Here is a 57,671-nt window from a genome sequence, read left to right on the forward strand (position 1 = left end):
CCTCACTACAGCATCGGTATGCAGACTCCAAATACAGCTCACGAGCAGTCTGGTGAACAAAAAAAGATGTGGAAGAATAAAATTTATCGCAAGAATGAACAGAGTTTGCAGAATAATCCCTAACTTTGCAAGCGGAATGTCGAAGGACACTCTTTGGAGGCTTTGCGCCTCCAGCCGCATGGCAAACCACCGCAGTGTTTTTCATAGTTGTCAACTCTTTCAGGAAAAAGACAACCTTTTCAGTAAAGGTGTCAACGATTCCAGTAAAGAGTCAACTTATTCAGTAAAGCGACTGTCAACTATATCAGGAAAAAAGCAATAAACTGTCAACCAAAATCAGGAAAAGACAGTAGAATGTTGCAATGTTGCCGTTGCAACGTTGCATGAAGGAGTATAATAACTATTCAATAATTAATAAGTATTAATTTCTATTTATCATAATCCGGTAATATATATCGGATATCCATCCTGTGTAGAGGTGGGATAGTCCTTATTGCAACGTTGCAACGGCAACGCTGCAACGTTTGCCTACCTTCAATGAGATATCCGTAATGTATCTACCAGATATCCGTAACTTATCTCATAGATTAGTTACGTTTTCCCAACGTGGGAATATTTGTTCCCCAACTAGGGAATTTTTGCGCCCTCACGTAGTAGCAAAATTTTTATCGCTTGCGGGCGATGACATAGATGATAACGGGGGCGCCGATGAGAGGGGTTACGGCGTTGAGGGGGATGACACCACTCTCGCCTGGCAGATAGCAGATAAGATTACATACCAAAGCAACTACCGAACCACAGAGTAGGGTGGCGGGTAGTAGTTGACGATGGTTGTCGGTGGTAAGCAACAATCGGGCGATGTGGGGGACAGCCAGTCCGATAAAAGCTACAGGACCGCAGAAGGCGGTGGTGATAGCGGTTAGCAGGCCGGTTACTATCAGCAACCAGTTGCGTACTCGCAGAATGTTAACGCCTAAGTTCTCGGCATATCTGTCGCCTAGCATCAGGGCATTCAGGGGTTTTATCAATAATAAAGCACCTAAAAGGCCTGCTAGCGTTACAATCGCAAACACAGGCATATTGGCCATCGACACGCCACCAAACGAGCCCATACCCCATACCATATACGATTTTACGCCCTCGTCGGTTGCAAAAAAGTTAAGCAGCGATATGGCCGAGTTGCTGATGTAGCCGATCATAATACCTATGATTAATAGCATCACGCTATTGCGAACCAAGGTTGAGAAGAAAAAGATGATGGCCATCACCGTCATGGCGCCAATAAAGGCGGCCAGCAGAATGGCAGCAAAGCCTGTAATACTCACCGAACCTACGGATAGTCCGCCACCTAAAAACAGCATTACCAATGCCACACCCAGTCCGGCACCGCTGTTTACACCAAACACACTGGGACCAGCCAGCGGGTTGCGGAAAGCCGTTTGCAGCATCAGTCCACTTACAGCCAAAGCAGCACCACACAGGGTGGCTGTGATAGCTTGGGGCAGTCGCGACTCCAGAATGATGAACTGCCACGAGGCTTTGGCGGTTTCATCGCCCAAAAGTATGCTTACTACATCACCTGAAGGAATCGATACCGACCCCAGTAACAGGTTGAGTGCAAATAGGATAGCTACCACCAACCCTAAGCCCAAGCAGTATGCTGTACCTTTGTTCATTCGGAGGGCAAAAATACAACAAAACTTCCAAACTGCCAAACCATTCGTCACAAATTTACCGTTTATCACACCGTTCGTCACAAAACTGCACAGAATATCCCTAAAATTTGGAGTGTGTTGCAACTATATCTACTTTTGCAACGTCAAAACGACAGAGCTCGAGTTGAAAAATTAAATTGATGAAAGTATGAAAAAGTTAAGTTTTAGACTGATGGCCCTGATGGCCGCAATGATGATGACGCTGACAAGTTCCGCCAAGACACAGGATTGGGGCGGACGCGTAATAGATGAGAATGGCGAACCCATGCCATTTGTAAATGTAGTGCTGCTGTCGCTGCCCGATTCGGCTTTTGTACAAGGTGCGATGACCAACGAGCAAGGCGTGTTTAAGATTGTAACTGATGTAAACGAGGGCTTGTTTAAGGTTACCAGCGTGGGCTATCAGACCTTATATATTAAGGCCGGACAGGATCTTACCATCCAGATGAAGGAGGATACCCAGCTGTTGAAAGAGGTGGTTGTAAAAGGTCAGTTGCCTAAAACTCATGTTAAGGGCGATGCCATGCGTACTACTGTGGCAGGAACCATCCTTGAGAAGGCAGGAACCGTGAGCGACGCCTTATCAAAGATTCCTTCGCTCGAAGCCGAGCGCGATGGTGCCATAAAGGTGCTGGGGCGTGGCGATGCCGAGGTGTATATCAATGGTCGTAAGGTGCAGGATATCTCTGAGTTGTCACGCTTGCGTTCCGATCAGGTGCTGCATGTAGATGTGGTTCAGAATCCAGGAGCCCGCTATGCCGCATCAACCAAGGCTGTGGTTCGCATTACGCTGAAGAAAGCGCAGGGCGAGGGTATCAGTTTCCAGGATAATGCAGGTGGCATGTACCAGTATGGGCACACGCTTACCAATAACCTCGATGTGAACTATCGTACTGGCGGACTGGATGTAACAGCATCGTTCTGGGCAGGTCGCTATGGTCATAGCAAGTCGTTGCAGGAGGATGATATGTATTATATGGTGCCAAATGGTAATGGCAAGGATGTGGTTACCGGCTATACCAAGCAGGAAACCAAACAGATATGGAAGGGCCTCTCGCCACAGCTTCAGGTAAACTACATGTTCAACGAGAACCATAGCTTGGGTGCTTTCTACAAGTACGACTATCACCCCAGTGGTAGCCTGACCAGCGATTTTAATACCGACGAGTATCAGAATGGTGCCTTTATGGAGCGTTCGGAGAGCAAAATTAACCAGGATGACAAGTTTAAGAAGCATATCTTTAATGCCTATTATAATGGTAAGATTGGTAAGTTGGGTATCGATCTGAATATCGACGGACTTTTCGACGATACCGAAACCCCAGGAAATACCAGCGAGTTTGCCACATCACCTACAGGCGAGAAAACGCAGCGCACTATCAATAGCAATACCAAGAGCGCTAACAACTTCTGGGCTTCGAAGCTTATCTTCAGCTATCCTTTGCTGAAAGGTAATCTCTCTATCGGTGGTGAGTATAGCTACAATCATCGTACCGATGCCTACTCGTTTGCCGCCTCTGAGGCTGTGCCTGTTACAGCTACTGATACAGAGATTAACGAGAAGGCGGAAGCCGCCTTTATCGAGTACGGACACCAGTTCGGAAAGCTGTATGCTCAGGTAGGTTTGCGTTACGAGCATCTGAAGAACGACTATTATAACTTTGGTAAGCGTATGGACGACGAGAGCCGCGACTATGGCGACTGGTTCCCCACCGCAACCCTCTCAGCGCCTATCGGTAAGGTTCAGCTGGCACTCTCTTATCGTCGCGATATCAAGCGCCCTGCCTACAGCAGCTTAACAAGCTCTACCATCTATCTGAACCGTTATGCCTATCAGAGTGGTAACCCATATCTCCGCCCCACTTACACTCACAGCTTAGAGCTGAACGTAAACTATAAGTGGATGGGAATGAGTATGAACTACTCACGTATTAAGGATTTGGAGACGATGTCGTCAGAACCCTTCCCTGGTGCCGACGATCCGCTGGTATGCCTGGTTCGTCCCATCAATACTGAGGAGGACTTCAATCAGCTGAGCCTGAATCCCTATGCCAGTCCGGTTATTGGCTGTTGGCATCCCACCTGGTACGTCTATGTTCAGTTCCAGGATTACAAGGCGCCTCGTGCCGATGGTTCTACCATCACCCTCAATCACCCATATTGTCAGGTAGGTTGGAATAATACCATTACGTTGCCAAAGGGCTGGCGTATTAATGCCGGATTGAGTTATGTGCCTAAGGGCGATGCTAATAACTTCCGCATTCACAAGCAGCAGTTCCGTTCTAACCTCGGTGTTCAGCGCGATTTCAACCTGCGCCGTTTGGGTACACTTACTGCCGATGTACGTTGCAACGATATCTTTAATACCGATAAGACTAACGCCACCCTGTTTGGCCAGCGTGAGTTAACTGTTCGTAATCCAGCCCGTCGTACCTTCATGCTCGACCTGACTTGGAAGTTTAACGAGGCTAACAGTAAGTATCGTGGAAAAGGTGCTGGCGAAAAGCAGAAGGCACGTATGTAATTTGTAATTAATAATTTTGCGTTTGTAAGTTGAACATATTTAAGTTTGTATGAAAAGATTGTTTTTAGGTGCAGCTATTGCCATGCTGCTCATCCCTGCAGTGGCAGGGGCACAAGCCAATCAGGCCGTCCAGACTGTTCGTGGTCAGGTTTGTGATGTTGCGTCGGGCGAGCCCATGATTGGTGTAACGGTCACAGTAGAGAACGGTAGTACTATGGCTACCGTCTCTGATGTGGACGGAAATTTCGAAATCAAGAATGTGCCCGTGGGGCGCCATTCCGTCAGAGCCAGTTTTATTGGCTACGAGCCAGTATTGCTTAAGGAGCAGCTGGTAACCTCGGGTAAGGAGTTGGTACTCAATCTGCGTATGCGCGAGAGTATCTCCGAACTGGGCGAGGTGGTTATCAAACCACGAGTAAACAAGCAGCAGCCATTGAACGAGATGGCTCAGGTGGGTGCCCGTATGTTCAGTGTCGAGGAGGCTAGTCGCTATGCTGGCGGTATGGCCGACCCTGCCCGCACGGCTTCGATGTTTGCAGGTGTGGCCACAGGTGGTGCCACCAACGGTATCTCTATTCATGGTAACTCGCCCCAGATGCTACAATGGCGTGTTGAGGGCGTTGAGGTGGCCAATCCCAACCACTTTGCCGAGATAACCGAGGCTGGTGGCGGTGTGTTTACCTCGCTTAATGGTACCGTTCTGGCCAATAGCGATTTCCTCACTGGAGCCATGCCTGCTGAGTATGGTAACGCCCTTTCAGGTGCCTTTGATATGAAGATGCGCGTGGGTAACAATACCAAGTACGAGCATGCCATCCAGGTGGGTACGCTTGGTGTAGATTTTGCCTCCGAGGGTCCGTTGGCAAAGGGTTCTAAGGCCTCGTATCTGGTAAACTATCGCTATAGTTTCCTCGAGATAGCCAAGAAACTGCATGCCATCAATATGGAGAACGAGACGCTCGATTATCAGGATCTGAGCTTTAAACTCAATATGCCTACCAAGAAAGCAGGAACCTTTGCAGTGTGGTTTACCGGACTGATTGACCGCTACGAGAATAAGGTTCCCGATATGTCGGAGTGGGAAACGCTTTGGGACATGAACGACTCGTGGTCGCGCCAGCGCAACTGCGCTTTGGGCGTAAACCATACCTACCGCTTTAAAACAGGTGGTACGCTGCACTCAAGTGTGGCATTTACAGGCGCCTATCGTAAATTGGGTGTTAACGATTATGATGCCGAAATGAACATGATGCCAGAAATGGCCGGTCGCAACTCACAATGGAATGTGATTATCAGCACCCAGCACCAACACAAATTTTCATCAAGATATACCATGCAGAATGGCTTTGAACACCAGCACTTAGATTTCCACACTTGGATGGATTACATCCACTATACGGGTGGTCCACTATATCGTGTGTACGATTCTGAGGGCAATACAGGCCTTACCCGCCTTTATACCAACCATAAGGTGGCACTCAGTCGTAAGCTTTCGGCTGTGGCTGGTGTCAATGTCATGTGGTTTAACCTCAACAACCAGTGGCTGGTTGAGCCTCGTGTTAGCATGCAGTACAAAACATCGGCATCCAGCACGCTCTCGCTGGCCTATGCCATGAACAGTCGCAAGGAAACTACCGATACCTATTTTGTGCTGATGGACGGTAAGAATCCCAATAAGGATTTAGGATTGACTCGCTCGCATCATATCTCAGCCTCGTTCGCTCAGCGTTTGGGCGAGAACGCTATGCTGAAGATTGAGCCCTACTGGCAGTGGTTGTTCGATGTGCCTGTTGAGTTGAGCTCCTCCTATTCTATTCTGAATCATCGCAAGTTCTTCCAGGATCGTGCTTTGGTTAACGAGGGTGCAGGTCGTAACTATGGTATCGACTTCACCTTGGAACGTTATCTCAAGGATGGTTTCTATGGTATGATTACTGCCACTCTGTTTAAGTCGGAGTATCGCGATGCACAGGGCCAGTGGCACCACTCGCGCCACGATCGCCACTACGTCACCAATATCCTTGGTGGTAAAGAGTGGATGATAGGAAAGGCCCGCAAGAATGTGTTCGGCATTAACGGCCGATTAACCATGATGGGTGGCGATCGCTATACCCCAATCCCAGATGGTATCACTTTTGAGGAGGTGATGATGCGCCCTGATAAGTCGATACCTGAGGACGAGAGTATGGATCCCTTTACCAAGCAAAAGGGTATGAACGTAGGTTATGCTTTCTCGATTAAGTACACCATCAACAAGAAGCATACTTCGCACCACTTCATCCTCGAATATCTGCAGATGAAGACGTTCCAGGGTCAGACGTTCGACCTGCACACCCACGAGACTGTGGATAAGTTCACCTCGCTCACATTCCCCAATATTGCCTATCGAGTAGAGTTCTGATGATGGAAAAAGGGCCCATTCGTCACATTTTTGTACAGAATATCCCTAATATTTGGCGCGTGATGTAGTTTTTTATATCTTTGCAGCGTCAAACAATCGAAATGTAGAATTTCAAATAATAAGAGAGTTATGAAACCAAGAACGATTATCGGATTAGTTTTAGTTGTGGGTGGCTTGGTTAAGCTGGCCACTATCTGGGGACTTATTCATTGGGAGTGGTTCGAAACAATGTCTGAAGGGCCATGGTGCATGTATTTCAGCATCTTTGTTATTATGTGGGTAGGTGCGCATCTGATTGTAGATAGTTATCGTCGCGACCCCGACCAGTGGTTGCAGCGCCCTCTGCCCATCGGCGAGGATGGCAAGCGCATCTGCTGTTGCGTGCATTATGGTGGCGACGAGTATATTTTCCGTGGCGAGCCGTTCCATGGTGCCCGTCTCGATGCCTTCTGTGGTGGTCTCCGTATGGACTTGCGCGAGGCTGTGATTACCGAGGACGAGGAGATTGATATCCACACCTTCTGTGGTGGTGTCGAGCTCTTTGTGCCTGCTCACGTCAATGTGTTGGTTAAGAGTCGTAGCTTTATCGGAGGCGTAGGCAACTCAACCGTGCATGTGCCCGACAAGGATGCCCCTTGCCTGCACATTGTAGCCAGCAATTTCTTTGGTGGTGTTGATGTTAAGAATTAAGAAAACCAAGTTTTGTTAATATTAAGTTAGAATTAATTTTCTAATAAAAGCAACGTCCGTCGCGATGACGCATGTTGCTTTCATGGTAAGAACAAATATCGTTTAACTAATTATAGATTACGAAGTATGAAAAAAATGTTTTTTGCTGTAGCTATGGCCCTTGTTAGTTTGGCCAGCTCGGCACAGGATCTGAAAGCAAACATGGACCCGAGTGTTAAACCTGGCGACGACTTCTGGCTGTATGCTGTTGGTGGATGGCTCAAGGCCAATCCGCTGGATAAGCAGCATGCCGAGAACGGTGCGTTTACCGACTTGGAGGAGCTGAACAACGATCGTATTAAGGAACTGATTATGAAGTACGCCGAGAAGCAAATGCCTCAGGGAACCGACGGGCAGAAGATAGGCGCTCTCTATCGCTTATATATGGATAGCGTAAGCCGCAATAAGATGGGCTACGAGCCAATTAAGCCCTACCTCAAGCAGGTACGCGAAGTAAAGACTCGCGAGGAGTTGCTTAAGCTGATGTGCGATTTCGACGCTAAGGGATTCAATACCGCTCCATTCGGTATCGGTCTGTCACTCAATCCATTCAACTCTTCCGAGTATATGATTGGTGGCGGTCATGGCGGTGCCTCGCTGCCACAGGAGTACTATGCTAACCCTAATGAGCAACAGAAGAAGACAGTTGAAGCCAAGAAGGCCCTGTTTAAGGATTTCTTCAAGATGGTAGGCTATAGCGAAAAAGAGGCTCAGAAAAAGATGGAGGCCGAGTGGGCCATCGAGCATGCCATCGGCATAAAGACCCTGAATCAGGTTGAAAGTCGTAACCCCATGGCTACTATCCACATCATGCCTTGGCAGCAGTTGTTGAACGATTTCAAGGGTATCGACTGGGAAGGTTATCGCGATGCCTTGGGCATGCCAAAGGATATCGATCAGGTAAACATCAGCCAGTTGGAGCCTTTGCACGAGGTTGAGAAGATTCTGGCCAACACCAGTCTCGACGATCTCAAGTCGTATGTCGAGCTTCAGATTATTCGCTCTTACAGCGGTTTCCTGAGCGATGCTTTTGGTGATCGTGCTTTCGAGGCGCAGAAAGCCATCAGTGGTGTACAGGAGCAGCAGCCCCGTTGGAAGCGTGCTGTTTCAACCATCAGCGGTAGTCTGGGTGAAACCATTGGTAAGCTGTACGTTCAGGAGTACTTCCCCGAGAGCAGTAAGCAGCGTGTGGTACGATTGGTAAAGGATTTGCAGCAGGCCTTCGAGGATCGTTTAAACGAGAATACCTGGATGAGCGATAGCACCAAGGCCAAGGCACTTGAGAAGCTGCATGCCATGCATATTAATGTAGGCTATCCCGATAAGTGGGAGGATATGGAGAAGTTTGTGGATATCCGTGAGAACGAGAATCTGGTCGAGAACTTCATCCGTATCACTCAGGAGGCCCGTGCTGCCATGTTCCGTAAGTACTGGCACCAGCCGGTTGATAAAACCCGCATGGTTTGCACACCTCAGACGGTTAACGCTTTTTATCATCCCCTCTTCAACAGCATCAACTTCCCTGCAGCCATCCTGCAGCCACCATTCTTTGATGTAAATGCCGATTACGCCAGCAACTACGGTGCCATTGGTGTAGTAATGGGACACGAGATGACCCACGGATTCGACGATCAGGGTTGTCAGTTTGATAAGGATGGTAACCTGAAGAACTGGTGGACAGCTGACGATAAGACCAATTACGACCAGCGTACCAAGGTGATTGCCGACTGGTTTAGCGAGCAGGAGGCTGTGCCTGGTTTGAAGGTTAACGGACAGAAGACGCTTGGCGAGAACGTGAGCGATAACGGTGGTTTGAAGATTGCTTATCGTGCTTACGAGAACCGCATGAAGCAGGAGCCACTGAGCAATATCGAGGGCTTTACCCCTGCTCAGCGTTTCTATCTGGCCTATGCCCGTGTTTGGGCTTGCAACAGCACCCCTGAGTACACGGCCATGCTGGTTAATAGCGATGTGCACTCACCTGCCCGTATCCGTGTGATGGCTGCTCTGCCTATGATCGATACCTGGTACGATGCCTTCGGTATCAAGCAGGGCGACAAGATGTTTATCCCTAAGGAGAAACGTGCATTAGTATGGTAAAAAAATATGTTGCGGCAACTGCCCTGGCCCTTGTATGTACAACAAGCTGGGCGCAGGAGCCTCAGGACTCGATAGAATCTGTAGACAAGTATTTAAATCTGAAGGAGGTCGTCATTAAAGGCGGCCTCCCTCACACTCGCCTCAAGGGTAACGCTATGGTTACCCGTGTGGATGGTACGGCGCTGGCATCGGCAGGTACACTGGGCGACTTGCTGGTAAAGGTGCCAGGCATGACTGGTACCGATGAGGCTCCCGAGGTATTAGGCAAGGGTACGCCTCTTATCTATATTAACGGTCGCAAGATGCGCGACGACAGCGAACTGAAGCGCCTACGCAGCGAGGACATTCGCGATGTAGAGGTGATTAACAACCCAGGTGCCCAGTACGATGCGCAGATACGTGCCGTGGTGCGTATCAGAACCAAGAAGCTGAAGGGCGAGGGTCTGGGACTGAATGCGACACTCTCGAACGAACGCGACCTGCGTTACGATTTCGACCGTCCACAGGTAAAGCTGGGGGCCAACTACCGCAAGGATGGGGTAGATGTGTTCGGACAGGTATATTTCTACCATCAGGACTATCGCCAATACAGTACGATAGAGGATAAGACCATGACTGACGTGAAGACATTTTATCAGCATGGCCCTTACACCATGACGTGGAAGTACAACCAGCTGAACTATAGCGCTGGTGTGAACTGGCAGTTGAACGAGAACCACTCATTAGGTGCGCGCATAGACCTGACACACCGCCCCAAAAGCGGTACCAACCAGGTGATATACGATGAGGATGTGATAGAGAATAACGTAAAGATCGACCATCTGTACTCGCACCAGACCAGCAAAGAAAGCAAACCTCTGGGCATACTCACCAATACCTATTACAATGGTAAGGTGGGTAAGTTAGGTATCGACTTTAACTTCGACTTTATGAAGGGTGGTACCGATACCGACCGCGAGAATGTGGAGCTGAGCCAGATACAGAACGACTATGTGCTCAGTAAGTCGGGTACCAACAGCCATCTGTATGCTGCCAAGCTGGTGCTGTCGTACCCTATCTGGAAGGGTTCGTTGGATGCAGGAACCGAGATGAGTTTTGTGAAACGTAATAACACTTACTGGATTGATAAGACTACCATTGCCAATACCGATGCCGACATTAAGGAGAATAACATTGCGGCCTTTGCCGAGTATGGTTGCGACTTTGGTAAATGGGGACAGGCTAGTGCGGGTTTACGTTACGAGCATACGCTGTTAGACTACGACGATGCCAGTAACAACGACTATCTGCACCGTTCGATGGACGAGTGGTTCCCCACAGCATCGTATGCAGTAACGTTAGGCAAGATTCAGGCGGGTCTCTCATACAGTTTGAAGACCGAGCGCCCCAGCTTTTTTGCCATGAACGATGCCGTAACCTACATCAGTCGCTATACCCTGCAGGCTGGTAACTCGCAGTTGAAGAACGAACGTATCCGCGACCTGACGCTGAACCTGGCCTGGAAGTGGATTAACCTCTCGGCCTCGTACGAGCATACCAAGAATGCCATTATCCAGTGGACGGAAATCAATACCGCCCAGAAGGATGCCACACTCGTCAAGCATCGTAATCTGGATAAGCCCATCAAGACGCTGAGTGCCTATCTGTCGCTCACACCACATGTGGGCATCTGGTCGCTCAACGCCACATTAGGTATTGAGAAGCAGAATTTGTATCTGGATGTAGAGGGGCCGCACAACCACCAGTATCGTGTGTACTGCGATAAGCCCACATATACCGTAAACGCCTTTAATACGTTTACTCTCAAGCACGGCTGGCAGTTTGATGCCAACGTGATGTTCCGTTCAAATGGTAACTCGTATATTTTCTACAACGACACCTACAGTCTGCGTTTGGGATTGATTGTACAGAAGAGTTTCCTGAAGGACCGCTCGCTTGTGGTACGTGTGGGCGTACTTGATTGCTTGCAGCGCCATCATGTGAACGAGGTGTGCGATCTGGGATATAATTGGTTCAAACAGACCAACCGTTACTCAACCCATAAGTTGGTAACAACGCTCATCTACCGCTTTAATGCCACCCGCAGCAAGTACAAGGGCACGGGAGCAGGTAAGGATGTGCAGGCCCGCATAGGATCATAACATATCCTTAATCGCTGTCTTAATTTGTGCCATGTTACTGCGCGAAACAGGTATGGTATCATGGCAATTCTTCATTACAAGCTGGGTGGTGCCAGTGTGCGAGATAATCTGCTCTACCTGTTCGAGGTTGACAATAAAGGCGCGATGGCAGCGTACCATCATAGGATAGGCGCTTAGTTGTTCCTCAATCTGTTTTAAGGTAGCGCGTAACATATCGTTTTTAATTTTCCCATCAAGCAGTTGGTAAACTTTTACATAGTTGCCAACTGCTTCTATATATACCAGATTGGCGATGTCGAGCGATAACGTATCGCTGGTTGAGCCAGTAAACGTGATATGTGTAGGTGCTGCATGTTCGGCTGTGGCAACGGGTGTTTCCTTACGTACATTCTGCAGACTTTTTAACTGCTCGTTCAGCAGCTTCAGTTCCTCTTCCTGCTTGGCCAGCAGCTTTTTGCGCTTGCCTGCCAATACCGACAGTCCGAATATAATGCTTATCAATGCTAAGGTGAGTGCCAGGAAGAAGATGAGTTGGCGCTGGCGCGAAACGGTTAGCATCAGCTCATGGTCGCGCAGATTATGCATCGACCACTCCTTGGCTTCGGCCACAGCTTCGCTCTTTTCGCGTTTATCGCGTTTATTGTTGGCATACTCGGCTATTTCGGTCATATCATATCGCCCTGTAGTGGCATAGTTCAGTACCATGCGGTGGGCTATCATGCAGAATCGGGTGGCATCGGTAGCTTTTTCTTCATCTACCATATCCATATACTGCCGGGCCTTCTGTTTGTCGCCCTTCAGCAGCCAGGCATGCGACAGCGAGAAGAGTGCGCCAATCTTGTTGTCTTCAAGAATCGTGGAATGCTGATAGTGATCTAATATATACTCTTGCAGCTGGATGCCTTTATCCAGCTGGCCCATGGCTACAAGCATATCAGCATAGTTACGCATCACATCATTCCAGATATAGATGGAGTCGGCGGCTGTATCCCTATAAGCTGCGATACGTTCCATCGTAGCGATGGCTGCATCGTAGTTGCCATGATAGAAATATTCGATAGCCAGACTGTTGAGCAACTTGGCCTGGTTCTTATCGCCGCCATCCAGTTTCACCACCTCTTCGGTATAGCGTTTCAGTCCATCCAGATTACCTTCGAGCGATTCCATGCGGGCCAGGCTTCGGAGTTTTGAGATGGTGCCTTTGCGATCGTTAGCGCGTTTACTCTCTTCTACCGACAGGCGCATCATGTCCTTGGCCTTGGCAAAGCTGTCGCGCCACCAGTAGTACGACGATGCCAAAGCATGGGCCTTGCATAGCATGGCGCTATCCTTGTCCTGATAATATTCGGCAGCATAAAGCACCAACGAGTCTTCCGACAACGCTTGGTAGGTGCCAATGTGTGCCTGGGCCATAGCCATCCAGTAACGAGCCTTCCATTCGCCCTTCAGTCGGGTGGCATCTTCTACCTTATTTAGTACGTACAAGGCGCTGTCGGCGTGTTCTCCAACAAGTGTCTCTGCTTCGATAATAAACTGTTTGTCTGTTTTGCTGCATGCAGCCAGCAGTAATGTAATGAGTAGCCAATTAATTCGTTTCATGCCGCAAAAATAATGTAATTCTGCGATTTGACCAAGCGATTCATCACAAAAGTACGCAGATTATCCCAAAATTTTGCTTATTCTTGCAACTATGCTTATCTTTGCAACGTCAAATGATAAAAACTGGAGAGTATGAATAAACTTAAATTATTGATGGCATTGACCATTGTGATGATGAGTGCTATGAACACAAAGGCTCAGAATCAACGAATGATGGACTTTCAAAATGAGTTCTCTAAGTATCAGACACAGTATCGTGACCAGATGCATAGTGGAAAGCACAAGGATGCGCTGGCCCCACTGGCAAGTTGTATCGCGATGCTCGACACCACCACGATTTTCAAAGTGGCCCCCATCCCCGAGGGAGCCATTCTGGAGCAGAAAGGACTGCTTTACTACGACCAGGCATGCTGCTATGCGATAGTGGGACAAAAGAAACAGGCGCTTGCGGCATTGGGGCAGTCTGTCGAGCTGGGCTATAAGGATTATAATAATATGGTGAACGACAACGACCTCGTCTCGCTGCGCAAGGACAAGAAATACCAGGCGCTACAGGCGCAAGTGAAAGACCGTCAGCCGCTGAATGTGCTGAAGAAGTCGGCCCCGTATGCAAAGGATGATGCGAAGGTAGAGTTCCGTTATCAACCCAAGAGATCGAACAATCTCTGCAAGGTTCGCGATTACTTTAAACTCGATTCTGTAGCAGGTCAGGGCGATGAACTGTCGAAGATTATCAATCTGCTGCACTTTGCCCACGACAACATCCGCCACGACGGCAGCAACCAGGCGTTTGCCGAGTTGGATGCCATCGACCTTTACAACTATTACAAGGCTACTGGCAAGGGGGTGAACTGCCGCCAGCTGGCCATATCGCTCTGCGAGATGTACCTGTCGATGGGCATTCCTGCCCGCTACGTGACCTGCATGCCTGCCGATTCGCTCGATTATGAGTGCCATGTGATTAACACGGTGTGGTCGAGTCAGTTGCAGAAATGGCTTTATATCGACCCCACGATGGATGCCTGGGTGACTGATGAGAACGGCACGCTGCTTAGCATCGCCGAAGTGCGCGAACGACTCATTAACGACCAGCCCTTGGTGCTTTGTGAGACAGCCAACTGGAACCATGAGTCGCAGCAGACAAAGGAATACTATTTGGAAACCTATATGGCGAAGAACCTGTACTACTTTGTGTGCAAGAAGCTTAACCGCTTTAATCCTGAGAGCGTCTATCGCGACAACGATCCTGAAGGTGACGTCAGACTTATACCAGTAGGCTTCGTTAACAACAATTGGAAGTGTGATACCACAACCGACCCAGAGGTATTCTGGGCAAAACCAGAATAAATAGTTACAATGGCGATAACAAGTGAGAGATTGAACCAGACTTTTAGTGAGGGCGGAGCTCTGGAGATATACCAAGAGATTAAGGCGAAAGGTGATTTTCTGGGCTTTGCCCAACGCTATGCCTTCGACACCGACTATCGTGTGGCGAGAACTGCTTTGTGGGGTCTGACCAAAGCTAAGGACGAAGAGTTGTCGGAATTGAAGGTGATATACAATGAGCTGATAGATCAGGCCATGCAGACGGAGAATTCGTCGGTGAGGCGGCTAACGCTGAACATCATCGAAAAGCTGAAAATGGACGAGGATGATTTGCGGACTGACTTCCTTGATTTCTGTTTCGAGCACATGGTCAGCATCGAAGAGTTTCCTGGCACCCAAACGCTCTGCATGAAACTCGCCTTTCGCATGTGCACCTTCTATCCAGAACTGATGGACGAGTTGAAACGTACCCTCGAAGCGATGGAGATAGATTATTATAAACCCGCCATAAAGTGTCTGCGTAAAAGGATTTTCAGTGGGCGATACAAATAAAATAGATTTTTGAGTACAAAAGAGAATATGAACATTCTGATTATAAATGGCAGCCCTCGGAAGAAGGGGCTGATTTCCCAGATGCTAGGCATCATGCAGGAGGAGGCTGAAACGCGAGGCGATACGGTGGAGATGGTCTATACCAACGACCTTACCGTGAAGCCTTGCAAAGGCTGTATGGCGTGTCGCACGAAGGAGAAATGTGTGCTGGCTGAAGATGATTCGCAGCGGGTGTTGAAGATGATGCAGCAGGCTGATGCAATCATCATGGGTGCACCTTGCTACTGGGGCAACATCCCTGGACAGATGAAACTGATGTTCGACCGTCAGGTGTATGGCATGATGCGTGATACTAATCGTTTTCCAGAACCGCTGATGAAAGGTAAGAAGGGTATCCTTATCAGCACCTGCACTACGCCATGGCCTTGGAACATTCTGTTCAAACAGTCGCGCGGAGCTATCCGTGCCATGCGTGAGATAGCCCGCTATGCAGGTTTCAAAATCGTAAGTACCATCGAGCGTGGCGGCACAGCCATGCATCCCGCGCTGACCGAGAAAGACAAACAAAAGTGCCGTAAGGCTATCAATAAGTTGTAAATAATTAAAATCAAAAATAACAATGATTATTAGATTAGAAGATACAAAAGACTATCGTGATGTAGAGAACCTGACGCGTGAGGCATTCTGGAACGTATATCGTCCTGGATGCACAGAGCATTACGTGCTCAATCAGTATAGAACCAATCCCGACTTTATACCAGAGCTGGATTTTGTGATGGAGGTAGATGGAAAGATCATCGGTCATGTGATGTTTTCGAAGGCCGAACTTGTGCTTGATGATGGCAGCAAGAAAGCTTCGTGGACATTCGGCCCCATCAGCATTCATCCTGCCTACAAGCGCAAGGGCTATGGTCTGAAGTTGCTGCAATATGCCTTGGATAAGGCTCGCGACAAGGGTATCGGCTTTATCTGTATGGAGGGTAACATCGAGTTTTACAAACATGCAGGCTTCGACCTTGCCAGCAAACTGAACATTCACTATCATGCCGAGCCGAAAGATGCCGAAGTGCCTTATTTCCTGGCTCAGGAACTAATTCCTGGTTGGCTTAAGAACAATGGTATCGCCGAGGCAACCTATTGCCCTCCCAAGGGCTATTTTGTAGCCGATGAAAACCCAGAGGCTTTCGAGGCTTACGAAGCTAGCTTCTCTCAGAAGGAGAAAGCATTCCAAGAGGGCCAACTGCCACAGTTCTGCCAGAGTTGCGGCATGCCATTGACGCGTATCGAGGATTGCGGTACAAACGAAGACGGCAGTACCATTTTTGATTATTGCCAGTATTGCTACAAGGATGGCAAGTTTGTGCAGGACTGCAACATGGACGAGATGATTGAGCATTGCACCCAGTTTATTGATGAGGTAAACAAGAACATGCCCAAGCCCATGACCAAAGAAGAGTATAAGCAGATGATGCAAGGTTTCTTCCCGATGCTAAAACGATGGAGAAAATGATGAGTTATGGCTTAGGTTATGCTAACCCCCATTCGTCACAAATCGATGCTGTTTATCCCAGAAATTTGTTGCTATCTGAAACAATGTGTACTTTTGCAGCGTCAATAATCAACATAAGAATATGAATAAAGAACAAAGATTTTGTCAGAGTTGCGGAATGCCACTCACAGAGGAAGTCCTCGGTACTAATGCCGATGGCAGTAAGAACGAAGATTACTGTATGTATTGCTACAAGGATGGAAAATTCTTGCAGGACTGCACGATGGAAGAGATGATTGAACATTGTGCACAGTTTGTTGGCGCAGTAAACGAGGGATTGGAGAAACCCATTACAAAAGAGGAATATATCGGTATGATGAAATCGTACTTTCCCCAGTTGAAGCGCTGGCGCCAAACGTTGGATGTTAGTAACGATGAAGTGATGAATGTTAACCCTGCTTTGGCAGGCGTTAAAGAACTTATTGCACAGATGGCCGACAAACAGCCCATCGCTTACATCTCATCGGTCGATCAGGACGGATTCCCTTGGACCAAGGCCATGTTGAAACCACGCAAACGTGAGGGTATCAAAACCTTCTACTTTACAACCAACACATTCTCAATACGTGTGGCTCAATACAAGGCCAATCCCAAGGCAAGCATCTATTTCTGCGATGCTAAAGGATTTAAGGGCATGATGCTCAGAGGTACAATGGAGGTGCTGACGGATGCAGCCTCGAAGGAGATGATCTGGCGCGATGGCGACACAGAGTACTATCCAGGCGGCGTCACCGATCCTAATTACTGCGTGTTGAAGTTCACTGCTACCGATGGCCGTTTCTACAGCGATTTCTATCCACGTAGTTTCGTAATTGAGTAAATGATGAACAACAAAGCATGAAGGTTGTTGAATTAAATATTGACTCTACGCCGGCGCTGATTATTGGCGAGAAGAGCGAGAAAGTGTTCCTGTTTGTGCATGGGTTGCATGGACGCAAGGAAGAGGCATTGGCCTTTGCAGAGGTGGCTGTGCCCAAAGGTTATCAAGTTCTGGGTATCGACCTGCCTGTAGAGCGCAAGCCTTGGGAGGTACTGCCTTTGCTGAATGAGATACGTGATTATCTATATGATAATTGGCAATCGGTATCTGTTCGTGCTAACAGTATAGGTTCGTGGTTTACGTTGTTGGCTTTCCAGAGCAAGAAAGTGGAGCAGGCATTGCTTGTTTCTCCAATTCTCGATATGAAGCGGTTTATAGAGCTGATGCCACAGCGCGAGGACGACTATTACGAGTGGGTTGTTAATAACCCAATTACAAGTTTGGTTGCACCTACCTACATCCTTCGCCCAGAAGTGGACTTGATTGTCAGCGAGGAAGTAGGTCACGACTTCATCAGTCAGCATCAGTGCCAGGTCACTATCATGCCTGATGGAGAACATTGGTTTCATACGCCAGAACAGCTTGCTTTCCTGAAAGCATGGGAAGAGAAAACGATAATATCAAATGAATAGAATTACAATGGAAACAAATCGTATCATATTGCGCCCTTGGCGCGAATCGGATGCGGAGACACTGTATAAATGGGCTTCTGATCCTGATGTGGGGCCTCGTGCAGGATGGCCACCTCATCAGAATGTGGAGGAGAGTCTGGAGATTATTCGCACTGTATTTAATGACGTGCTGCACACATGGGCTATCGTTCTAAAAGAGACTGACGAGCCTATTGGCGCTATGGGGTACGGCCCGTCGTGCGAGTGCGATCTGCCGGCCCGCGAGGGTGAACCGCTCATTGGTTATTGGGTGGCCAAGCCCTATTGGAATAAGGGCATCTGCACAGAGGCACTGCGCCTGATGTTAGACCACATCCGAGAATCGACGGACATCCAATCGCTCATTAGCGGCCACTTCGTAGATAATCCAGCTTCTGGTAGAGTAATGGAAAAGTGTGGTTTCGTTCCCACAGGCGAGATTTGCATAGACGAAAACCAGTATCAAGGTGAGAACAGGCCTATCAGAGTGTTGAGATTAGAATTGTCATCATTGCATGGTGCTACATAGATGCGCGCTCCTGTAACTCACGATTAGCGCTCCCTTTCGTCACAAATCATTGCTGTTTATCCCAGATATTTGGCTGTCTCAGCAATTATGCGTTCCTTTGCAGCGTCAAATCATAATAAATAAAATATAATAATGAAAGTATTAGTCATTAACGCATCAGCAAATAAGGAGCGCAGCACAACGCTTAAACTTACCAAAACAGTTCTGGAAGGTCTCGAAGTAGAGGCTTCGGAAGTGGAGCTTGTAACTACCATTGGTCTTAATATCAATCCCTGCAGAGCTTGCTATGCCTGTTGGTTTAAGACATCAGGCAAGTGTGTGCAGAAGGACGATGCAACAGAAGTGATGGAGAAAATTCGCCAAGCCGACCTGGTTATCTGGTCGATACCTCTCTATGCCTATGGCGTACCCTCGCATTGTAAGGCACTGATGGATAGAACAGTATCGTTTAACTCGCCTTTGATGTATATCGATTCTGATGGCATTGCCCATCACTATGGTTATGAGGAAGGCACCAAGAAAACGGTACTGATTTCGACAGCAGGACTGCCTAACATGAGGGGAAACTTCGATGGACTTCTGTTTGCCATGCGCCACATGTATGGCAAGAATATCAGTTACATCTGTTGTGCCGAGGGCTCATTCTTTATGAGTCCCAATACCGAGAGTTTCACTACTCCCTACTTAGAGAAAGTCAAGCAAGCTGGTGCGGAGTTCAAGAAAATGGAACGGATCTCTGACGAGACACAGGCATATCTTGATACACCTATGCTCCCTTCAGATGCATTCGTCAAGACCGTGAATGGCATTTTTGAAGGAATGCTGGCACGCTAACTAGTTTTGTAATTGAATAATTATGAAGAGGATGATTAAATCAAGAATTGATACAATAGAAATACAAAGCCGAACTCTAGGTAAGACTATGGCTGTTACGATTTATATGCCAACCAATTTTTGCGAGGGATTACCTGTTCTCTATTTTATGCACGGGCGTAGTGGCGACGAGTCTATTATTTATGCTTTGGATATACAAACCGTTGCAGACAGAATGATTGCAGATGGCAGGATGAAACCAATGCTAATTGTCTGCCCAAGGATGGAAGATACACTAGGATTAGGTGCTTTCGAAGATTATTTCTTTAACGAGGTGATGCCAATTGTAGAGAAACAATACAAAACGAGTGTACGTTGCATTGGAGGGGTTTCGGCTGGAGGCTTCATTGCCTTGAACTACGCTTTCCGCCATCCTTATTTTTTTGAGCGAGTAGGCGGTCACATGCCTGCCATCGAAGACGTATTGGATGATGACGACCTGCATTATTTCGGAACCAGTGAGCAATGGAAAGCAAATAATCCGCTTTTCCTGGTTCAGAAGTGTACTTTGCCTTCAACTATGGAGATTTATCTTGACGCAGGAAGTGAGGACGAAGGTGGATTTTATCGAGGATGTGCGCAACTGGCAGAAAGATTGGCAGTCCGTGGCGTTCTGGTTCAGAATCATTTAAACGAAGGACATCATACCATTGATTATATCAAAGCTCATTTGGAGGAATATCTTATGTTTTATGCAAAATAAATAGACTATGAGTGATCTAATAGAAATATGATGAAAGACAGTATCAGTAAGGCCAACATGGACGATTTGCAGGAGATTCTCAATCTGCAATACCTTGCTTATCAGAGTGAGGCTGCCTTATTTGGCAACAAAGATATACCACCCTTAAAGCAAACACTAGATGAGGTGATTGAGGAATACCACAAAGGTATTATCCTGAAGTTGGTGGATACAGATAATCTCATTATAGGTTCTATTCGTGCATGGGAGATGAAAGGAATCGTCTATGTAGGAAAACTGATGGTTCATCCCGATTACAGACATCGTGGCTATGGCACGAAACTTCTGAGGAGGATAGAGGAGTATTACCCTCAAAAGAGATATGAGCTGTTTACGAGCACCCGTAGCATTGACAACATCCGACTGTATCAGAAGATGGGCTATCAAGAGTTTGACCGTAGGCGGGTGGATGATCAATTAGAATTTGTATATATGGAGAAAATTGTATGATGAGAACATTAGACAATTAGATACGCCAGAGATGGGCACTTACGCTCGCTGGCAAAAAGGCATAACCAACCACCTTTCCGTTTACCATTGCCACTATCCAGGGATATTTCTGCTGAACGGTCTCGATGCGTCGGCAGAACTCCTCTCAACTCTAGTCTTATGAGTCTTCGTTCGTACTCACACAATACATTGAGGATATCAGTAATCACGCCCTCACCGTAAATATAGGGTTCGTTTTTTAACGTAACTCATCACAAATATGTGTAATTTATCCCTAATGTTTGTTTGTCTCGGCAACAATTCGTAATTTTGTAGCGTCAAAACATTAAAAAGAAAGAAAATGCAAGATTTCATGACACCCCCGAAGCACGTAAACTGTCGTGCCAAGAAATCATCATTAGATATGACTCTTAGACCATTTCTGTCTGATGATGCAGCGACAATTCTGAGTTGGTGTAAGGATAAGCATGCCTTCCGACTTTGGAGTGCCGACAGGTATAAGGATTTTCCTGCCAAGCTTGAGGAGATGATGGCGCAATACAATGGCGACAACATGTATCCACTGACGGCAGTAGTGGGTGATACGATTATCGGCCATATTCTGTTACGACGTCCTTCTGAGGATAAAAGCATCATCCGTTTCGGCTTTGTGATTGTAGATAATACGAAGCGAGGCTATGGATATGGTAAGCAGTTGTTACGACAGGCTATCGAATATGCAAGGGAGAAACTCGGCGCTAAGCAGATTACGCTCGGTGTGTTTTGCGAGAATATTTCTGCCGTAGAATGCTACAAATCGGTAGGCTTCCGCATCATAGGCGAAGGTTCCTATTTGATCGACGGTGATGAATGGAAAGAATTTGAAATGGAATTATAAAAGTAAAGACTATGTATCAATCTCGTCATCTGGCAAACACTCGAATCGATGTGGCTGATGCCCTGAGAGGCATCGCTGTAGCCGGCATTATCCTGTATCACTCGGTGGAACACTTTAATATCTTTACGCAGGAGCCGATAACCCATACGCTGGCGACTGACCAGATGGTGGCCGATGTACTGGCTTGGCTGCTGTCTGGTAAAATGTACGGCATCTTCGCCATGCTCTTCGGCTTGAGTTTCTTCATCATGAACGATAATCAGCAGCAGAAAGGCAATAATTTCTCTGGGCGCTTTGCTTGGCGCATGTGCCTGTTGTTCCTCTTCGGCATAGTCAATGTGGCTTTCTACGATGGCGACATCCTGATGCTTTATGCCTGTTATGGTCTGCTGCTCATCCCAATCAGTTATCTGCCGTCGAAGTGGGTGTGGTGTATAATAGCCTTATTAGCCATCCAGCCTGTAGAACTCTTCTGCCTGCTGACTGGCACCACCATCGACCACAGCACCTTGTGGGAAGTGTATAGCAAGATCAACAGTGCCCATGAGCATGGTACATTCTGGGAGAATACCCTTACCAACCTGCGATATGGATTTGAGGTGAATTTCCGCTTCAATATCTTCAGCGGACGACTGACCCAGCTGCTGTGCCTGTTTATTTTAGGTATGCAGTTGGGCCGCCAGCGTATGTTTTATAACGAAGGGCGTAATTTGCAGATATGGCATCAACTGTTATGGCGATCGGCGTTGGTGGTAGTTGTGCTGAGTATTGTGGATTTTAGCGAGATAGCCTCGTGGCTTAACCCGATCTACAATCTGATGATATTGATGATGATTGTGTCGGCCATCGTTTCGGCATGGTATGCTTCTGAGGGCGTGCGCAAGGTGTTGCATCATTTGTGTATTTTCGGACGTATGAGTCTTACTAACTATCTGCTCCAGTCCATCATCGGCTGTGCTATCTTCTGCGGCTATGGCCTGGCTTGCTATCGCCATTTAGGTGTTACCTATGCTGTGATGGTAGGATGTGGCATGGTTGTTTGTCAGTATCTCTTTGCCAGATATTGGTTCTCCAATCATCCTCGCGGTCCGTTAGAGGGGCTTTGGAGAAAACTGACATGGATGAGGTTGTGACTGCTGACGGATGTTTTACCAACCGTGCCGACCTTTCACTGCAGTATATGATCGACCATGGGTTACGTGGCCGTTCCGACATTCCCAATCCCTTCCATCCGGGAAGCACTTACGATAATTCCCAGGCTTCTCGCATCGTGCCTGATGCTGTCAAGACATTAGAGAGGCTGGGCTATCTGAATCGCAGCTCTAACTTGTGCCATATTGCTGCGCGAAACGGGGAGTGATTCGTGACAATGCTTGATGAGCAGCTGGGTAGTGCCAGAATGTGAGATAATCTGCTCTACCTGACCAAGGTTGACCATGAAAGCGCGGTGGCAACGGACTATCATTGGATAGGACTCAAGCGTTTCCTCCATGAGTTTCATCGTGGCGCGAAGCATGTCGGTATGTACCTGATTGTTGCGCAGATGACTGACCCTGACGTAATTGCCCACAGCCTCTATATATAATAGGTCGGAAATCTGTAACGTCACCGATTCGTTAGTGGTACCAGTGAGTGTGAGCTCTTGCGGTTGAGAATTCTCAATGGAGTGTTCTGCTTCGTTCGGCAATGATTGTTCGGGCTCCTGCATCTTCTTCAATTCCTCGTTCAGCAGCCGCGTATCTTCCAGTTCTATCGCTAAATATTTGCTACGGTATTTGAAGCGCCAATAGAGTCCGATGGCGAACGAGCAGAAGGCAATGATGGCAAGGGTTTCAAGGAAATTGACAACTGAAAGCTGGTTGCCTGCATCATGTTCGTTCAGCACGAAATGGCGATAGAGGCAGATGCTCAATGCCACGAGCGGTGTATTGATAAGTTGAAATATGAGGTTGCGGCGGATGATGTATTCGGCGCCTTTCTTGAATGACCTCGGCATCTTGACAACATATTTCAGGATGATGTCCGTCATCATGCAGATGAGGAAGCCAATTACTCCCAACACTATCAGATGTGCATATCCCTGCCATTGCCAATCCGACATCCAGAAAGGCTTGAACACTGCCAGTGCCACTACTGTAAACGTAGTGCTGATAATTCTCGTTGTTATCGTTTCTTTGCGTCCTTGTTTCATACAAGCCGCAAAGATACAAAGAAGCGAGTAAAAAAACAAACAATTTCTCACATTTTTACAATTTGTCGTACTCTCTGCTGCATTTTCATGCTGTTTATCCCTGTTATTCGTCACAAATAGTTGCAATTCGTCCCAAAATAGGGGAGGATTGCAACTTTTTAATGCTTATGTAGCATCAAATAGACAAAACATTTTATAACATTTAATAATGAGGAAAATGAAAAAGATTAGTTTTAAAATGATGGCCATAATGGCTGCAATGATGATGTGTTTATCAGCCGAGGCTATGACCGAGGATGTAGGTGGACGTGTAATTGACGCGCAGGGTGAACCTTTGCCATTTGTGAGTGTGGCACTGCTCGCATCCGACTCTACTTATATACAAGGTGCAACGAGCGATGTGGATGGTTTCTTCCAGATTAAAGTCTCTGAAGTCTGTTGCATTCTACGATTCTCGTATATCGGATATCGTACCAAGTATGTTGACGTAAAGGGAATGGAAATCGGTACCATCCAGATGGAGGAAGATCAGGCGATGCTCAGTGAGATAGTGGTGAAGGGCCAGATGCCTAAAACCAAACTGACAGGCAACTCGATGATTACCACCATTCAGGGTACTGTCTTGGGCAAGTCGGGTACTGCTCAGGAAATGCTGGCCAAGGTACCAGGTATGACGCTGAAGGGCGAAGACCTGGAGGTGCTGGGAAAGGGTACACCTATCTTTTATATTAACGGAAGAAAGATGCAGGATAAGGATGAACTGAAACGACTGCGTTCAGAAGAGATACAGAGCGTAGAGGTGATTACTAATCCTGGTGCGCAGTACGATGCCACCATTTCGGCTGTAGTACGTATCAAGACTATTCGCCGGGAGGGAGCTGGTTTTGGTTTCGACCTGATGGCTGCCAACAATCAGAATCTTATATCTGGCTACAGCGATCCCAGCAGCACACTGAACCTGCGTTATCGCCACAACAACCTCGACCTGTTTGGTATGGTAAACTACTGGTCGTGGGATAGCCCCGACGATCTGCGCATTACGCAATCTACATTCTTAAAGGCCGATGAAGGCATCAGGAATATTCTTCAGGACACCCACACTCGTAACTATTGGCGTGGAGAGGGCATGAACTATAACCTGGGCTTTAACTGGCAGATTAACGACAAGCATTCATTAGGTGCCAGAGTAGAACGCCACGACCGGTTTAAAACGTATTACAACATGTGGGTAGATACTGACAACAATCTCACAGGTCGCGACCTTTCGCACCAGGACGATCATACACACTACCCCTATAACTGGCAGGGCAATGCCTATTATAACGGTCAGGTGAACAAACTGAACATTGATCTGAACGTGGATTTCCTGACGGATAAGGAGAATGACGACAACCAGATAGATGTGTATTTGCCTGAAGCCCAAACCATGCAGCAGAACTCGCATACATGGTCACGCCTCTGGGCTGCTAAACTGGTGTTGAGCTATCCTGTGTGGAAAGGACAGTTGCAGGCGGGAACAGAGATGAGTTTCGTGAAGCGACAGAGCAGTTCGGCTATCACAAATTACCCTCTCCCCTCTACCGATGCGGATGTAAAGGAAAACAACGTGGCAGCCTTTGTGGCTTACAATGCCAACCTGGATAAATATGGTACCGTAAGTGCCGGACTGCGTTATGAGCATGTGGGTTTTGACTATATGGACAATCTGGATGCCGAGAACAATATGACGCGCTATCAGGACGAGTTCTTCCCCAACATCACATGGTCAAAGCAGTTGGGGCCTATCCAGACCTCGCTGAGCTACACCATGAAAACCGTGCGTCCAAGCTACAGCGCACTGAATGACCATATTATCTATCTGAACTCATATACCCTGCTGCAGGGCGACTCGAAACTGAAAAACGCAACCATGCAGGAGGTGAGCATCAATGCCCGTTGGAAGTGGATCAACCTGTTTGCTGCCTACGAACGTCGCGACAACACTATCACTCAGGTACCAATGGCTTATAACAACGAAGGTATCATGCTACTGAAGCAGGCCAATCTGCCTGACCCCGTTCGCAATTTGGCCATCTTCCTGTCGGCCAATCCCACATGGGGCGTATATAGCCCAAGCTGGACTATCGGCGGGCAGAAGTTCTGGAACACGATGACGTTCGACGATCCTCGTAGTGATACAGGTAAGACGGATGTGACCTTCACTAAGCCTATCTTCTTCTTCGATCTGAATAACACTTTCCGCTTCAAGCATAGTTGGCAGTTGGAGGCCAATACAAACATCCAGACCAAAGGTGACGTGCTGAACTTCCGTATGCTCTCACCCTCGTATAATGTTTGTTTTGTGGTACAGAAGTGCTGGCTGAAAAACGATGCTTTGTGCTTGCGTGCCAGCATCAGCGATGTGTTTCAGCGTAGCGTGCAGGATGTAGCACAGGACTGTGGTTTCTTCTACGGTGTGCAGAAAACACGAAGCCGTAGCCATCGTCTTGACATCTCTATCCGTTACACCTTCAATGCTCAGAAGAGTAAGTATAAGGGAACAGGTGCTGGTAAAGCCGAGCAGCAGCGCATGAGCAACAGCAACTGATATGGATTAATAAAATGAGCGAAACGCTATAAAGGTGTCTTAAAAATGGCAAAAAGGGATGGATATTAAAATGTTTTTACTATCTTTGCAGGCAGAATTCATTAACTCAACACAATTTATGAAGAAAACAATTTTATCGATGACGATGATTTGTGCTGCAACAATGGTGTTAGCACAAAAGCCTGCTATCCCCCGCGATGCGGCGCTGGAGGCGAAGATTGAGAAGACTCTGGCTAAGATGACACTCGACGAGAAGATCGGGCAGATGTTGGAACTGAACCTCGACATCATTGGCAATATGACAGTGGAGAATGCCAAGGTAGATCGTGAAAAGGTTCGTTCAGTGATGCAGCAGTATGGCAGATCGGAAGCAGAAATCAAGGATCTGCTGAAGATGACCGACCAGCAGATTATCGACAAGTTGGGTGGATTCCCAGTAGATATCTATCAGGGTGATACCAAGCGTGTGTGGAAACTGAACGAGCAGATGCTCGATACACTGATTTCTAAGTGGAAGGTGGGATCTATCCTGAATGCACCAGGCACTAAGGCTCCAACAGTAGCCCAGTGGCAGCAGTGGATCCAGCTGATTCAAAAAAAGTCGATGAAGTATCTGGGTATTCCTGATATCTACGGACTGGATCACAACCACGGCGTAACCTATACTCAGGGTGGAACACTCTTCCCACAGCCCATCAACTTAGGTGCATCGTTCAATACCGAGCTGGCTCGCAGAGGCGCTGAGATTACAGCTTACGAGAGTCGTGCAGCCAACTGTCCTTGGGTGTATAACCCAGTGGTTGACCTGAGTCGCGATCCACGTTGGCCTCGTGTATATGAGAGCTTTGGCGAAGATGCTATCGTAAACTCAAAGATGGTTACTGCTGAAATTAAGGGTTATCAGGGCGATGATAATAACCACATCGACCAGTATCACGTAGGTACCAGCACCAAGCACTACTTTGCTTATGGTGCTCCTTGGACTGGTAAGGACCGTACCCCCGCTTACCTCTCGCCACAGATGATTCGCGAGAAGTATTTTGAGCCTTTCAAGGCTGCTGCTTTGGCAGGTACACTCACCATGATGGTTAACTCGGCTTCAGTCAACGGCGTGCCTGTTCATGCCAGCTACGAGTATCTGACTAAGTGGTTGAAGGAAGACCTGCAGTGGGATGGATTCCTGGTTACCGACTGGGCTGATATCAACAATCTGTTCTCTCGTGAACATGTAGCTAAGGATAAGAAAGATGCCATCCGTATTGCTATCAATGCTGGTATCGATATGTCGATGGATCCCTATAGCGTTGAGTTCTGTATCCTGCTGAAGGAGCTGGTACAGGAGGGTAAGGTGAAGATGAGTCGTATCGACGATGCTGTTCGCCGTATCCTGCGTGCCAAGTATCGTCTGGGCCTCTTCGAGAAGCCAAACACAGGTGGAAAGGGCTTTGAGAAGTTTGGTAGTGCTGAGTTTGCAGCCGCTTCGTTGAAGGCTGCTGAGGAGAGCGAGGTGCTGCTGAAGAACGAGGGCAATATTCTGCCTCTGGCAAAGGGTAAGAAGATTCTGTTGACTGGTCCTAACGCCAACCAGATGCGTTGTCTGCATGGTGGTTGGAGCTACACCTGGCAGGGTTCGAAGGCAGAGGAACTCTCAGAGAAGTACAACACCATCTACGAGGCTCTGTGTAATAAGTATGGTAAGGAGAATATCATTCTGGAGCAGGGTGTAACCTATAATGAGAATGGTGCTTACTACGATGAGAACGAGCCTGAGATCGACAAGGCTGTAGCCGCTGCCGCCAAGGCCGATGTGATTATCGCTTGTATCGGTGAGAACTCATATACAGAGACTCCAGGTAACCTGAACGACCTGTGGCTGTCGGCAAACCAGCGCAACCTGGTAAAGGCACTCGCCAAGACTGGCAAGCCCATCGTTATGGTGCTGAACGAGGGTCGTCCTCGTCTGATTGCTGATATCGAGCCATTGGCTAAGGCTGTGGTAGATATCCTGATTCCTGGTAACTATGGTGGCGACGCACTGGCTAACCTGTTGGCTGGCGATGCTAACTTCTCGGCAAAGATGCCTTACACCTATCCTCGCGAGATTAACTCGCTGAACACCTATGATTATAAGGTATCAGAAGAGGTGGGAACCATGGCTGGCGCTTACAACTACGATGCAAAGGTAAGTCTGCAGTGGCCCTTCGGCTATGGCATCAGCTACACTACCTACGAGTACAGCAACCTGAAGGTTGACAAGAAACAGTTTACTGCTGCTGATGTGCTGACAGTAAGCGTAGATGTTAAGAACACAGGCGCTAAGGCTGGTAAGGAGGCTGTTCTGCTTTACAGCAGCGACCTGGTTGCATCTATCGTACCTGATAACAAGCGTCTGCGCGACTTCACCAAGATTGAGTTGCAGCCAGGCGAGGTAAAGACTGTTACCTTCCAGTTGCCTGCCAAGAACTTAGCCTTTGTAGGCGCCGATGGTAAGTGGACCCTTGAGGAGGGCGACTTTATCCTGAAGGTTGGCAACCAGACTTTAGGTACTGCTTGCACACAGACAAAGATCTGGGACGAGCCTAATATTTAATCTCGTCCTGAGTAATATAGTTCCGATTAAGGGGCAGGGAGTTTGGCGTTATCGTAAACTTCCTGCCTTTTTCCATGTTCAGTGTTACCTTCTGGAATCTGGGGGCAGCTAACATATAACGATCGGTAGCCGGACAAACAGGATAGAATCCGATAGAACCAAACACATACCAAGCCGACATCTGACCAGCATCGTCGTTACCCGACAAGCCTCCTGGGGTATCGTTATACTCTGTATCAAGGATATGGGCTACACGCTCGATGGTCTTTTCGCGCTTGTCGATAAAGTCGTAAAGCCAGGCTATCTGATGACAAGGCTCGTTGCCGTGCCAGTAGCGACCTTCTGAGAAGAGTGAGTCGAGCTTGGCCTCGAACTTCTCCTTGCCACCAAGCACATCGATGAGGCCTTCTACATTTTGTGGTACATACCAGGTATAGTGACAGGTTGCCCCCTCGGTAATGTACGACTTGCGATGAATAAAGTCGGTGTTGTTCTCAAACTTTCCGTTCTGATGGCGACCGTCGCAATAGCCTGTCTTGGGATTGATCACGTTGCGCCAGTTTTCTGAGCGACGCATCAGTTCCTTGTAATCCTGCTCCTTGCCTAAAGCCTTAGCCAACTGGGCCACAGCAAAATCGTCGAACGCATATTCAAGGGTTCGTGAGGTCTGCTCATCCTGGTGGAAAGCCTCTTTCACACCATCCTCCAAGGGGATATAGCCGTATTTCAGGTACGAGGTGAGTGCTCTGCGACCCATGCCGTTCTTGTAGTCGTTGAAGTTGGCAGGTGTTTCAAACGCATTCTTGCGCATGGCTTCGTAGGCTTTTTCGTAGTCGAAGTTCCTGATACCTTTGATATAGGCATCGGCCAGCACAGCGCTGCAATGGTCTCCTATCATAGCGGCAGTATATGAGTTCCAGCAGGGGAATATGGGTAGCCAACCGCCTTCGGTATACATGGTTACCAACGATTGCATCATGTCTGCAGCCTTATCGGGGGCTATCAGTGTGTAGAGTGGGTGCAGGGCACGGTAGGTGTCCCACATCGAGAAGTCGCCGTAGAACTTTCTTGAAGGTTTAGACGTCCTAGAACCACTAGAAAATCTAGGATAACTGCCATCCACATCGCTCATCTCGCGTGGGAGGAACGAGCAGCGATAGAGGGCACCATAAAACTGATTGATGCGTGCTGTATTGCTATCCTCAACATCGATGGTGTGCAGTCGCTCAATCCATTGCTGGGCGGTATGCGCCATCATGTTGTCAAAATCTAAAGCCTCAGCCTCGATGGCGAAGTTCTTCTCTGCTCCCTTTCTGTTAGTAAAAGATGTGGCAGCCTTCAGGATGATAGGCTGATGGGCTTTGCCCTCGAAGGTAAACCAGGCGCAAAGGCTATCTACGCCACAATCCTTAATCTCATCATAGGCCTTTAACAGATAGTGCCCATCGAAGCCAGCCTGCTCGCCCCAACCTTGATAAATACGATGCACAGGGTTGCGGCCATAGATAGTCTTCGTCTGCGGGTCAATCTGCAGATAGCCCACCTTCTCGTCGCTATTATGATTCAGTACGATGTGTACAGGTCCGTCCTGCTCGGGGGTGATGCGGAAGATGGCTGCATGGCTGCTACCTGTCATCTCTATCTTCAGATGTTCCTTGGGCAGACGTACGGCATAGTAATGGGGATGCGATATTTCCTGTTGATGCGAGAATGGGGTGGCGCGTTGTTCTAGCTTTAGACGAAGTTGACCGCTGAGTGCGGCCAAGGTAAACGACCCATAATCCTGTGTACATCCACCTACTATCCAATGACTGTTGCGAATGCCTTGAAACAGTGAGTCGGTATAATAATAAGGTGCAATGCACTTCTGCTCAGTATCGCGGGTCTGCGGTGTCCAGAAGTTCTGTCCGTTGGGCACGAGTACTGCTGGCAGCGTTTGTCCGTGCTCCTCCGAGCCTTTGCCAAAGAGTCCTGCCGTTTTAGTGTTGGCAGGGGCTGTACCAACCATCGTGTTCAGCGCACAGAGTTGGCGCAGATGTTCGAAGTGGTGCAGACGGTCGGCTACCTGTTGCTTCAGCGCCTGCCAGCTCATAAAGCCTATCGAGTGCTCGTTATGCAGCAGTTGCACAAGCACATCGCCCTGTGCATTCTTGTAGAATATCATCTGCAGGTTAGCCGCCATGGGCAGAATCTCGTCCATGTAGTTATAATGCTTGCCTCTCAGCTTAATGCCCATCAAAGAAAGCAAACGGTACAGGTTTGAGTCGTGTCCGAATCGCAAGTCGGCCCCTACGCCGCCACGGGCGATGGCTGCATCGGCATCGGCCTCGATACGTTGCCAAAGCGAGATGGCGCTGCGGGCAGGTATGCCATTGTTCTCAATCACATCGCCATGAACAATCGTCATGCTCTTGTTGTTCTTCTCGTAAACAGCCTGAAATTCTTCGGCAGTAAAGATATCGTAGAGCGATACGTTCAGCTCAACATCCTGCATATCCGATGCGATGGTGTGTATCTCCATCAGCAACTTGGCTGGCTCTTTTATTTTCGAAGCATCAACATATAGGGCTTTGATAAATCTGTCGGGCGAGATGGTGAGTGGCACGTTGGTGCTGTTCTCTAACGCTTTTTCCTCAGGCGAGGTATAGGCTATCCACGCCATATCGGCCGAGTCGGTGATGGCTGCTAGATTTTTCAGATTGGCTAGATGCTCTAGTTCATCAATAAAAGCCAACATGCTGTTTCTACAGCGGTTAACCACGCTGCTATGCGCCGTCAGATGTGCATCTTTCGTAAACAGCTGGGGGAAGTTCTGGTACATACGGCGGGCTATGCCACGATGCTGTCGGGCACCTAAGGCTGTAAGCTGTCCGCCATTGCCTTTGGCGTTCTTCCATATTTTCTCCAGTCGCTTGCGCACATCCTTTCCTAACTTTGTCAGGTTCTTGGTGTCAGCAAAATGCTCGTTCACCCAAGTGTATCGTGCATCGTTGGTTAGCCAGCGCGAACCGTGCCTGCCATAATGCGAAATGTAAAATGGCTCGTAACCAGCAGGGGCTGATTGTAACTGAGGCTTATCTGTACCCGTTTCGATGGGATAGGCATAATACACGCCGCCCCATTTCTCGTATTGTGCAAACACAGGGTTAGCCATCATGCATGCCAACCCTATCAACATCATTGTATATAGTACTTTCTTCATAATTATATCAGTATCTTAGTAGTTCAAAAATAAAACGTGCACCTTGTTTATAATCAGTGTCAACCCATAGGTTGCCGCCCAGTCTCTGGGCCACAGAGCGTGCTACAGTAAGTCCGATGCCTGTACCATCGGCAAACTCGTTCAGTTGTACAAACTCATCAAAAATATGTTCGGTCTCATCAGCAGGAATGCCGATGCCTGTATCTTCTACGATAAAACGAACCAGACCATCGATAGCCTCGGCTTGGAGGCTGATGGTGCCCTCTTGTGTAAACTTTGCGGCATTCTCCAGCAGCTGTGCAAGAAGTCGTGAGGTATGCAACTTGTGGGTTAGCACAGTAAGTGCATTGGTTGCAGCATCTATCTTTACTTTGAGCGTTACAGCAGCCTCTTTGTTTGTGGGGCGTGTGTGATGTTCGATGCCAGAGTAACTAATAGCCTGAGCCACAATGGTTTGTATATCGGTATGGTCCTCGCGTTCAATTTTTGCATCGCTGTGTATGTTGCTTATCATCAGCATACGGTCTATCAGCTTGGTAATGCGGTCGGTATTCTCGGTTACCCGCTCCTGAATATCTTTCTTTTCCGTCTTAGGCAGATCCATTTCGGGCGAGGTGAGTACCTGGGTAAAGCCCGATACGATGTTAAGTGGTGTACGTATTTCGTGAGAGATATTACGGATAAACTCGCTTTTCATCTTCGATGATACTTCGGCTTTCTCGTTGGCTATGCGCAGTTTTTCGTTTATGCGCTTTAGTCTGATAGCTGTTCGCCAGCCAAACAGCATCAGTATCAGGAGTGCAACCACCACAGTAGCCGAGGCCAGCACGGTATAGAAGAACTTGGCGTGCTGCTGCTCTTCCTTGAGCTCATCTACCTGAAAGATGGTGTTCAACTCGTCGAGGTGTTGACGTGCTTCGTGACTAAACACCGAGTCTTTCTCCTGATACAGGCGCTGATAAATCTGTGCCGCATCGTTGCCTCGTCCTAACTGCATCAAGGCCTGGGCTCTTATCTCGTCGTTATGATCGTCCTTTTCGTTGGTAATATATTTTACACTGTCGGTATAAAGGAGTGCGTTGGCTGCATCGCCTGCTGCCATATGGTAGCGGGCCTGCATCTTATAATAGTGGTGCAGACTGAGCGAGGTGTTAATCAGGTGGGCATGATGATTAGCGGTATCGAGCGCCATTTTGGCATCATGAAGTTTGTTCAGTCCGATAAAGGCGGCAGCACGTGCCAGATAGCAGGCGTTATAGCATTCGCGAACATGTGGTTTCTTAACCTTGCCAACCTTGGTAAGCAGAAAATGCATCCACTCGTTGGTTTCCTGCAGTTCCTGCTGGTATTGCTTGTTATAATCGTAGGCCTTGGCAATGCGGTAGTAGATGTTGCTGATAGAGTTAAAGTCGTCCTCGTCCTTCATCAGTTCGGCATAGTGCTTCAGCGCCTCAACGGCAGGCTCTGTCTGCTTCATGTTCAGATAAATCACACCTATCTGTTTATAGGCCATCGCACGTCCTAACTTATTGTCGCGCTCCTGGGCATCGCTCAGCATGCGTTGTGTTTCCTGCAATGCAGTCTGCAGTTTGCCCTGTGCACTCAAGGCGTTGGCTTTTAGTTGCCAGGTACGATAGTAGTTGTCCCACTCGTTATGCGAGCCGAACCATTCCATTTGCATATTGGCCTCTTGAGCCAGCTGTTGGGTTTGCGATGAGTTTTTAAGCGCCACAATCTTCTGCCATCGCGCTTCGCTCTCTTGTTTTACATCCGCAGCGCCGCCACGAACTGCGTAGAGTGCAAAGCCCCATGTTAGCAGAGCGATAACTATTAATAGCCGTTTTATCATTCCATACGCCAATTGATACCTAAAGGATTATTACGCATTTCGAGCACGAGAGGCAGATTGTGTTTCAGTGAGATACACATTTCTGTAAGATCGATATCAGCACGTACTTTTATTGTATCGTTTGTTGAGGCTGTTTTTCGCCAGGTAATACCATCATAGATAAAGTAGCCTTTTTCCTGCAATGATTTCAAGGCCTTCTGCGAGATAAAGGCAAACGTGCCTTTGGCTTCGTAGATGGCACCATCGGCAGATGGCATCTCCCAGCAGAATCCGTTACCATTCTCTACCACAGCACGAGGTATTCTATAAGTAGCCTCTTTGCAGGTTAATATTAAGGTGTCGCCTTGCCAGGCATAGGCCAAAGGCCAGGTGCGGTGCTGCTGGTTGAGTGTAAAGGCTATTGAGGCGATTTTATTCCCACGTTGGGAATGAATTGTTCCCACGTTGGGAATGTTTTGTTCCCACGTTGGGAATATTTCTTTTGTCTTAGTCTGACGTTTTGTTGATACATAGAACACCAACTCGCCACCTTGCATCAGGTCGGCATGTTCCAATCGGGCATCGTTAAGCAGCTGGCCATTCAGGGTTACCTTCTCAAAGTGGGTGCCCTTGCCTTTCAGTACGCCATGCAGCGTTTTGCCGTTGGATAGCTGCAGGGTCCACTCTGGAATCAGTGGGGCGTGCAGCAGATAATAGCTCTGACCGGCATTGGGATAAAGACCCATCATGTGGAAGGCTAACCACGACGACATGGCACCGCTATCATCGTTACCAGGCAGACCATCGGGCTTATCGTTATAGTTCTCGCTGATAATCTGGCGAATACGATCCGAAGTCAGGTCGGGTCTGCCAATCCAGTGATACAGGCAAGGTGTAAGGAACGAAGGCTCGTTGCCCACATTGTAACGCTTGCGGTCAAAAAACATATCCAGACGTTTGCGGAAGGTGTCGGCGCCACCACAAGCCTCTATCAGTCCTGGCACATCGTGAGGAATGCTGAGCGAATACTCGGCTGAGAGGGCCTCGTAGAAGAAGGTGCTCCACCAAGGCAGATACCAAGGTGCCACTTTGGTGATAGGGGTATAAGGTATGAGCGGATGATAAACCTTCGATTTGCCCCAGGGCACAGAATCGAGCCATTGGCCGTTGGCATCCTTGGGCATGATATAACCTTTCACATCGTCCCACTCATAGTCGGCACGCCACAGGTTCTTCCAGTTCTGCGACTGTTTCAGATAGCGATCGTAAACATCCGTCCTGCCTAAGCCTTTGGCTACCAGCGCAATGCAATAATCGTTATAGGCATACTCGATGGTGCGCGTGCCAGCACGATCGATGCCATAAGGCAGATAACCGTATTTCAGGTATTCGTGCAGTCCGCCACGACCGTGTTTCTCGTGGTCGGCACCTGGATCCACCTCGGCATCCTTCAGCATGGCCTGTAGGGCATAGTTATAATCAATGCCTTCGACACCTTTGGCAAAGGCATCGGCAATCACCACCTCGGCATTCGAACCGCCTTGGGTGCGTCCGTTGCAATCGCCACTTCGGGCATCGGGCATATAACCTTCGCGTTTATAGATGTTTAGCAGCGCATTTACGATATCCGCCTCGCGCTTGGGATCGATCAGGGTGATAAGTGGCGAACTGGAACGATAAGTATCCCAGATAGCATAGTAATCGTCGTAGTAAGGCTTCTCAGTCCATTTTGGGTTTTCACCTGATTTATCCACAGGCATAATCATGGTGTGATAAAGGGCTGTGTAGAACATGCGTTTATCAGCCTCAGAGCCTTTTATCTGGATACGACTCAGTAGCTGCTCCCAGCTATTGTGCAGGGTACTTAACTGGGTATCAAAGTCTGCATCAGGTATGTTACGCTTAGCTTGTTGCTCGCTTACGTACGAAATTCCTATCTTTATATTTAATAAGGTATCAGTAAAAGCGATGGTGTTTTCGCTCGTTGGCTTAAATGCTTTATCTGTTACCAAGCAGAAGTACACTGTATAGGCATCGCCGTTGTTCCATCCGCCACGAACCCTTGTGTAGCCACGTACCTCGTGATTGTTTACCACCTCTACCTCGCCACCAATAAACTGCTGTTGCTCGCGCTGGTCGGGGATGGGGTTCTTACCCAGATAATGCGTGGCATCAATCAGCAACGAACCATTTGTTGGGTAGTGTATGCGATAAAAGGCGCAACGCTCCGAGGTGGTAATCTCTGTGCGGATACCATTCTTGAAAGTGGTGGCATAATAGCCCAGCGCAAATTCTTCGTTCGTGCGCTTCTGGGGTGTAACACCTGGTTGTATCAGTATGTTACCATATTTCTGACCGCCGCCTGTGCCGCTCACATGGGTTTGCGAAAAGCCTGTTACCACTTCGGGCATCTTGGCCCAACCGGCATTGGGCTTAACGGTGCAGTCGGGACCAGGTTTGCACATACCAAAAGGCATCGACGGACCAGGGAATGTTCTTCCCACACCCTCACTACCAATACGTGGATCAACATATTGCCAAACGCCAGCCATACTCACCATCGAGCATAGCAGCAAGCATACGGTTATCGAAATTGTTTTTAGTTTCATGCTGCAAATATACAATTTTTTTCGGGTATATGGCGCAAATGATGCATTTTCTTAACTTTTTTCGAATTTGCTTTTACCACGCATGGTGTGGCGCAAGGCACTGAGAAGCTCTTGTGATTCCTGGACGAGGTTCAGGAATACGGTCATACTCTCGATATTCAGATGCTTGGTTTGGATGTCGTGGATGATGCGCTGGCGATAGCTTGAGAGAGTGGATTGCAGTTTGGCTGCATCCTCGCGGATGAGAGTGGTGGATTCTGCACTGAGGGCCCGATTAAACAGGTGTACAATCTCGTTGCGAACAACCAGAAACTCATTGGCATAGCTGCTGGGGACGGGACTGAAATTATTGCCTACATGCTCTCTGCAAGGTTCGCCCATGCGCTTCAGGCAATACACCATCTGAGCGAGAGAGTTGATAATCAGGAAGTACCACGTGCCTTTTTCAACGCTGAGCACTGGATCTATACGGCGCAGGGCAATGATCTGCTTGCGGCGCTGTCGCTTGATGTCTTTGCGCTGGCTCTCAGTGAGTACGGTTGTACGCCTCAGCGTGCGGTAATCCTCGTAAAAGAACGCGTTGGTTAGTGCCACATAATTCTCGGACACCTGACGGAGGTGTTGCGACGTGGTATAATCCACATGTTTGCGGAGCAGTGCCCAACATTCTGTCTTGTCGCCAGCGTGCAGTATCTGCGTAAATAGTTTGTCGGCCTCGTTGCCTTTATTGCTTTTGCCGTAACGCAGATGACTGCGCACAAGCAGGAAGATGGCCAGCATGATGGCTGCGGCCATGGCTACAAACGCCCCGTAGTATAGAATGGTGCAGACCAGAAAACACAAGATGAATGCCACGCCGGCTGTGATGAACCACCCGCCGATAACCGACAGCATGCCTGTAATGCGGAACACTGCACTTTCGCGGCTCCATGCCCGGTCGGCAAGCGATGCGCCCATGGCCACCATAAAGGTAACGTAGGTGGTTGACAACGGTAGTTTGAGTGAGGTACCCAGTGCCACCAGTGCCCCAGCGAGTACCAGATTGACTGCTGCGCGTATCTCGTCGAAAGCTGCTCCCTGCTTCAGAACGGCTGCATCGGCATTGAAGCGCGAGTCGATCCATCGTGCCATGCTTCTTGGTATCATCGCAGCAATACTATTGGCTATGCTTCTCGACGTGCGTACCAATGTTCGTGCCACGCCACTCGAACCAAACATCTCATCGCCCTCGTCTTGGCGTGAGAGGTCAACCGATGTCTTTACCACGTTCTGGGCCTTTTTTGAGAATACCAATGCCAGTACCATCACCACACCTGCTGCGATGAGATAGGGTGCTGGGGTATGCGCACTGTCCATCAGCGAGCGCATCATAAAGTTGTGCGCATCACCGTGCCCGTTGTCCGTGTAGTCCTGATAAGCCTCAAGTCCAGTTAGTGGCACGCCCACAAAGTTCACAAGGTCGTTGCCTGCAAAGGCCATTGCCAGGGCAAAGGTTCCCAGTAGTACAACGAATTTCAGTACAGGCAGTTTCATGGCACTCAGCAGAGTCATCAGTATCGAGAATACCACGATGCCTCCACCGATAATCCACCACGTGTTCTGATTAACCATCTCCTTCAACTCAGGAGTCATTAAACTGCTACTCTTCAGGCCGTTGATAAGCAGGAACCAGACGATGGCCGTTACCGACAGTCCGCCGAAGATACCAATCTTTAACGATGATGCAACCAGATTTCCCATCTTGCCCGTCTGGTCAGTCGTTCTCCCGTTCACACGGTAGGTGAAGGTGAAAACAAGGCGTGCTGCCCATTGTACCAGTGTGCCGAGCGCAAAGGCAATGGCTACGCTGAGGAATATGCTGAGGATGACCGATATGGCCTTCTCGGTATTCAGCAGGTCGCCTAATGAGAGTAGTGTGCCGTCAGCAGCCGTTGCCCCGTGGAGTATCTGCAACAGGGCGATGGCAAAGGTTCCCCCCAACAGTTCGAACACCATCGATACGGTGGTGGATGTAGGCATGCCGAGCGTGTTGAAAACGTCGAGCAGTACCACATCGGTCACCATCACAGCCAGAAAGACGCACATCACGGCGTAGAACGAGAAATACTGTGGCGTCATGATGCCATGTCGTGCTACGTCCATCATGCCGTTGCTGAGTGCTGCTCCGGCAAATACGCCTATGGCGGCTATGATGACAATGGTTCTATATCGTGCCACCCGTGCACCAATGGCAGAGTTCAGAAAGTTTACGGCGTCGTTGCTCACGCCCACCACAAGGTCGAATACCGCGAGCACAATCAGGAAAATGACTATTCCAAGAAATAATGTATTCATCTATTCTTTTTTTGATTTAGGCAAGGGCCATAAAGACCACTGCGATGAGCAACACAAGGAGGATAAACCTCACCCAATTGAAGATTCTCTGAATTTTTTCAGCTTTTTCTTTATTCATAATTCTTATCTCGTCAACCGTTAGTGGTTGACATTGCAAAGATAAATGGCGCATGTTACAAAACCGTTTCAATCGTGTGATAGAATGGTTACAGCGACGTTTGTAACAAGATTGTAACATCAGCGTAACTGGGCCGTAACAAGATTGTAATACCTTTGCACCCAGAAAAAACATATCATGATGGAACTGATAATTAATATTTTCTCGCTTGTAGGTTCGCTGGCATTGTTCCTCTTTGGAATGAAAACGATGTCGGAGGGTCTTGAAAAGTTTGCGGGCGATCGCCTGCGCAGTATTCTGGCGGCTATGACCAAGAACCGCGTGATGGGTGTGCTGACGGGTGTGCTCATCACAGCACTCATCCAGTCGTCGAGTGCCACAACGGTGATGGTGGTGAGTTTTGTGAATGCAGGACTGATGACTCTTGGTCAGAGTATCGGTGTGATTATGGGCGCCAATATCGGTACAACGGTAACGGCGTGGATTATCTCTGCCGTAGGATTCAAAGTAAATATTGCCGCTTTTGCCATCCCCTTGCTTGCTATTGGCATGCCGCTTATTTTCAGCGGTAAGGGCAACCGCAAGAGCATCGGCGAGTTTATATTTGGTTTCTCGTTCCTTTTCATGGGCCTGTCGTTTCTGCAAGAGGCTGCAACAGCGATGAACATCGGCGATATGGTGGCAGGCATGCTGGCTCATGTGCCGCAGGATTCGTTTCTTACCATCCTCCTGTTTGTGATTGTAGGTGCGTTGGTAACGATGGTTGTGCAGGCTTCGGCTGCCACGATGGCTATCACATTGATGCTTTTTGGAATGCATATCCCCGGTTTCGGATTTGAGCAGGCAGCAGCATTGGCGATGGGTCAGAACATCGGTACAACCATCACGGCCTTTATGGCCTCGTTAACAGCTAATACGCAGGCGCGCCGTGCCGCCCTTGCCCACATGTTCTTTAATGTGTTTGGTGTTGTGGCATTCCTGATCGTATTTTATCCTGCTTGCCATGCCGTTAGCTGGTTTGTGGATAGCGTGATGGGTGGTGGTAACGATCTCTTTAAGCTTTCGGCCTTCCACACAGCCTTCAATATCATTAATACTCTGTTGCTCATCGGCTTTGTTCATCAGATAGAGTTACTTGTGTGTCGTGTACTGCCGATGAAGGAACAGGACGAGGATTATCGTCTGAAGTTCATCTCTGGTGGTCTGCTCTCTACAGCAGAACTCAGCATTATGGAGGCTCAGAAGGAGATTCAGAATTTTGCCGAACGCTGTCACAGAATGTTTGGTTTTGTTACAGATCTGATGCAGACGGAGGATGAAGTGGTATTTAATAAAACTTTTTCTCGCATTGAGAAATACGAGAATATCACCGATTCGATGGAGATGGAGATTGCGGCCTACCTGAACAAGGTGAGTGAGGGTAGATTGTCGGATGCCTCGAAGACGCAGATACAAAAGATGTTGCGTCAGATATCCGAACTGGAGAGTATCGGCGACTCGGTGTATAACCTCGGTCGCACCCTGAATCGCCATCGCCAGAATTGTCACGATGATTTTACCGACACCCAACTGCAACATATGCATACGATGTTGGGGCTTGTAGATGGGGCTCTCGTTGAAATGCAGAAGCGTATTGCTGCACCTGTTTCCCGTCCGACCACTTCGTACAATATCGAAAACGAGATTAATAACTATCGTACGCAGCTGAAGAATCAGAACCTGCACGATGTTAACTCAGGCCTCTATGGTTATCAGCTCGGCGTTTTCTACGTAGATTTCATCTCGGAGTGTGAGAAACTGGGCGACTATGTAATAAACGTTGTTCAGGCTGGAAAGAGTTTTAATACCGATTCTTTGCAATCTGCCACCAGATAATTCGTGATGTAATATTCGTTAAAATTTTATAAATGGGGAAGAAAGTCCGTTATATTTAGTATCTTTTCCATCAAATTTACCAGAATTCAGTCAATTAAGAATGCTAAAACGACGAGTATTACTTTTATTAACATGGATTGTAACTGTGGCTATATTGGTGCCGCTTACAGGTTGTGAGAACGGTAGCAAAAAGGCGGCTTTCGACGAGGCTGTTAAGACGATCATGGATGCCTCTAAGCAAAAAGATTTTAGCCGTATGCAGTTATTGGCCGACAGTTTGGGAAAGGCTGAGGTGCTGAGCGAGGCAGAGAGCTATTTTTGGCAGGGCTTTGCTTACTATCGCATGATGCAGGTACACACAGCCGAATTTTTCTGGAAAGAGGCAATGGTATCTATTGAAGACTCTGATGATCCAGCCGATCTGGATACGTATGCCCGTGCGGCTAGTTATCTGGCAGGACTGCATATCCGCTATTACAACTTTCAAAGTGCCAGTAAGGTGGTGAGAACAGCTTTGGAGCATTTGAACTACCACCATTATATTGCCACGAGCGACTATACCAATCTGCTTGTCTTTGCCGGTTGTTGCAAGGGGCATTATAACATTGAAGACGAGGAGGTGCCCCAGCTCTTTGAACAAGCATATCAGCGACATCTGGAGCATATTGCCAAGGCCCATGCGCGTGAGAATTATCACGATGCCGTGGTGGGTGTTATTAATATTGCCTATGGTTGGTTCTGCGAGAAGAAGTACAAAAAAGGGCTGTTCTGGAACCGGCGTTAAAAAAAACTGGTTAGTGAGTACAAACAGTTATTCCCGAACGATTCGGCGTATATCGATAAGCAGCAGGCCCGCTGCCACATCTTCGAAGCCATCGGATTTGAAGGCATGGGTAAGATTCGCGAAGCAGAAGATGCCTTTGAGGCTTTCCAGCAATCTAACTTTGCAAATACCGACGAAGGCCATCTGGATGCCAGCAACTATTTGGCAATGGCGGGAAAATGGCAAGCTGCTGCCAAATTGCTGAGTAATCTTGATAACATATTTGTGCATATGCAGTCAGGCTATTCGTTGGATGATATCCAGAAGTTCCTGCTGAAGAAGTACACAGTTAATTTGATGACGGGACAGACCGATTCGGCTAGTGTTGTAGCCAATCAGATTTGTCAGCGATTGGATTCGGCTATCATCAAGTCGCAATGGATAGACTCTGATGAGCAGGAGACGATCCGTCAGAAAGAGGAACAGATACTGCAGCAGCAGGAGCACTTGTCAAAAGTGCGTATCTTGTCGCTTGTGGCTGCGATAATTGTTATCACATCTTTCTTCTCGGTCTATACCTATTTCCGTCACAGAGCCGAGCGCCGTTTGGCAGTAGCCAATGCCCAGTTGGAACAGAAGAATGTGCAACTGGCCATAGCCAATGCACATGCAGAGGAGTCGGCCAGGATGAAAACCAGCTTTATTCAGCAGATGTCGCATGAGATACGCACGCCACTGAATATTCTGTCGGGCTTTACGCAGGTTATCACCACGCCTGGTATAGAACTGGATGATGAAACTCGTCAGGATATCAATAGCAAAATCACCGAAAATACCGATCGCATTACCACATTGGTGAATAAGATGCTTGAACTCTCTGAGGTGAGCAGCAAAACCATTATCGAGCGTGCTGACAATGTACCTGTCATGCAGATTGCTGCCCAGGCCATCGATGAATCGGGTATCAGCAACGCAGAGCATCTGACGTTCTACCTTGAGTCATCGCCTGAAGTCGAAAACCTGTATCTGCAAACAAACCAGCAAGCCGTCACACGTGCGCTGATATTGTTGCTCGATAATGCCAAAAAGTTTACCCACGATGCCGAAGCTCGGCTCCGTAACGATACAAACGAAGCCCCTGAAAAGAAGGAAAAAGTGGTGCTAAAGTTAACTGCAGATGCTGAAAAGGTGGTGTTTACCATCGAAGATACTGGCATTGTTATACCGTCCGAAGAGGCTGAACATATCTTCGAAGAGTTTGTGCAGCTCGACGAATATTACGATGGAACAGGCATTGGCCTAACGATAGCCCGTTCGCTGGTTCGCCGACTTGGAGGCGATGTGTATCTGGATACGAGCTACACGGATGGTGCCCGCTTTGTGATGGAGATTTTAACGTCTCCCCAAGTAACGGATAGTGCCAGTTAAAAGCGTGCGAGAGAAAACTTGATGGTTAGTCCACCGCCGGGTGTTGAGAGTGCTGTTGTTGTTCCGCCGTGAACAGCAACAGCATTTTTAACGATGGCGAGACCGAGGCCTGTGCCGCCGAGTTTCCTACTGCGACCTTTATCGATACGATAGAAACGCTCAAAAAGGTGTTCCAGATGTTTGGGTTCTACGCCTGGGCCATCGTCGCTCACTTGGAATTCATAGAAATGGCGCCCTTCGTGCTCCACCTCGTTGCAGATGATTGCGATGTGCGAGGCTCCTGTGGCGTAGGCTATAGCGTTATCAATAAGATTGCGAAAGATGCTGTAGATGAGGCTTGCGTCGCCCTGCACTTCCACATGCTTGGGCATCTGTATGGATGGTGTGATGTGCTTTTCGTTCAGTTGCAGCGATGTGTCTTCGAGCACATTCTGTACGATGGCACCGACGTTAACCTGCAGATACGCACTTCGGCTGTCTGTACGACTGTCGTCCATCTCGTCGAGTTTGGTGAGCGCACTCATGTCAAGCAGTAGTTTGGTCATGCGTTCACTCTGGGCATAGCAGCGCTCCAGGAAGTGTTTTTTCTTGTCTTCGGGCATGTCGGGATGATCCAGGATGCTCTCCAGATAGCCGTGAATGCTGACGGCAGGCGTTTTCAGTTCGTGGGCGGCATTCTGTGTCAGTTGGCGCTTGATGCGTATCTTGTCCTCCTCGGAATGGCGGAGTTTCCAATAAAGCATAATGATGGTATGGCTGATGTCGCCTAATTCGTCGTCGGGCAGGCGCCGCTCCAGTTCGTGGTCAAGCTGTTGGCCCTCTTCGGCTTTCATGGCAAACTCTCGCAGATAGCCGATATGGCGACTGATGCGATGGGTTATGTAATAGAGGGCAACACCCAGCAGCAGCGTCAGCACAATGGCATAATACATATAGGTGCTGTCGGCCTGTAACGAGCGTGTCAGTTCGGCAGAGTAGGGCACAGCAGTACGCACGATGACATTGCCGAAGCGGGTAGCAGAGTAAAAGTAGGTTTCGTGAGTGGATTGCGACAGGCGCTTGATGTCGTAGCCGTTGCCATGATGCAATGCCTGCTGTATCTCTGTTCGCTGGAGATGGTTGCCCAGCGAATCCACCTGGGTCTCGTAGCTATCCAGGATTACCAGTCCGTCCTTATCTATGATTGACACACGAAGTCCTTCCATGCTATGCCGTTCTACATAGTCGCGAAACAAACGATTATTAGTTAGACTGTCTTCGCCAATTGTCTGTACCATTTCGTAGTTGTACATCTGCAGTCGCGAGTGCAGGATGTCAATCTTGTATTCTTTTTCGCGTTGATATTGATACACACTGAAGCAGATGGCAAAGAGCAGGAACACGCCACCGATACTAAACAGCAGATTGCGCTGGAACGATTTACTTTTCAAAACAATAGCCATAGCCTACACGTGTTTTAATCTGTTTGCCATAACGGCCGATTTTCTTGCGCAGTCGGGTGATGTTCACATCCACCGTACGATCGAGCACCAGCACATCCTGAGGCCAACAGTATTTCAAGAGCTCTTCTCGCGAAAACACGGTGTTAGGGTGCTGCAACAGGAGCGACAGCAGTTCGTATTCCAGTTTGGTAAGTGACAGGTTCTGCCCATCCAGTGTAGCAGTCTTGGCGTTATGGTCGAGCGTGATACCTTCGTAGCTTATCTTGTTGCCCGAAGTGCTTGCGGCCTGTTGCTCAGGTTGATGATAGGTTTGCGATGAGCGTCTGAGTACTGCCCGTACTCTTGCCTTGACCTCCTTCATGCTCAGCGGCTTGGCTATATAGTCGTCAGCTCCGATATTCAATCCTTTTACCAGATTGTCCTCTCCCTCTAATGCAGTAATAAAGATAATGGGGATATGTGCTGTCGCAGGATTGTCTTTGATCTTCCGAGCCATCTGGAACCCTGACATTTCACCCATCATGACATCTAGGAGAATCAGAGCATATTCTTGTAGAGGAAGATTAAGAGCTTCCTCGGCCGAATTGGCGGTCATTACCTCAAACCCTTCTGTCTCTAGATTGTATTGAAGTATCTCGCAGATATCCAATTCATCGTCAACCACAAGTATTTTCATAAGCCAGTCTTTATAAGATGTAACAATCTGTAGCTTTTTTCGTTGCAAAGATAATGTTTTTTTTCGAGAAAAAAAATAAAATAGCTTCTTTGTCACAAGGTTTTTTACTAACTTTGCAGCCAAAATAAAATAAGCAGATGAAAGACAGTATCATCATTTTGAGCGGTGGAATGGATTCTACCACGTTGCTCTACGACTATCAGGAGCGTATTGCGTTGGCCATATCATTTGATTATGGCAGTAATCATAATGCCAAGGAGATTCCTTTTGCAAAATATCATTGCGAGCAGTTGGGTATCAAGCATTTGGTGATTCCCTTAGAGTTTATGGGCCAGTATTTCCGTAGTTCGTTGCTTTCGGGCGATGAGGCTATCCCCGAGGGGCATTATGCCAGCGAGAATATGAAATCTACGGTAGTGCCTTTCCGCAACGGCATTATGCTGGCCATTGCCACTGGCATGGCCGAGAGTAACGATCTGCAGTATGTGATGATGGCCAATCATGGTGGCGATCATACCATCTACCCCGACTGTCGTCCAGAATTTGTGGATGCTTTCGATAAGACAGCTCAGGCAGGTACCTTTAATGGTGTGCGCTTACTCTCGCCTTACTGCAATATGACCAAGGGCCAGATTGCTGCCCGTGGTAAGGAATTGGGTATCGACTACAGCAAAACCTGGTCGTGCTATCGTGGTGGCGACAAGCATTGCGGCAAGTGCGGCACCTGTGTTGAGCGCAAGGAAGCCTTGAGCGATGCAGGCATCGACGATCCTACAGAATACGAAGAGTAATATGGCAGATTACAATACTTATACCCTTGCCAATGGCTTGCGTATTATCCATAAGCCTTCTGTGGCCGAGGTGGTTTACTGTGGCTACCAGATAGCTGCCGGCACGCGTGATGAGTTGCCTGGCGAGGAGGGTATGGCCCATTTTTGTGAGCATATGACGTTTAAGGGCACTGAGCATCGCAACGCCCTGCAGATTATCAACGGCTTGGAGCAGTTGGGAGGCGACCTGAATGCCTTTACCAATAAAGAGGATACCACTTTTTATGCGGCCGTCCAGAAGGAGCATATCGCAAAAGCCATCTCGCTGCTCACCGATATGGTGTTTCATAGCACTTATCCTCAGCACGAGATCGATAAGGAGGTAGAGGTTATCTGCGATGAGATTGAGAGTTATAACGACTCGCCTGCTGAGCTGATTTACGATGAGTTCGAGAATATGCTGTTCGAGGGTCATCCCTTGGGGCATAACATCCTGGGCAATGCCAATCAGCTGCGTACCTATCAAACAGCCGATGCCTTACGATTTGTAAAACGTAACTACCGTCCTGACAACGCCATATTCTTTGTATATGGTAATGTGGATTTTAAGCGAGTGGTAAGGCTGGTGTCATCGGCGATGATGGGGGCATCTAGCAGTACTAGTATGGCTAGCCCTGCTAGAAGCGCTGGCACAGCCAGCACATCTGGCCGATTCGGCCAGGGGGCTAGAGAGATAACCAAGGATATTGGTTCGCACCAGGCACATGTGATGTTAGGCACACGTAGCTACGACATCCACCATCCTTTGCGTATCCCTTTGTATCTGCTGAATAACATTCTTGGCGGACCCAGCATGAATGCCCGCTTGAACCTGGCTTTACGCGAGCGAAATGGCTTGGTTTATACCGTTGAGAGTACCATGGTAAGCTACAGCGATACAGGTATGTGGAGCATTTATTTTGGTTGCGACCCACACGATGTACGTAAATGCCTCCGCCTGGTGCGCCGCGAATTGGATAAGGTGATGCAGAAACCATTGAGCGACAACGCCTTACAGAAAGCCAAGCAGCAGTTGAAAGGTCAGATAGCCATTGCCTGCGACAATCGCGAACAGTTTGCACTCGACTTTGGTAAGAGTTTCCTGCATTATGGTTGGGAGAAAAACGTTGAAAAGCTGTTTGACAGTATTGATAAGGTAACGATTGACGACGTACAGAAGGTTGCAAACGAGTTGTTTGCTGCCGATAAGCTCTCTACCTTGATATTTAAATAGCTCGCAAGTACTGGCGCATAGCCTTGCGGGCTGTACCTAAGCGATACTCTACGCTCTTGTAGTTCTCGCCTAAGAAATCGGAAATCTCGCTCACCTTCATACCATCGTAGATATGAAGACGATACACTTCGCGACAGTTCTCTGGCAGTCGTGCCAGTCCGCGTTCCAGCTGTTCGGTTATCTCTCTGATAGAGTAAACCGAATCGGCCGAAAGTTCCTCGCTACACACCTCTCGGATATAATGCTCGTAGTCGTTGGCGTAGATACGTCGACGGTAAAAGTCGCATATCATGTGGCGTGCTGTGGTATATGCTAAGGCTGGTAAGGTGGTTTCGGTGATTAATTTGGTGGAAGTGAGCAGACGCAGAAACACGTTCTGAACCACGTCTTCTGCCTCTGCTCTGCCACCAAGACGAGTACTGACGTAAGTCAGCAACTCGTCGCGATGAGTAATGTAATAATTGGTTATAAATTGGTGATTAATCATTCACAACCTTTTGAATAGTGCCATCCTCGTTATAGAACAAACGCTGAACTTTGAGCGAACGCAGATGGGTAATATCGTTAGAAGGTACGCAGTCGTGATAGAACAGGAACCACTCGCCCTTGTACTCTACGATAGAGTGATGGGTAGTCCAACCTACAACGGGATCAAGAATCACACCCTGATAGGTGAATGGTCCATAAGGATTGTCGCCGATACCATAGCACAGCATGTGGCTGTCGCCAGTTGAATAGCTGAAGTAGTACTTGCCGTTGTACTTGTGCATCCATGAAGCCTCGAAGAAGCGGTGAGGATCGCCAGCCTTCAGGGGCTGTCCGTCCTTATCTACCACTACTACGCTACGTGGAGCCTCAGAGAACTGCAGCACGTCGTCGCTCATCTTAACTACAAAGCTCGACAGGGCAGGCACATCAGCAGGTGCAAACAGCTGAGTCTTCTTATCAGCAGCAGGGCCCAGGTCAACACCTTCCTTCACCAGTTTCTCAGGAGCCTGATACCACTGCAGCTGTCCACCCCACAATCCGCCAAAGTAGCAGTAAATCTGTCCGTCGTCGTCTTTAAACACGCTGGGGTCGATAGAGAACGAACCGCGGATAGGCTGATCCTGTGGAATGAATGGACCTTCGGGCTTATCAGCAACAGCTACACCCAGGTGGAATACACCATTGTAGTCCTTAGCCGAGAAAATCAGGTAATACTTACCATCCTTCTCTACGCAGTCGTTATCCCACATCTGCTTCTCGGCCCACTTTACGTCGGCAACATCCAGAATCTTGCCATAATCGGTTACCTCGCCATTCTCTACATCTTCCATAGAGATAACGTGATAGTCTTTCATCTGGAAGTGACCGCCGTCGTCGTCGAAGGCAGCACCAGCCTCCCAGTCGTGTGAGGGATATACATAAAGCTTACCATTAAACACATTAGCAGATGGGTCTGCATAATAATCTTTTGGATAAAGATAGCGTGGTTTCATATTCACATTTTTTATAGTTAATAATCATTATTCTGGTTGGCAATCCTGCGGCGTGCCGACAGTTCTGCCTGCATATTCTCGTTATACTCTTTCGATATGGGGTAATAGTGCAGCGCCACCACACCTACCATAAACAGCATGGCTGGCACAATGCTCGATACCAATCGGATACCCATAGTGGCACTCTCGTTCTGTATGGTAGTTTCGCCACCAGCTACATAGCCGAACATCGAAATGATGATGCCTGCGATAGCGCCTCCAAAGCCTAATCCTAACTTCAGGGCCAGCACGATGCCTGAGAAGCAGAAGCCTGTGGCACGGCGATGACTCTCGTATTCGATATGGTCGGCCACATCGCCAATCATAGCCCACAGCAGTGGGATGGTAGGCGCATAAGCCAATGAGCGCAGGAAGTTAATCACAAACAGCAATCCTACGTCGGTGGGCTCTGGGATATAGAACAGGGCAGTAAGGAAAGCTGTCAGACTCAGACAAACCTTGAAGGTTTTCTTCTTACCAAACTTGTTGGCCAGATAGCGCGACAAGCAAATCACACCAACAAACTGCACGATGGCGCCCATCATATTAAAGGCTGAGAAGCCGATAGAGTAGGCATTATTGAAGTCGAGACTGATGAAATGCGACATAAAATCGTACAGCGACTTCTGATCTACATTGTATTGGAAGTAGAAGTTCATGGCCGATCCCCACATGGCTAATGTGACGAACAGCGCAAATGTGAGTAATGCCATCGCGTTCCACGATACATTCGAAACCGTATTTTTAATGTCCTCTTTCACACTGAGCTGTTGGCGTGGAGGCGGCTGTATGCGCTCTTTCGACACAGCAAACGTGATGATAAAGAAGATAAAGGCGATGCAGGCAAAGATGGCGATGGTGCAACTCCAGCCATGCTGCAAGGTGTGGCCCTCGGCAAAGTGATCTACCAAAGGTAATGTAAGACCTTGCACCACGAACTGCGCAATGGTTACTACCACAAATCGGATGGTAGTAATGCTGGTGCGTTCGCGTATATCGCTGGTCATCACACCGCCTAAAGAAGAATAAGGTATATTATTAAAGGAGTAGGCTGTCATCAGCAACACATAACTGATGGTTGCGTAGATAGCTACCGAACTTTTCTGGTGGATGCCTGGATTATAGAATGCCAACATGTAGAATACGCAGAATGGGATAACGGTCCAAAGCATCCAAGGACGGAATTTACCCCAGCGGGTGTCGGTATGATCGGTAAGCAGGCCGATGGCAGGATCAACGATGATGGCCGAAATGCTGGCTATCATCAGTACCGAGCCTGCAACAGCTCCGTCGAGTCCAAATACATCGGTATAGAACTTCAACTGGAATATCATCATCATCTGGAATACCAAGTTAGCGGCGGCATCTCCTAACGAATAGCCGACCTTCTCACCTAATGATACCTGTTGCGATGATAATTTATTCATATCTGTTGCAAATTAAAACTGCTGCAAAGGTAGTGAAAAATCGGCGAGTTTATATTTTAAATTGTTACAGAAGTTTTTCAAAATGTGTCATTGCATAACAAAATGACTCATTTTGGCGGTTTCATCGCAGATTTTTCTTAATTTTGTGACCTCAAAGCAACAATTATGAAGAAAATTATATTTTTTTGCGCAACACTATTTTGTTTGTCAGTTGCCGATGCAAAAGTAACCATGCCTAAACTGTTCCAGTCGGGTATGGTGGTGCAACGTGGCAAACTCATACCTGTTTGGGGCCATGCCGATGCTGGCGAAACCGTAACCGTACGTTTCAACAAGAAGGTGTATCAAACTACCGCCGATGCCGATGGCCGATGGCGTGTTGACCTGCCTAAGATGAAAGCAGGCGGCCCTTATCAGTTAACGGTCAACGATCAAACGATTGATAATATTCTGGTGGGAGATGTGTGGCTGCTCTCTGGTCAGTCGAACATCGATGTAACCATCGAGCGTGTTTATCCGCAGTACACCCAGGAGATTGATAACTACGAGAACAGTCAGATCCGCTTGTTCCGTGTGCAGAACGAAACCAGCACCCATGGTGTAAAGGAGGATATCCGCCATACTAACATCAACTGGAAACCTGTGAACAAGCAGAATGCCTGGTTGTTCTCGGCTGCCGGCTATTTCTTGGGTAAGCGCATGTTCCAGACCAACAAGGTGCCTCAGGGCATTATTGTTAACAGCTGGGGTGGCACACCTATCGAGGCTTGGATTAGCGAAGATTCGCTGAAGGCCGACTATCCCATGCTGATTAAAAAGCTGCAGATGTATCAGAACGATAATTATGTACGCGCACAAATGCAGGCCAATGGCGCTGCCAACCAGCAGTGGGAAAGCATGCTGAACCAGGCCGACCCAGGTTATGCCGATGTGGCTGTAGATGAAACCTCATGGCAGCAGATTGATCAGAACAACTGGACCTGGCGCGGCACAGGTAGCGTTTGGCTCCGACAGCATATTACGATTGATAAGGAACACGCAGGAAAACCTGCCCGCCTGTTGCTGGGCACGCTTTTTGATCGCGATGTAACCTATCTGAACGGCAAGCAGATTGGACAAACGGGTTATCAGTATCCCCCACGCCGCTATGATATCCCTGAGGGCATGCTGAAAGAAGGTGATAACGTGATTGCCATCCGTTTTATCAATAAGTTCGGCGCTGTGCATTTCATTCCTGAAAAGCCTTACATGTTGTGTTTTGGCGACGACCGCCTGTCGCAGAACCCCATGCCAAAGGATGTGCAGCCACTCAGTCAGCTGTGGAAGATGAAGGTGGGTGCCGAAATGCCCCAGTGCCCCAGCAGCGACGTATCGTTACAGAACCTGCCCACCACACTGTATAATGCCGTGCTGTATCCATTGGCACCTTATGCCATCAATGGCGTGGTATGGTATCAGGGCGAGTCGAATACTGGCAATCCTGCCCCATATGCCGACTATCTGAAAAAGCTGATGGGCAGTTGGCGCAATCGCTGGAACGACCAGCAGATGCCATTTGTGATTGTGCAGTTGGCCAACTACGACGGTCGCCAGCAAACAGGCTTCCCACGCCCCATCACTCCACAGACAGAACCTGTAAACAGCGGTTGGGCACAGCTGCGCGAGGCTCAGCGTGTAGTGGCTAAGGCCGATGCCAAAGCCGAACTGGCTGTGATTAACGACCTGGGTGAGACGGTTGACATCCATCCCCTGCGTAAAAAAGAGGTGGCCGAGCGTATCGGCTTGTGTTTTGATAAGCTCTTATATAATAATAAGGTGAAGCTGTCGCCCGAGGTGGTATCTACCCAGGTGAGTGATGCAGCTATCCAGCTCACACTCGACCAGCCCATACAGGAAGGCGACCTCTATACATTCGAGGTTTGCAACAATGGTAACAATACATACCAGAATGTGCCTGCTGTCGGCAAGGGTAATGTGATTACCCTTCTCGTACCTCAAGCTTCGCAAGCATCAGCCTTGAAAATCCGCTATGCCTGGAAGGACGATCCCAAGCAGGCCAACGTACGCTCGCTGAGCGGACTGCCTATGAGTTCATTCGAATTATCAATTAATAACTAATAAATAATATGAGTACATCTAACGAAACCAAAGGCTTCTACAAGCTTTCGTGGCTCCAGCGCATCGGCTATGGATCGGGCGACCTGGCGCAGAATCTTATTTTCCAGACAGTAGCATGTTACCTCATGCTTTACCTTACTACAGTATTGAAGATTAATCCGGCATTTGTAAGTGGACTGATTCTCTCTGTCCGACTCATCGACTGCTTCTGGAGTCCTGTAGTGGGTCGTTATATCGACAACCGTAACCCTAAGTTGGGTAAGTATCGTGCCTATCTGCTGTATGGTGGTATCCCCTTGACGGCTGCTGCCTGCCTGCTTATGCTGCCTCAGGCCGCTACCTGGTCGCCCAGCATGAAGCTGATTTATGCCACCGTTAGCTATACCGTGCTTAGCATGATCTACTCGGTAGTAAATATTCCTTATGGCTCTATCATGGCCAGTATGACTCGCGATAACGACGAGGTGCTGAAGCTTACATCTACCCGTATGGTATGTGCCAACATCGGTCAGATTGTGGTTCAGGCTGGTTTCCCCATCGGTTTGGCTATGGTAGCTCATACCATGATCGACTGGAACCAGGCTCTGTTCATGGCCATTGGTACCATTCCTGCCTTCGTTATCCTGCCCTCGCTGCCTATGCTGAAGAGCTGGTTGGGTAAGAAGGGTCTGTATTACCTGCTGCTCACCATTGGTTTTGTAGGTTTTGTCATCCTGTTCACCATTGGTAAGTTCTTCGATGTGGCCGAACTCAATACATTGGTACAGACAGCTAAGGTGATGACAGGTGTTGGTCTGCTGGTAGGTTCGCTCATGTGGGCCCTTGTGCCTGAGGTAATTACCGAGGCCGAGTATCGTACAGGCAACCGTCCTGCTGCTACCGTTAACGCTCTGGCTGGTGTAGCCTTCAAGGCTGGTTTCTCAATTGCCGGTTGGATTACCCCACTGGTAATGGGTATGATTGGTTTCGACCTGGCCAGCGAGGAGTCGGCTCTGCCTATCGATCCTACAGCTTGGTTTACCGTTACCTGCGTATTTGCTATTGTAGGTTTTGTACTGCTGCTTTACTGCTTCACAGGTTGTAAGGAGCGCATTGCCACTACACCCGAAAAGCCTGTTACCTATGGCGAGATGTTTGCCGAGTTCAAGGCCAACAAGTGCCTGCAGCTGGTACTCAGCATCTTTGTAACAGTGTTCCTGGCTTCGTTCATCAGCGCACCTGTAAACGCTTATTATACCCACCTGGCTGAGTATTCAGTAACAGCTCAGAATGCTATTCTGGTGTTCACCTGTATCATTCCTGCCGTTCTGTTGATTATCGTTGGAGGTCTTATCTACAAGTATCCTCTTACCGATGAGCGTCTGGACGAGATTAACAAGGAAATCGAGGCTCGTGGATAAAAGAGCGATATTTATAAATTTTTGATGTAATATCTTGCAAGTTTCAAACTTTTTCCGTATCTTTGCCCACAATAAATGATTATTGGGCAGAAGAATGAGCCACAGAACTATTAAACTACTGGCTTGTTTCTCACTAGTGTTAATGCTGGTGGTTGCATGCGGCGAACGGAAAGAAACAGGACTTGAAAAGAATACGGCCGACGGATTAGTCCTTGATGCGTATAAGCATAAGGACTATCCGTTGTTGTTGTCTTTAGCCGATAGTCTTGGTAAGATTGGCGCCATTTCCGAAGTTCAGTCGTACTATTGGAGTGGCTATGCCAGCGACCGCATGGGTAAAAAGCGTACAGCCGAGTATTACTGGAAGAAGGCCGAGAGCGAAGTCGAAAACTTTAATAATTCCGAGCAGGTAGATTATTATGCCAAATCGGCCAGTCATCTGGCTAACCTGCTGAATCTGAAGGGCGACTACGACGGCTCGCTGAAAGAGGCCATCAATGCTGCCGAAAAGCTCGAGGTGTTGGGTTGCGACACCACCACCGATTATGTAAACCTGCTGGTGTTTATCGGTTGCGGACAGGCCCGTTTGCCTGGCATGGAAGAAACCACCAGGAAATCGTTCGAACGCGCTTATAACAAACATCTTGAGCGTATCAGCGCATCACCTACCGAATCTACTTACAAGGGTGCCATTGCAGGCATTGTTAATATGGCTTACTCGTGCAATGCCACCCATCAGTACCAGCAGGCCATGCATTGGTGCGACTGCTATGAAGAGCTGGTAAAAAAATACGAGAAGCTGTTTCCTGCCGACGAGGACTATATCGACAAGCAGCTTGCCCGTTGTAGTATCTATCGTGCCACAGCGCTTGTATCGTTAGGGCAATCGCAGGAGTCGTATCTGGCTTATCTCGACTTCAGAAACACCAAGTTCAGTAAGAGTCCTGAGGGTATCTACGATGCTGGCGAGTACCTGATTGAGGCCAAACAATGGAAAGATGCAGCCGTTTGTTTCCAGCGACTCGATGAGTTGGTAAACAAATATCGCATGGAGTTCTCGATTGAGAATCTCGAAACCTATTATCTGAAGAAGTACGAGGCCAACCTCAAGGCAGGTCGCAAGGACTCGGTTTATGCTATCAGTACCTTTATCTGCGACTCGCTGAGTGTAGCTATCGATCGTGCAAGAGCCGACAATGCAGCCGAACTGGCCACTATCTACAATACCGAGCAGAACGAAACCCGACTGGCCGAGAACAAGGCCAAGCTGATGCGCGAACGTCAGATAGCCGCTGTTGTTACTATTATTCTGATTATCGGCTTCTTTATTGTTTATGCCCTTTACAAGCAAAAGGCTGCTGCCAAGTTGCACAAGGCGCATAACGATCTGAAGGCGGCCTACGACCAGCTCGAGGAAACCACATCGGCCAAGGAGCGTATCGAGAGTGAGTTGCGTATTGCCCGTCACATTCAGGAGTCGATGGTGCCTAACGAGTTCCCACAGCGCTCCGATTTCGATCTCTATGCCTCGATGACAGCTGCCAAGGAGGTAGGAGGCGATTTGTATGACTATCTGGTTATTGGCGATAACCTGTGCTTCTGCGTAGGCGACGTATCAGGTAAGGGAGTGCCTGCAGCGCTCTTCATGGCCCAGGTTATCAGATTGTTCCGTGCCATGGTTAAGCGTAACTACACGCCTGCCAAGTTGGCTACCGAGCTGAATGCCGAACTGAGCGAGCATAACGACGACGGCATGTTTATTACCATGTTTTTCGGTATGGTGAACCTGCGTACCGGCAAGCTCGACTTCTGTAATGCAGGTCATAATCCCCCTATACTGGGCAATGGCAACGAGAGTAGATTCCTGGAGATGGAATCCAATGCGCCTATCGGCCTTTGGGAAGGACTGAAATACGAGGGCGAGGTGATCGATGATATCCGTGGCCACCTGTTCTTTGTATATACTGATGGCCTGAACGAGGCCGAGAACACGAAACTTGAGCAGTTTGGCGACGAACAGGTGCTTAACGTAGTTAAAAGTGCCAGTCAGCTGAATCCACGAGATATGGTAGATACCATGAAGAACGAGGTGAATCGTCATCGCAACGGCGCCGATCCTAACGACGATCTCACCATGCTCTGCCTACATGTAATATAGACTTTTTAAAAAGAGAATATTTGATATGATTAAGTGTAAACATCTTTGTATGATGCTGTTGCTGGCATTATGCACTCTCACAGCTCAGGCTCAGGAAGCCGAGCTTATTCGTAATGGCGATTTTGAATTAACCCCCAGGGTTGAAAAAGGTGCTAATGCCACCACCGCTTGGGATAGCCGCAAGCCCGTAGTAGTGGTTCATGTTGATCCTGTTAGTGCCGATAATCCTTGCTATGCCGTCATCTGCTGCGACACCATCTATAACCAGGGTTTTGATGGTATCCCTGTAGTCGAGGGCACCAAGTACGATTTCTCAGTATGCCTGCGCAATCTGCCTGCCTTGAAGGAAGAGGACCGTGTGGAAGGCTGCAAACTGCTGATTATCCAGCTGGTTGATGAGCAGCGCCAGCCCCTGGCCGAGGCTACCATCCGTGCCAAAGGCAACCAGTGGCAGCAGTATCACGCTGTGTTTACGGCTCATGGTAGCTGTGCCAAGGCCCAGTTGGCTATTGTGGGCGTTGGTTGCCAAAAGATAGCTATCGATAAGGTAAGTATGAAAAAACACCAGTAGAGTATGTTACATATCCGTTGCAAGAATAACAACATCACCAAGAGTTTCCCTGAAGGCACATCGTTGGCCGACGTTTATCAGGCGTTTGCCAGCGAACTTAATTTTAAGTATCCAGTAGTATCGGCCAAGGTCAACAACGCCTCGCAAGGCCTGAAGTTCCGTTTGTATCAGAATCGCGACGTAGAGTTCCTTGATGCCCGTAGTGGTTCAGGTCGTCGTGTTTATACCCGTTCGCTGTGCTTTGTGCTCTACAAGGCCACCAGCGATGTGTTCCCTGGTAGCAAGCTCTACATGGAGCACCCCATCTCAAACGGCTACTACTGCAACTTTAAAAAGAAAAACAACGAGCCCCTGACGGATGAGGATGTGCAGAAAATCTGCCAGCGCATGAAGGAGATTGTAGATCTCGACCTGCCCTTCCGCCGTACCGAGGCCACTACCGACGAGGCTGTACGTGTGTTCAGCGAGCGTGGTTTTGCCGATAAGGTAAAGCTGATTGAAACCAGCGGTCAGATATATACCGATTATTATATGCTGGGCGATACCGTAGATTATTACTATGGTCCGCTGGTGCCATCGGCAGGCTTCCTCAAGGTGTGGGGCCTGGAGCGCTATCACGACGGCCTGTTGCTGCGTGTGCCCGATAAGAACGATCCTACCAAGCTGGCCGAGAAGGTTGACATGCCTCGCACGTTCGAGGTGTTTGCCGAAAAGGTGCGCTGGGATATCATCATGCGCCTGTCGAATGCCGGCGATGTCAACAAGGCCATCCTGCGTGGCTATGGCTCCGAGCTGATTCAGGTGAGCGAGGCTCTGCAGGAAAAAAAGATTGTAAAGATTGCCGAGGAGATCGACCAGCGTTTCCGCGACCCAGAGAATCCCATCCGTATAGTCCTCATTACAGGACCGTCGAGCTCAGGTAAATCCACCTTCTGTAAGCGTCTTTCTGTACAGTTGCTGGCCTGCGGTTTGCGCCCCTATTCGTTCTCAACCGACGATTACTTTGTGAACCGTGTCGATACCCCCAAGCTGCCTAACGGTCAGTACGACTTTGATAATATAGAGACCGTAGATTACAAGCTGCTGGGCGAGCACCTGGAGCGCCTGATGAAGGGCGAGGTAGTAGAAGTGCCCCAGTATAACTTTGTAACTGGTAAGCGCGAGTGGAATGGTAAGAAGTTTAAGTTGAGCAACGATAGCGTACTGATTATCGA

The 57,671-nt window shown here is 48.3% G+C and carries 41 protein-coding genes and 2 pseudogenes (1 of these 43 running past the window's edge); 31 read left to right on the plus strand and 12 right to left on the minus strand.

Going from position 1 to position 57,671, the window contains the following annotated elements; translation table 11 throughout:
• Positions 1-665 precede the first annotated feature (665 nt).
• Complete coding sequence (locus tag T500_RS0101695) at positions 666-1,676, minus strand: iron ABC transporter permease (protein ID WP_028906683.1); 1,011 nt, start codon at positions 1,674-1,676, stop codon at positions 666-668.
• Between the two features lie 187 nt (positions 1,677-1,863).
• Here T500_RS0101695 and T500_RS14915 point away from each other — a divergent pair, with 187 nt between their 5' ends.
• The 5 genes from T500_RS14915 (at position 1,864) to T500_RS0101720 (ending at position 11,610) form a co-directional block, all read left to right on the plus strand.
• Complete coding sequence (locus tag T500_RS14915; RefSeq protein ID WP_080694747.1) at positions 1,864-4,239, plus strand: TonB-dependent receptor domain-containing protein; 2,376 nt, start codon at positions 1,864-1,866, stop codon at positions 4,237-4,239.
• Positions 4,240-4,288: 49 nt separating this feature from the next.
• Positions 4,289-6,640: a TonB-dependent receptor gene (locus T500_RS0101705; RefSeq protein WP_051611821.1), complete on the plus strand. Its 2,352-nt coding sequence runs from the start codon at positions 4,289-4,291 to the stop codon at positions 6,638-6,640.
• A gap of 129 nt (positions 6,641-6,769) precedes the next feature.
• The gene (locus T500_RS14920) at positions 6,770-7,330 is read left to right on the plus strand and encodes a LiaF domain-containing protein (RefSeq protein ID WP_013065255.1); all 561 of its coding nucleotides are present in this window, start codon (positions 6,770-6,772) and stop codon (positions 7,328-7,330) included.
• 126 nt (positions 7,331-7,456) lie between these two features.
• Entirely contained in the window at positions 7,457-9,469 is a 2,013-nt protein-coding gene (locus T500_RS0101715; RefSeq protein WP_028906685.1) for a M13 family metallopeptidase, read from the plus strand.
• Positions 9,463-11,610, plus strand: a complete 2,148-nt coding sequence (locus tag T500_RS0101720) for an outer membrane beta-barrel family protein (RefSeq protein ID WP_028906686.1) — start codon at positions 9,463-9,465, stop codon at positions 11,608-11,610. Before T500_RS0101715 ends, T500_RS0101720 begins: the two co-directional genes overlap by 7 nt.
• Here T500_RS0101720 and T500_RS16240 read toward each other — a convergent pair.
• Complete coding sequence (locus T500_RS16240) at positions 11,605-13,209, minus strand: LytTR family DNA-binding domain-containing protein (RefSeq protein ID WP_028906687.1); 1,605 nt, start codon at positions 13,207-13,209, stop codon at positions 11,605-11,607. The two genes, T500_RS0101720 and T500_RS16240, sit on opposite strands and share 6 nt — an antisense overlap.
• Positions 13,210-13,341: 132 nt before the next feature.
• Here T500_RS16240 and T500_RS0101730 point away from each other — a divergent pair, with 132 nt between their 5' ends.
• The 14 genes and pseudogenes from T500_RS0101730 (at position 13,342) to T500_RS0101785 (ending at position 22,710) form a co-directional block, all read left to right on the plus strand.
• Positions 13,342-14,556, plus strand: coding sequence for a transglutaminase-like domain-containing protein (locus T500_RS0101730; RefSeq protein WP_028906688.1), 1,215 nt, complete (start codon positions 13,342-13,344; stop codon positions 14,554-14,556).
• A gap of 9 nt (positions 14,557-14,565) precedes the next feature.
• Positions 14,566-15,087, plus strand: a complete 522-nt coding sequence (locus T500_RS0101735) for a hypothetical protein (RefSeq protein ID WP_028906689.1) — start codon at positions 14,566-14,568, stop codon at positions 15,085-15,087.
• 27 nt (positions 15,088-15,114) lie between these two features.
• Complete coding sequence (locus tag T500_RS0101740; protein ID WP_028906690.1) at positions 15,115-15,684, plus strand: flavodoxin family protein; 570 nt, start codon at positions 15,115-15,117, stop codon at positions 15,682-15,684.
• 22 nt (positions 15,685-15,706) lie between these two features.
• A pseudogene (locus T500_RS17235) lies at positions 15,707-16,093 on the plus strand (GNAT family N-acetyltransferase); the annotation flags it as partial.
• A gap of 234 nt (positions 16,094-16,327) precedes the next feature.
• Positions 16,328-16,597 carry a zinc ribbon domain-containing protein gene (locus T500_RS17240; RefSeq protein ID WP_262502927.1) on the plus strand — a complete coding sequence of 90 codons (270 nt, stop codon included), beginning with the start codon at positions 16,328-16,330 and terminating at the stop codon, positions 16,595-16,597.
• Positions 16,598-16,754: 157 nt separating this feature from the next.
• Positions 16,755-16,928 (plus strand): annotated as a pseudogene (locus T500_RS17245) (zinc ribbon domain-containing protein); the annotation flags it as partial.
• A 90-nt stretch (positions 16,929-17,018) separates the two neighbouring features.
• Positions 17,019-17,456, plus strand: a complete 438-nt coding sequence (locus T500_RS17250; protein ID WP_036908274.1) for a pyridoxamine 5'-phosphate oxidase family protein — start codon at positions 17,019-17,021, stop codon at positions 17,454-17,456.
• A gap of 17 nt (positions 17,457-17,473) precedes the next feature.
• Entirely contained in the window at positions 17,474-18,088 is a 615-nt protein-coding gene (locus T500_RS0101755; RefSeq protein WP_028906691.1) for an alpha/beta hydrolase, read from the plus strand.
• Complete coding sequence (locus T500_RS0101760) at positions 18,081-18,635, plus strand: GNAT family N-acetyltransferase (RefSeq protein ID WP_224082990.1); 555 nt, start codon at positions 18,081-18,083, stop codon at positions 18,633-18,635. Before T500_RS0101755 ends, T500_RS0101760 begins: the two co-directional genes overlap by 8 nt.
• Positions 18,636-18,767: 132 nt before the next feature.
• Positions 18,768-19,469, plus strand: coding sequence for a flavodoxin family protein (locus tag T500_RS0101765; protein WP_028906692.1), 702 nt, complete (start codon positions 18,768-18,770; stop codon positions 19,467-19,469).
• 22 nt (positions 19,470-19,491) lie between these two features.
• Positions 19,492-20,211 (plus strand): alpha/beta hydrolase, encoded by a 720-nt coding sequence (locus T500_RS0101770; RefSeq protein ID WP_051611822.1) that lies wholly within the window; start codon positions 19,492-19,494, stop codon positions 20,209-20,211.
• 27 nt (positions 20,212-20,238) lie between these two features.
• Positions 20,239-20,700 (plus strand): GNAT family N-acetyltransferase, encoded by a 462-nt coding sequence (locus tag T500_RS0101775; protein ID WP_028906694.1) that lies wholly within the window; start codon positions 20,239-20,241, stop codon positions 20,698-20,700.
• A gap of 352 nt (positions 20,701-21,052) precedes the next feature.
• Entirely contained in the window at positions 21,053-21,577 is a 525-nt protein-coding gene (locus T500_RS0101780) for a GNAT family N-acetyltransferase (RefSeq protein ID WP_196243449.1), read from the plus strand.
• Between the two features lie 11 nt (positions 21,578-21,588).
• Positions 21,589-22,710: a DUF418 domain-containing protein gene (locus tag T500_RS0101785; RefSeq protein ID WP_013063645.1), complete on the plus strand. Its 1,122-nt coding sequence runs from the start codon at positions 21,589-21,591 to the stop codon at positions 22,708-22,710.
• 158 nt (positions 22,711-22,868) lie between these two features.
• On the opposite strand, the gene T500_RS0101790 is transcribed toward T500_RS0101785, so the two are convergent.
• Positions 22,869-23,573, minus strand: coding sequence for a LytR/AlgR family response regulator transcription factor (locus T500_RS0101790; RefSeq protein ID WP_196243450.1), 705 nt, complete (start codon positions 23,571-23,573; stop codon positions 22,869-22,871).
• A 412-nt stretch (positions 23,574-23,985) separates the two neighbouring features.
• On the opposite strand from T500_RS0101790, the gene T500_RS0101795 reads away from it, so the two are divergent.
• A complete protein-coding gene (locus T500_RS0101795; protein ID WP_028906697.1) occupies positions 23,986-26,355 on the plus strand; it encodes an outer membrane beta-barrel family protein in 2,370 nt (789 codons plus the stop codon).
• Positions 26,356-26,473: 118 nt separating this feature from the next.
• On the plus strand, positions 26,474-28,945 hold the full coding sequence (locus T500_RS0101800) for a glycoside hydrolase family 3 N-terminal domain-containing protein (protein ID WP_028906698.1): 2,472 nt from the start codon (positions 26,474-26,476) through the stop codon (positions 28,943-28,945).
• Here the strand turns inward: T500_RS0101800 and T500_RS0101805 are convergent.
• The 4 genes from T500_RS0101805 to T500_RS0101820 are packed head-to-tail and all read right to left on the minus strand — an operon-like array spanning position 28,935 to position 38,918.
• Positions 28,935-32,147 carry a GH92 family glycosyl hydrolase gene (locus T500_RS0101805; RefSeq protein WP_028906699.1) on the minus strand — a complete coding sequence of 1,071 codons (3,213 nt, stop codon included), beginning with the start codon at positions 32,145-32,147 and terminating at the stop codon, positions 28,935-28,937. The two genes, T500_RS0101800 and T500_RS0101805, sit on opposite strands and share 11 nt — an antisense overlap.
• Positions 32,148-32,154: 7 nt before the next feature.
• Complete coding sequence (locus T500_RS0101810) at positions 32,155-33,996, minus strand: sensor histidine kinase (RefSeq protein ID WP_028906700.1); 1,842 nt, start codon at positions 33,994-33,996, stop codon at positions 32,155-32,157.
• On the minus strand, positions 33,993-36,584 hold the full coding sequence (locus T500_RS0101815) for a GH92 family glycosyl hydrolase (protein ID WP_028906701.1): 2,592 nt from the start codon (positions 36,582-36,584) through the stop codon (positions 33,993-33,995). Before T500_RS0101815 ends, T500_RS0101810 begins: the two co-directional genes overlap by 4 nt.
• Before the next feature lie 51 nt (positions 36,585-36,635).
• The gene (locus T500_RS0101820) at positions 36,636-38,918 is read right to left on the minus strand and encodes an inorganic phosphate transporter (RefSeq protein WP_028906702.1); all 2,283 of its coding nucleotides are present in this window, start codon (positions 38,916-38,918) and stop codon (positions 36,636-36,638) included.
• 295 nt (positions 38,919-39,213) lie between these two features.
• Here T500_RS0101820 and T500_RS0101830 point away from each other — a divergent pair, with 295 nt between their 5' ends.
• From T500_RS0101830 to T500_RS0101840, 3 genes are all read left to right on the plus strand, one after another.
• Positions 39,214-40,911 carry a Na/Pi cotransporter family protein gene (locus tag T500_RS0101830; RefSeq protein ID WP_028906703.1) on the plus strand — a complete coding sequence of 566 codons (1,698 nt, stop codon included), beginning with the start codon at positions 39,214-39,216 and terminating at the stop codon, positions 40,909-40,911.
• 100 nt (positions 40,912-41,011) lie between these two features.
• Positions 41,012-41,695, plus strand: a complete 684-nt coding sequence (locus T500_RS0101835) for a hypothetical protein (RefSeq protein WP_196243451.1) — start codon at positions 41,012-41,014, stop codon at positions 41,693-41,695.
• 105 nt (positions 41,696-41,800) lie between these two features.
• Positions 41,801-43,102: a sensor histidine kinase gene (locus T500_RS0101840; protein WP_028906705.1), complete on the plus strand. Its 1,302-nt coding sequence runs from the start codon at positions 41,801-41,803 to the stop codon at positions 43,100-43,102.
• On the opposite strand, the gene T500_RS0101845 is transcribed toward T500_RS0101840, so the two are convergent.
• Both T500_RS0101845 and T500_RS0101850 read right to left on the minus strand, forming a co-directional pair.
• On the minus strand, positions 43,099-44,544 hold the full coding sequence (locus tag T500_RS0101845; RefSeq protein WP_036908227.1) for a sensor histidine kinase: 1,446 nt from the start codon (positions 44,542-44,544) through the stop codon (positions 43,099-43,101). The two genes, T500_RS0101840 and T500_RS0101845, sit on opposite strands and share 4 nt — an antisense overlap.
• On the minus strand, positions 44,522-45,220 hold the full coding sequence (locus T500_RS0101850; RefSeq protein ID WP_028906707.1) for a response regulator transcription factor: 699 nt from the start codon (positions 45,218-45,220) through the stop codon (positions 44,522-44,524). The genes T500_RS0101845 and T500_RS0101850 overlap by 23 nt, the downstream gene beginning before the upstream one ends.
• A gap of 137 nt (positions 45,221-45,357) precedes the next feature.
• Here T500_RS0101850 and queC point away from each other — a divergent pair, with 137 nt between their 5' ends.
• Positions 45,358-46,011, plus strand: coding sequence for a 7-cyano-7-deazaguanine synthase QueC (gene queC, locus T500_RS0101855; protein WP_028906708.1), 654 nt, complete (start codon positions 45,358-45,360; stop codon positions 46,009-46,011).
• A 1-nt stretch (position 46,012) separates the two neighbouring features.
• Positions 46,013-47,263: a M16 family metallopeptidase gene (locus T500_RS0101860; RefSeq protein ID WP_028906709.1), complete on the plus strand. Its 1,251-nt coding sequence runs from the start codon at positions 46,013-46,015 to the stop codon at positions 47,261-47,263.
• Here the strand turns inward: T500_RS0101860 and T500_RS0101865 are convergent.
• The 3 genes from T500_RS0101865 to T500_RS0101875 are packed head-to-tail and all read right to left on the minus strand — an operon-like array spanning position 47,256 to position 50,210.
• Complete coding sequence (locus tag T500_RS0101865; protein ID WP_013064192.1) at positions 47,256-47,750, minus strand: RNA polymerase sigma factor; 495 nt, start codon at positions 47,748-47,750, stop codon at positions 47,256-47,258. The genes T500_RS0101860 and T500_RS0101865 overlap by 8 nt on opposite strands.
• A complete protein-coding gene (locus T500_RS0101870) occupies positions 47,743-48,744 on the minus strand; it encodes a glycoside hydrolase family 43 protein (protein ID WP_013063388.1) in 1,002 nt (333 codons plus the stop codon). Before T500_RS0101870 ends, T500_RS0101865 begins: the two co-directional genes overlap by 8 nt.
• Before the next feature lie 17 nt (positions 48,745-48,761).
• Positions 48,762-50,210 (minus strand): MFS transporter, encoded by a 1,449-nt coding sequence (locus T500_RS0101875; RefSeq protein WP_028906710.1) that lies wholly within the window; start codon positions 50,208-50,210, stop codon positions 48,762-48,764.
• Positions 50,211-50,375: 165 nt separating this feature from the next.
• Between T500_RS0101875 and T500_RS0101880 the strand changes: the two genes are divergently transcribed.
• The 5 genes from T500_RS0101880 to T500_RS0101900 all read left to right on the plus strand — a co-directional run.
• Positions 50,376-52,328 carry a sialate O-acetylesterase gene (locus T500_RS0101880; protein ID WP_028906711.1) on the plus strand — a complete coding sequence of 651 codons (1,953 nt, stop codon included), beginning with the start codon at positions 50,376-50,378 and terminating at the stop codon, positions 52,326-52,328.
• 8 nt (positions 52,329-52,336) lie between these two features.
• Positions 52,337-53,728 (plus strand): MFS transporter, encoded by a 1,392-nt coding sequence (locus tag T500_RS0101885; protein WP_028906712.1) that lies wholly within the window; start codon positions 52,337-52,339, stop codon positions 53,726-53,728.
• Positions 53,729-53,822: 94 nt separating this feature from the next.
• Positions 53,823-55,886: a PP2C family protein-serine/threonine phosphatase gene (locus T500_RS16245; protein ID WP_080694751.1), complete on the plus strand. Its 2,064-nt coding sequence runs from the start codon at positions 53,823-53,825 to the stop codon at positions 55,884-55,886.
• A 25-nt stretch (positions 55,887-55,911) separates the two neighbouring features.
• Positions 55,912-56,457: a hypothetical protein gene (locus T500_RS0101895; protein ID WP_155267392.1), complete on the plus strand. Its 546-nt coding sequence runs from the start codon at positions 55,912-55,914 to the stop codon at positions 56,455-56,457.
• A 3-nt stretch (positions 56,458-56,460) separates the two neighbouring features.
• On the plus strand, positions 56,461-57,671 hold the 5' portion of the coding sequence (locus T500_RS0101900) for a nucleoside kinase (protein ID WP_013065035.1). It continues 475 nt past the right edge of the window; the window shows 1,211 of its 1,686 coding nt (coding positions 1-1,211); its start codon is at positions 56,461-56,463; the stop codon falls past the right edge of the window.

The sequence above is a fragment of the Xylanibacter ruminicola Ga6B6 genome (assembly GCF_000687715.1).
Taxonomy (GTDB): Bacteria; Bacteroidota; Bacteroidia; order Bacteroidales; family Bacteroidaceae; genus Prevotella; species Prevotella ruminicola_B.

Coding starts and splice junctions, on each gene's coding strand:
- T500_RS0101765 (WP_028906692.1), top strand. CDS start 18,768: ATGAAAGTATTAGTCATTAACGCATCAGCAAATAAGGAGCGCAGCACA.
- T500_RS0101805 (WP_028906699.1), bottom strand. CDS start 32,147: ATGAAGAAAGTACTATATACAATGATGTTGATAGGGTTGGCATGCATG.
- T500_RS0101795 (WP_028906697.1), top strand. CDS start 23,986: ATGAAAAAGATTAGTTTTAAAATGATGGCCATAATGGCTGCAATGATG.
- T500_RS0101895 (WP_155267392.1), top strand. CDS start 55,912: ATGATTAAGTGTAAACATCTTTGTATGATGCTGTTGCTGGCATTATGC.
- T500_RS0101720 (WP_028906686.1), top strand. CDS start 9,463: ATGGTAAAAAAATATGTTGCGGCAACTGCCCTGGCCCTTGTATGTACA.
- T500_RS0101870 (WP_013063388.1), bottom strand. CDS start 48,744: ATGAAACCACGCTATCTTTATCCAAAAGATTATTATGCAGACCCATCT.
- T500_RS0101815 (WP_028906701.1), bottom strand. CDS start 36,584: ATGAAACTAAAAACAATTTCGATAACCGTATGCTTGCTGCTATGCTCG.
- T500_RS0101775 (WP_028906694.1), top strand. CDS start 20,239: ATGATGAAAGACAGTATCAGTAAGGCCAACATGGACGATTTGCAGGAG.
- T500_RS0101770 (WP_051611822.1), top strand. CDS start 19,492: ATGAAGAGGATGATTAAATCAAGAATTGATACAATAGAAATACAAAGC.
- T500_RS0101785 (WP_013063645.1), top strand. CDS start 21,589: ATGTATCAATCTCGTCATCTGGCAAACACTCGAATCGATGTGGCTGAT.
- T500_RS17250 (WP_036908274.1), top strand. CDS start 17,019: ATGAATGTTAACCCTGCTTTGGCAGGCGTTAAAGAACTTATTGCACAG.
- queC (WP_028906708.1), top strand. CDS start 45,358: ATGAAAGACAGTATCATCATTTTGAGCGGTGGAATGGATTCTACCACG.
- T500_RS0101705 (WP_051611821.1), top strand. CDS start 4,289: ATGAAAAGATTGTTTTTAGGTGCAGCTATTGCCATGCTGCTCATCCCT.
- T500_RS0101860 (WP_028906709.1), top strand. CDS start 46,013: ATGGCAGATTACAATACTTATACCCTTGCCAATGGCTTGCGTATTATC.
- T500_RS0101875 (WP_028906710.1), bottom strand. CDS start 50,210: ATGAATAAATTATCATCGCAACAGGTATCATTAGGTGAGAAGGTCGGC.
- T500_RS0101810 (WP_028906700.1), bottom strand. CDS start 33,996: ATGATAAAACGGCTATTAATAGTTATCGCTCTGCTAACATGGGGCTTT.
- T500_RS0101845 (WP_036908227.1), bottom strand. CDS start 44,544: ATGGCTATTGTTTTGAAAAGTAAATCGTTCCAGCGCAATCTGCTGTTT.
- T500_RS0101790 (WP_196243450.1), bottom strand. CDS start 23,573: ATGCCGAGGTCATTCAAGAAAGGCGCCGAATACATCATCCGCCGCAAC.
- T500_RS16240 (WP_028906687.1), bottom strand. CDS start 13,209: ATGAAACGAATTAATTGGCTACTCATTACATTACTGCTGGCTGCATGC.
- T500_RS0101835 (WP_196243451.1), top strand. CDS start 41,012: ATGCTAAAACGACGAGTATTACTTTTATTAACATGGATTGTAACTGTG.
- T500_RS0101780 (WP_196243449.1), top strand. CDS start 21,053: ATGACACCCCCGAAGCACGTAAACTGTCGTGCCAAGAAATCATCATTA.
- T500_RS0101740 (WP_028906690.1), top strand. CDS start 15,115: ATGAACATTCTGATTATAAATGGCAGCCCTCGGAAGAAGGGGCTGATT.
- T500_RS0101880 (WP_028906711.1), top strand. CDS start 50,376: ATGAAGAAAATTATATTTTTTTGCGCAACACTATTTTGTTTGTCAGTT.
- T500_RS0101730 (WP_028906688.1), top strand. CDS start 13,342: ATGAATAAACTTAAATTATTGATGGCATTGACCATTGTGATGATGAGT.
- T500_RS0101715 (WP_028906685.1), top strand. CDS start 7,457: ATGAAAAAAATGTTTTTTGCTGTAGCTATGGCCCTTGTTAGTTTGGCC.
- T500_RS0101830 (WP_028906703.1), top strand. CDS start 39,214: ATGATGGAACTGATAATTAATATTTTCTCGCTTGTAGGTTCGCTGGCA.
- T500_RS0101840 (WP_028906705.1), top strand. CDS start 41,801: ATGGGTAAGATTCGCGAAGCAGAAGATGCCTTTGAGGCTTTCCAGCAA.
- T500_RS0101865 (WP_013064192.1), bottom strand. CDS start 47,750: ATGATTAATCACCAATTTATAACCAATTATTACATTACTCATCGCGAC.
- T500_RS0101760 (WP_224082990.1), top strand. CDS start 18,081: ATGAATAGAATTACAATGGAAACAAATCGTATCATATTGCGCCCTTGG.
- T500_RS16245 (WP_080694751.1), top strand. CDS start 53,823: ATGAGCCACAGAACTATTAAACTACTGGCTTGTTTCTCACTAGTGTTA.
- T500_RS0101850 (WP_028906707.1), bottom strand. CDS start 45,220: ATGAAAATACTTGTGGTTGACGATGAATTGGATATCTGCGAGATACTT.
- T500_RS0101695 (WP_028906683.1), bottom strand. CDS start 1,676: ATGAACAAAGGTACAGCATACTGCTTGGGCTTAGGGTTGGTGGTAGCT.
- T500_RS0101820 (WP_028906702.1), bottom strand. CDS start 38,918: ATGAATACATTATTTCTTGGAATAGTCATTTTCCTGATTGTGCTCGCG.
- T500_RS0101885 (WP_028906712.1), top strand. CDS start 52,337: ATGAGTACATCTAACGAAACCAAAGGCTTCTACAAGCTTTCGTGGCTC.
- T500_RS0101755 (WP_028906691.1), top strand. CDS start 17,474: ATGAAGGTTGTTGAATTAAATATTGACTCTACGCCGGCGCTGATTATT.
- T500_RS14915 (WP_080694747.1), top strand. CDS start 1,864: ATGAAAAAGTTAAGTTTTAGACTGATGGCCCTGATGGCCGCAATGATG.
- T500_RS0101800 (WP_028906698.1), top strand. CDS start 26,474: ATGAAGAAAACAATTTTATCGATGACGATGATTTGTGCTGCAACAATG.
- T500_RS0101735 (WP_028906689.1), top strand. CDS start 14,566: ATGGCGATAACAAGTGAGAGATTGAACCAGACTTTTAGTGAGGGCGGA.
- T500_RS14920 (WP_013065255.1), top strand. CDS start 6,770: ATGAAACCAAGAACGATTATCGGATTAGTTTTAGTTGTGGGTGGCTTG.